General features: G+C 74.2%; 36 protein-coding genes and 5 pseudogenes. 19 read left to right on the top strand and 22 right to left on the bottom strand.

Translation table 11 applies throughout. From position 1 onward, the window contains the following. Positions 1-53 precede the first annotated feature (53 nt). The 4 genes from ACWGKU_RS20755 to ACWGKU_RS20740 all read right to left on the bottom strand — a co-directional run bounded on the left by ACWGKU_RS20755 (position 54) and on the right by ACWGKU_RS20740 (position 4,260). Positions 54-653 carry a TetR/AcrR family transcriptional regulator gene (locus tag ACWGKU_RS20755; protein ID WP_452191512.1) on the bottom strand — a complete coding sequence of 200 codons (600 nt, stop codon included), beginning with the start codon at positions 651-653 and terminating at the stop codon, positions 54-56. A 76-nt stretch (positions 654-729) separates the two neighbouring features. Then, positions 730-1,779 (bottom strand): agmatine deiminase family protein, encoded by a 1,050-nt coding sequence (locus ACWGKU_RS20750; protein ID WP_401056518.1) that lies wholly within the window; start codon positions 1,777-1,779, stop codon positions 730-732. 52 nt (positions 1,780-1,831) lie between these two features. After that, positions 1,832-3,553, bottom strand: coding sequence for an urease subunit alpha (locus ACWGKU_RS20745; RefSeq protein WP_452177257.1), 1,722 nt, complete (start codon positions 3,551-3,553; stop codon positions 1,832-1,834). Continuing rightward, positions 3,550-4,260, bottom strand: a complete 711-nt coding sequence (locus tag ACWGKU_RS20740; protein ID WP_401055214.1) for an urease subunit gamma — start codon at positions 4,258-4,260, stop codon at positions 3,550-3,552. Before ACWGKU_RS20740 ends, ACWGKU_RS20745 begins: the two co-directional genes overlap by 4 nt. A gap of 711 nt (positions 4,261-4,971) precedes the next feature. On the opposite strand from ACWGKU_RS20740, the gene ACWGKU_RS20735 reads away from it, so the two are divergent. After that, complete coding sequence (locus ACWGKU_RS20735; protein WP_401054655.1) at positions 4,972-5,346, top strand: ATP-binding protein; 375 nt, start codon at positions 4,972-4,974, stop codon at positions 5,344-5,346. Between the two features lie 505 nt (positions 5,347-5,851). After that, on the top strand, positions 5,852-8,194 hold the full coding sequence (locus tag ACWGKU_RS20730; protein ID WP_452177256.1) for a SpoIIE family protein phosphatase: 2,343 nt from the start codon (positions 5,852-5,854) through the stop codon (positions 8,192-8,194). Positions 8,195-8,260: 66 nt separating this feature from the next. Here the strand turns inward: ACWGKU_RS20730 and ACWGKU_RS20725 are convergent, their stop codons facing one another. The 5 genes from ACWGKU_RS20725 to ACWGKU_RS20705 all read right to left on the bottom strand — a co-directional run bounded on the left by ACWGKU_RS20725 (position 8,261) and on the right by ACWGKU_RS20705 (position 13,423). Further along, positions 8,261-9,367 (bottom strand): DUF2637 domain-containing protein, encoded by a 1,107-nt coding sequence (locus tag ACWGKU_RS20725; protein ID WP_452177255.1) that lies wholly within the window; start codon positions 9,365-9,367, stop codon positions 8,261-8,263. A 214-nt stretch (positions 9,368-9,581) separates the two neighbouring features. Next, positions 9,582-10,505, bottom strand: coding sequence for a (2Fe-2S)-binding protein (locus tag ACWGKU_RS20720; protein WP_401054451.1), 924 nt, complete (start codon positions 10,503-10,505; stop codon positions 9,582-9,584). A gap of 159 nt (positions 10,506-10,664) precedes the next feature. Then, positions 10,665-11,507, bottom strand: coding sequence for a hypothetical protein (locus ACWGKU_RS20715; protein ID WP_401054453.1), 843 nt, complete (start codon positions 11,505-11,507; stop codon positions 10,665-10,667). Between the two features lie 275 nt (positions 11,508-11,782). After that, a complete protein-coding gene (locus tag ACWGKU_RS20710; RefSeq protein ID WP_359908005.1) occupies positions 11,783-12,631 on the bottom strand; it encodes a hypothetical protein in 849 nt (282 codons plus the stop codon). Positions 12,632-12,805: 174 nt separating this feature from the next. Further along, positions 12,806-13,423: a nucleotidyltransferase family protein gene (locus ACWGKU_RS20705; protein ID WP_452177254.1), complete on the bottom strand. Its 618-nt coding sequence runs from the start codon at positions 13,421-13,423 to the stop codon at positions 12,806-12,808. Between the two features lie 62 nt (positions 13,424-13,485). Here ACWGKU_RS20705 and ACWGKU_RS20700 point away from each other — a divergent pair. From ACWGKU_RS20700 to ACWGKU_RS20690, 3 genes and pseudogenes are all read left to right on the top strand, one after another. Then, positions 13,486-13,705: pseudogene (locus tag ACWGKU_RS20700) on the top strand (GTP 3',8-cyclase MoaA); the annotation flags it as partial. A gap of 142 nt (positions 13,706-13,847) precedes the next feature. Beyond that, positions 13,848-14,618 carry an HNH endonuclease family protein gene (locus tag ACWGKU_RS20695; RefSeq protein ID WP_452177253.1) on the top strand — a complete coding sequence of 257 codons (771 nt, stop codon included), beginning with the start codon at positions 13,848-13,850 and terminating at the stop codon, positions 14,616-14,618. Positions 14,619-14,689: 71 nt separating this feature from the next. Then, positions 14,690-16,255, top strand: coding sequence for an alpha/beta hydrolase (locus ACWGKU_RS20690; protein ID WP_452191510.1), 1,566 nt, complete (start codon positions 14,690-14,692; stop codon positions 16,253-16,255). A gap of 78 nt (positions 16,256-16,333) precedes the next feature. Here ACWGKU_RS20690 and ACWGKU_RS20685 read toward each other — a convergent pair whose 3' ends face one another. Next, positions 16,334-18,700, bottom strand: a complete 2,367-nt coding sequence (locus tag ACWGKU_RS20685; RefSeq protein ID WP_452177250.1) for a glycosyltransferase family 39 protein — start codon at positions 18,698-18,700, stop codon at positions 16,334-16,336. A gap of 71 nt (positions 18,701-18,771) precedes the next feature. After that, complete coding sequence (locus ACWGKU_RS20680; protein ID WP_452177249.1) at positions 18,772-19,893, bottom strand: alpha/beta hydrolase; 1,122 nt, start codon at positions 19,891-19,893, stop codon at positions 18,772-18,774. A 150-nt stretch (positions 19,894-20,043) separates the two neighbouring features. Between ACWGKU_RS20680 and ACWGKU_RS20675 the strand changes: the two genes are divergently transcribed. The 5 genes and pseudogenes from ACWGKU_RS20675 (at position 20,044) to ACWGKU_RS20655 (ending at position 24,465) form a co-directional block, all read left to right on the top strand. Further along, positions 20,044-20,973 (top strand): hypothetical protein, encoded by a 930-nt coding sequence (locus ACWGKU_RS20675; RefSeq protein ID WP_452177248.1) that lies wholly within the window; start codon positions 20,044-20,046, stop codon positions 20,971-20,973. A 118-nt stretch (positions 20,974-21,091) separates the two neighbouring features. Continuing rightward, positions 21,092-21,778 (top strand): annotated as a pseudogene (locus tag ACWGKU_RS20670) (trypsin-like peptidase domain-containing protein); the annotation flags it as partial. A 210-nt stretch (positions 21,779-21,988) separates the two neighbouring features. Continuing rightward, positions 21,989-22,708, top strand: a pseudogene (locus tag ACWGKU_RS20665) (putative Ig domain-containing protein); the annotation flags it as partial. A 75-nt stretch (positions 22,709-22,783) separates the two neighbouring features. Continuing rightward, complete coding sequence (locus ACWGKU_RS20660) at positions 22,784-23,449, top strand: HAD family hydrolase (protein WP_401049529.1); 666 nt, start codon at positions 22,784-22,786, stop codon at positions 23,447-23,449. A 95-nt stretch (positions 23,450-23,544) separates the two neighbouring features. After that, positions 23,545-24,465: an aminoglycoside phosphotransferase family protein gene (locus tag ACWGKU_RS20655; protein WP_452177247.1), complete on the top strand. Its 921-nt coding sequence runs from the start codon at positions 23,545-23,547 to the stop codon at positions 24,463-24,465. A 62-nt stretch (positions 24,466-24,527) separates the two neighbouring features. On the opposite strand, the gene ACWGKU_RS20650 is transcribed toward ACWGKU_RS20655, so the two are convergent. From ACWGKU_RS20650 to ACWGKU_RS20640, 3 genes and pseudogenes are all read right to left on the bottom strand, one after another. Then, entirely contained in the window at positions 24,528-25,223 is a 696-nt protein-coding gene (locus tag ACWGKU_RS20650; RefSeq protein ID WP_452177246.1) for an aspartate/glutamate racemase family protein, read from the bottom strand. Between the two features lie 57 nt (positions 25,224-25,280). Further along, positions 25,281-27,131, bottom strand: a complete 1,851-nt coding sequence (locus tag ACWGKU_RS20645; RefSeq protein ID WP_452177245.1) for a CocE/NonD family hydrolase — start codon at positions 27,129-27,131, stop codon at positions 25,281-25,283. Positions 27,132-27,288: 157 nt separating this feature from the next. Beyond that, positions 27,289-28,263, bottom strand: a pseudogene (locus tag ACWGKU_RS20640) (hydrolase); the annotation flags it as partial. Positions 28,264-28,522: 259 nt separating this feature from the next. Here ACWGKU_RS20640 and ACWGKU_RS20635 point away from each other — a divergent pair. After that, entirely contained in the window at positions 28,523-29,653 is a 1,131-nt protein-coding gene (locus ACWGKU_RS20635; RefSeq protein ID WP_401053605.1) for a Nickel transporter NicT, read from the top strand. Positions 29,654-29,756: 103 nt separating this feature from the next. Here the strand turns inward: ACWGKU_RS20635 and ACWGKU_RS20630 are convergent, their stop codons facing one another. After that, positions 29,757-30,695, bottom strand: coding sequence for an SGNH/GDSL hydrolase family protein (locus ACWGKU_RS20630; protein WP_401053607.1), 939 nt, complete (start codon positions 30,693-30,695; stop codon positions 29,757-29,759). A gap of 346 nt (positions 30,696-31,041) precedes the next feature. Between ACWGKU_RS20630 and ACWGKU_RS20625 the strand changes: the two genes are divergently transcribed. The 4 genes from ACWGKU_RS20625 to ACWGKU_RS20610 all read left to right on the top strand — a co-directional run bounded on the left by ACWGKU_RS20625 (position 31,042) and on the right by ACWGKU_RS20610 (position 35,618). Next, complete coding sequence (locus ACWGKU_RS20625; protein ID WP_401053608.1) at positions 31,042-32,697, top strand: FAD-binding dehydrogenase; 1,656 nt, start codon at positions 31,042-31,044, stop codon at positions 32,695-32,697. A gap of 201 nt (positions 32,698-32,898) precedes the next feature. Beyond that, the gene (locus ACWGKU_RS20620; protein WP_452177244.1) at positions 32,899-33,315 is read left to right on the top strand and encodes a (2Fe-2S) ferredoxin domain-containing protein; all 417 of its coding nucleotides are present in this window, start codon (positions 32,899-32,901) and stop codon (positions 33,313-33,315) included. A gap of 151 nt (positions 33,316-33,466) precedes the next feature. Continuing rightward, entirely contained in the window at positions 33,467-33,721 is a 255-nt protein-coding gene (locus ACWGKU_RS20615) for a hypothetical protein (protein ID WP_359912273.1), read from the top strand. Between the two features lie 229 nt (positions 33,722-33,950). After that, positions 33,951-35,618, top strand: coding sequence for a fibronectin type III domain-containing protein (locus ACWGKU_RS20610; RefSeq protein WP_452177243.1), 1,668 nt, complete (start codon positions 33,951-33,953; stop codon positions 35,616-35,618). A gap of 60 nt (positions 35,619-35,678) precedes the next feature. Here the strand turns inward: ACWGKU_RS20610 and ACWGKU_RS20605 are convergent, their stop codons facing one another. Beyond that, the gene (locus ACWGKU_RS20605; RefSeq protein WP_401050411.1) at positions 35,679-36,011 is read right to left on the bottom strand and encodes a YnfA family protein; all 333 of its coding nucleotides are present in this window, start codon (positions 36,009-36,011) and stop codon (positions 35,679-35,681) included. 18 nt (positions 36,012-36,029) lie between these two features. Then, positions 36,030-37,244 carry a pyridoxal phosphate-dependent aminotransferase gene (locus tag ACWGKU_RS20600; protein ID WP_452177242.1) on the bottom strand — a complete coding sequence of 405 codons (1,215 nt, stop codon included), beginning with the start codon at positions 37,242-37,244 and terminating at the stop codon, positions 36,030-36,032. Positions 37,245-37,341: 97 nt separating this feature from the next. On the opposite strand from ACWGKU_RS20600, the pseudogene ACWGKU_RS20595 reads away from it, so the two are divergent. Continuing rightward, positions 37,342-37,695 (top strand): annotated as a pseudogene (locus ACWGKU_RS20595) (winged helix-turn-helix transcriptional regulator); the annotation flags it as partial. A 259-nt stretch (positions 37,696-37,954) separates the two neighbouring features. Then, positions 37,955-38,746: an SGNH/GDSL hydrolase family protein gene (locus tag ACWGKU_RS20590; protein ID WP_401050407.1), complete on the top strand. Its 792-nt coding sequence runs from the start codon at positions 37,955-37,957 to the stop codon at positions 38,744-38,746. A 6-nt stretch (positions 38,747-38,752) separates the two neighbouring features. Here the strand turns inward: ACWGKU_RS20590 and ACWGKU_RS20585 are convergent, their stop codons facing one another. Then, positions 38,753-39,415: a GNAT family N-acetyltransferase gene (locus ACWGKU_RS20585; protein ID WP_452177241.1), complete on the bottom strand. Its 663-nt coding sequence runs from the start codon at positions 39,413-39,415 to the stop codon at positions 38,753-38,755. A gap of 129 nt (positions 39,416-39,544) precedes the next feature. Here ACWGKU_RS20585 and ACWGKU_RS20580 point away from each other — a divergent pair, with 129 nt between their 5' ends. Continuing rightward, the gene (locus tag ACWGKU_RS20580; RefSeq protein WP_452177240.1) at positions 39,545-40,483 is read left to right on the top strand and encodes a pentapeptide repeat-containing protein; all 939 of its coding nucleotides are present in this window, start codon (positions 39,545-39,547) and stop codon (positions 40,481-40,483) included. Between the two features lie 87 nt (positions 40,484-40,570). Here the strand turns inward: ACWGKU_RS20580 and ACWGKU_RS20575 are convergent, their stop codons facing one another. From ACWGKU_RS20575 to ACWGKU_RS20560, 4 genes are all read right to left on the bottom strand, one after another. Further along, on the bottom strand, positions 40,571-41,305 hold the full coding sequence (locus ACWGKU_RS20575) for a tyrosine-protein phosphatase (protein WP_401046779.1): 735 nt from the start codon (positions 41,303-41,305) through the stop codon (positions 40,571-40,573). A 9-nt stretch (positions 41,306-41,314) separates the two neighbouring features. Continuing rightward, positions 41,315-41,968 carry a TetR family transcriptional regulator gene (locus ACWGKU_RS20570; protein ID WP_401046782.1) on the bottom strand — a complete coding sequence of 218 codons (654 nt, stop codon included), beginning with the start codon at positions 41,966-41,968 and terminating at the stop codon, positions 41,315-41,317. A gap of 107 nt (positions 41,969-42,075) precedes the next feature. Beyond that, positions 42,076-42,975 (bottom strand): aminoglycoside phosphotransferase family protein, encoded by a 900-nt coding sequence (locus ACWGKU_RS20565; protein WP_401046784.1) that lies wholly within the window; start codon positions 42,973-42,975, stop codon positions 42,076-42,078. Positions 42,976-43,067: 92 nt separating this feature from the next. Then, positions 43,068-43,460, bottom strand: coding sequence for a PPOX class F420-dependent oxidoreductase (locus ACWGKU_RS20560; RefSeq protein ID WP_359912243.1), 393 nt, complete (start codon positions 43,458-43,460; stop codon positions 43,068-43,070). Positions 43,461-43,638: 178 nt separating this feature from the next. Between ACWGKU_RS20560 and ACWGKU_RS20555 the strand changes: the two genes are divergently transcribed. Further along, on the top strand, positions 43,639-46,110 hold the full coding sequence (locus ACWGKU_RS20555) for a Tex family protein (RefSeq protein WP_401046786.1): 2,472 nt from the start codon (positions 43,639-43,641) through the stop codon (positions 46,108-46,110). Positions 46,111-46,164 lie beyond the last annotated feature (54 nt).

The raw sequence follows: 46,164 nt of genomic DNA, 5'->3' as shown, positions 1-46,164 counted from the left end.
AAGTCGGCCAGGCCGACTTCTCGCGCGGCCGCGGGCGGGAGCCGCGGGCGGGTTCAGGTGCGCAGGAGGATGCCGGTGACGGCGGTGGCCTGGGTGAGGGCGGCGGGGCGGTGGGCGCCGGGGAGGCCGATGGCGATGGGGACGGCGAGGCCGTCGAGCAGGGCGCGGATCTGCAGGGCGCGGTCGGCGGCGGGGCCGGGGGTGAAGTGGCCGGCGGCGGCGCCCTCCTCGATGAGGGCGACCAGGTCGGCGTGCCAGGGGGCCTCGATCTCCTGCTGGCCCTGGCGGATCTCGGCGCTCGCGGGGGAGCGGCCCCACACCTCGACCCAGAGGATCCAGCGCGGGTCGCCCGCGCCCTCCGGCAGGTAGAGGCGCAGGTAGGCGTCGAGGCGCTGCCAGGGGTCGAGGGTGCGGTCGGCGAGGGCCTCGCGGCGGCGGGCGCCGAGCTGCTCCTCGCTCCAGCGCAGGGTTTCCAGCAGCAGCTGGTCCTTGCTGCCGAAGTAGTAGAGCAGGTGCCCGGCGCTCATCCGGAGCTGCTTGCCGAGCCCGGCCATGGTGAGTTTGGCGAGCCCGTGTTCGGCGATCGCGGCCCGGGCGGTGGCGAAGACCTCCTCGCGGGGGCGGGCCGGCCGGCGCGGGCGGGGGTCGGCCATGTGCGGGTCTCCTCGGTGGAACGGGGCCTCGGAAGCCGTCCGGGCGGGGGCGCGGGGCCCCCGCCCGGACGGGGCGTCAGAGTGCCTTCGGCTGCTGCTGGGTGATGCAGTGGATGCCGCCGCCGTTCGCGAAGATCTCGCGGGCGTCGACGAGTTCGACGGTGCGGCCCGGGTAGGCCTCGGCGAGGATGGCGGCGGCCTCCTGGTCGCGCGGGTCGTCGAAGGCGCACAGGACGACCGCGCCGTTGGCCACGTAGTGGTTGATGTAGGAGTAGTCGACCGGCTCGCCGTCCTCGTCCAGCAGGACGGTGGGGGCGGGCAGTTCGACGACCTCCAGCGGCCGGCCCCGGGCGTCGGTCGAGGCGCGCAGCACGGCGACCAGTTCGCGGCAGACCTCGTGGTCCGGGTGCGAGGGGTCGGGCTGGACGTGGGCGACCACGACGCCGGGGCGCACGAAGGAGGCGACGATGTCGATGTGCCCGCGGGTGCCGAACTCGTCGTAGTCGCGGGTGAGTCCGCGCGGCAGCCAGATCGCCTTGGTGGTGCCGAGGAAGGCGTGCAGCTCGGCCTCGACCTCCTCCTTGGTCCAGTCGGCGTTGCGGCCCTCGCCGAGCTGGACGGTCTCGGTGACCAGCACCGTTCCGTCGCCGTCGACGTGGATGCCGCCGCCCTCGTTGATCAGCCGGGAGGCGAAGCGCCGCACCCCGGTCAGTTCGCCGATGTGCTCGGCGATGTGCTGGTCCTTGTCCCAGCGGGCCCAGGACTGCGCGCCCCAGCCGTTGAAGATCCAGTCGGCGGCGGCCAGCGAGCCCTTGCCGTCGATCAGGAAGGACGGGCCGATGTCGCGCATCCACGCGTCGTTCAGCGGGCGCTCGACGATGTCGACCCGCTCGGAGACGTACTTGCGGGCCTCCTCGGTCTCACCGGTGTTGACGATCAGCGTCACCGGCTCGTACCCGACGATGGTGTCGGCGACGGCGGCCCAGGCCTGGCGGGCGGCGTGCAGCTGCTCGGGGCCGTCGAAGGTGGGGTTGGTGGTGGGGAAGGCCATCCAGGTGCGCTCGTGCGGGTGCCACTCGGCGGGCATCCGGTAGCCGAGGGAGGCGGGCGTGGGGGTGGTCGTCATCGAGTCCTCAAGAGGTCCGGGGCCGTGGCGCGGGGGGTCGGAGCGCGGGGGGTCAGAGAAAGTAGAGGCGGCTGAGCGAGACGCTGTCCGCGGGTTCGGAGCGCAGCGGCGAGCCGTCGAGCGAGACCAGCCCGGCCTCGGTGACCTCGACGTGGCCGACGCGGGCGTTGCGCACCATGTCGCGCGGTCCGATGCCGCGGGTGCCCCGGACGCCGACCCGGCGGCGGCGGGTGGGCAGCCCGTCGGCGGCCCGGTCGAGGTACGCGCCGTCGGCGGCGGCCTGGGCGACGAAGGCCACCGAGATGTCGGCGGCGGTCGCGCCGTGGGCGCCGAACTGCGGTCCCAGGACGAGCGGTTCGCAGCGGTCGGTGGAGGCGTTGGGGTCGCCGACCACGCCGTACGCGGGGAATCCGGCCTTGAGGACCAGCTGCGGCTTGGCGCCGAAGTGGTCCGGGCGCCACAGCACGATGTCGGCGAGCTTGCCGATCTCGATGGAGCCGACCTCGTGCGCGAGGCCGTGGGCGATGGCCGGGTTGATGGTGAGCTTGGCGATGTAGCGCAGCACGCGCTCGTTGTCGTCGCCGCTCTCCGTCGTGCCGTACGAGCCGGTGCCGTCGAGCGGGCCGAGTTCGGCCTTCATCTTGCCGGCCATGGCGAAGGTGCGGCGCACCGTCTCGCCGGCCCGGCCCATGCCCTGGGCGTCGGAGGAGGTGATGCCGATGACCCCGAGGTCGTGCAGGACGTCCTCGGCGCCCATGGTGCCGGCCCGGATGCGGTCGCGGGCCATCGCGGCGTCGCCGGGCAGGTCGACCTTGAGGTCGTGCGCGGAGACGATCATGCCGAAGTGTTCGCCGAGGGCGTCCCGGCCGAACGGCAGCGTCGGGTTGGTGGAGGAGCCGATGACGTTCGGCACGCCGGCCATCTTGAGCACGTTGGGGACGTGTCCGCCGCCGCAGCCCTCGATGTGGAAGGCGTGGATGGTCCGGCCCTCCAGCACCTTCAGGGTGTCCTCGACCGACAGGCACTCGTTCAACCCGTCGGTGTGCAGGGCGACCTGGACGTCGTACTCCTCGGCGACCCGCAGCGCGGTGTCCAGGGCGCGGGTGTGCGCGCCCATGTCCTCGTGCACCTTGAAGCCGGACGCCCCGCCCTCGGCCAGCGCCTCGATCAGCGGGGCCTCGTCGGAGGACGAGCCTCGGCCCAGGAAGCCGATGTTGACGGGCCAGGCGTCGAACGCGTTGAAGGCGTGGCGCAGTCCCCAGGGCGAGTTGACGCCGACGCCCCAGACCGGGCCGAACTCCTGGCCGATGATGGTGGTGACGCCGGAGGCCAGCGAGGCCTCCATGATCCGCGGCGAGAGCAGGTGGACGTGGGTGTCGATGGCGCCGGCGGTGGCGATCATGCCCTCGCCGGAGACGATCGTGGTGCCGGTGCCGACGACCACGTCCACGCCGTCCAGGGTGTCCGGGTTGCCGGCCCGCCCGATCGAGGCGATCCGGCCGCCGATCAGGCCGATCGAGGTCTTGCGGATGCCCTGGATCGCGTCGATCACCAGCACGTTGCTGATCACGACGTCGCAGGTGTCCCGGACCGCGGCGGGCTTGAGGTGCAGGCCGTCGCGGGCGGTCTTGCCGAAGCCGGCCAGGAACTCGTCGCCGGGCGCCTGGGAGTCGGATTCCACGCGGACGATCAGTCCGCTGTCGCCGAGCCGGACCCGGTCCCCGGCGCGCGGGCCGTGCACCGAGATGTAGTCGTGCGGGGTGATGGACGTCACGACTCGACCTCCGCGTCGTCGAAGTGGGTGAGGTAGCCGGTGGCGCGGGCCTTCGCCAGGGCGGCCTCCTTCGCGCCGGGCGCGTCCAGCGGGCCGTCCACGAGCCCCGCGAAACCGATCGCGACCCGCCCGCCGCCGATCGGCACCAGGCCGACCTCGACGGTGGCGCCGGGGTCGAAGCGCACCGAGGAGCCGGCCGGCACCGCGAGGTGGGTGCCGTAGGCGGCGGCGCGGTCGAAGGCGAGCCGCGGGTTGGCCTCGAAGAAGTGGAAGTGCGAGGTGACCGAGATCGGCACCGCGGAGGTGTTGTGCACGGGGAGCAGCAGTGTCTCCTCGACCGGGTCGTAGCCGGCTCCGTCGCCGATCAGCGCGCCGCCGGGGGCCTCGTCGCCGAGCGAGCCGACGCCCTTGAACGGGTCGTTGACGACGGCGAGGCGGGTGCCGTCCTCGAAGACGGCCTCGACCTGGACGACGGTGACCACGTCCGGCACGCCGGGCAGGACGTCGTCGGCGGTCAGCACGGAGCGGCCGGCCTCGATGGCCTCGGCCAGGCGCCGGCCGTCGCGGGCGGCCTCGCAGACGGCGTCCGCGATCAGGGCGGTGGCCTCGGGGATGTTGAGGCGCACGCCCCGGGCGCGGCGGGCGCGGGCCAGCTCGGCTGCTGTGAAGATCAGCAGCCGGTCCCGCTCGGTGGGGGTCAGTCGCACGGTTCCTCGCTCGCGGTCGCCGGGGAGGGGGTCGGCTCGGGGGGCCTGGGGGCTGTCTGGGGCAATGTTAGAACATCGTTCAAACATCTCGGGTCATTGAACCCGCACCGGGCCGCCCTGTCCAGCGTTGCCGCTCCGCGGGGGTTCGGCTTGCTGGGCGGGGGATGGGGGTGAGGGGCGCGACGGGGGTGGCGGGCCGGTCGGGTCCGCGGACCGCCACCCGGACCCGCCACCCGGACCCGGAGCGCAGACCCGCCGCCCGGGTCGGGCGCGCGGCCGGAGCGGGGCGGGGGCGCGCGGTCGGGCGCGCGGTCCGTACGGGCGCCGGGTGTGCGCGGGATCGGGTGGCGGCGCCCTCGAAAATCGCCTCTGCGCTTCGCAAACCTGTCCGGCGCGGGCAGTTGGATCACGCGAACCACTCCGTGCCCCTTTCACCCCACGTGATCGGACGCACACTGTTGCAAACGCCGTCAACTGGGCATGAGGATGAGTGGTCAGAACGAGGGGGCCACCCGGCCGGCGGGGGATCCGGAGGCGGGGGCCCGGATTTCAGGGCGGGGGCATGGGTTGATGGACGGTCAGTCGCGATTCCCGCGGCAGCGGACGAGTTCCGGCGACGCCTACCGGTCCGGGCCGGTCCAGGGGCCGACCGGCAGCACCGGGACGACCCTGCCGGGTGCACCGGCTCCGGGTTGTGCCCTGCACCGGCGGTTGCACCTCACGCTCGATCCGGCGGACCTGGTCGGGGTGGGCGCGGTCCGGCGGCGGCTGCGTTCGGCGCTGAGCCACTGGGGGGTGCCGGAGCTGTCCGACACCGCCGAGCTGCTCTCCTCCGAGCTGGTCACCAACGCGCTGCTGCACACGGGCACGGGCGCGGTGTTCGACGCGGTGCTCGACTCGGACCACCGGCTGCGGATCGAGGTGCAGGACGGCACCAGCAGACTTCCCGGGCGCCGCCGCGATCCGGAGGCCGAGTACGCGACCTCGGGGCGCGGCCTGCTGCTGGTGGAGGCGCTCGCGGACTCCTGGGGCGTACAGCTGCGCGGCGACGGCAAGGTCACCTGGTTCGAACTCGCCACGCCCTGATCCCGGCCCCGGCGCCGGCACAGTCTCTCGGCATCGGCATCGGCATCGGCATCGGCATCGGCATCGGCGCGGCCACGGCCCGACGGCCCCCGGGCCCGTCACCGGGCCCGTCACCGGGCCCGTCACCGGGGTCGTACGATTGTTCGCCATCGATTGATTCGCTGTCGAAGGAAGCCCGGAACAGAAGGCGGAACGGAAGGTTTCCGGCCCGTTGGCATTGCCGCTCGGCCGAACATTGGCCAGGATGGTGGGAATGTGTGTCCACGTGGCGGGAAGCAGCGGGGAGACCGAACCTCGACTGGCCACCGTCCGTCGCACCGTCCTATCCAGCACGACCCATCACACCGCCATGCGGCCCGTCCGGACGGTCGGCGCGGTCCGCCACGGCAGCGGCAGGAGCAGCATGCCCACTGAGCCCGAGTCGCCGGGGCCGGCACTTCCTCCCGGCGCGGCGCCCGGCGTCGAGCCGCGAACCGTGGAACCGCGAAGCGTGGAGCCGCGAAGCGTGGAGCCGCGCACCGCCGACCCGAGAGCCGCCGGGCCGCGAGCGGTCGGACAGCGGGCCGTCGAGCCGCGCGTCGCCGAGCAGCCGGGCGCCCCGGAGCCGCGCACTCCCGGGCGGCCCGTCGCCGGCGCCACCACCACCGGGACCGGCCGGGCCCGGCCGCCCGCCCAGACCACGCGCCGCGGCTCCGCGGTGCGCCCGTCGCCGAGCCTCGCCGCCGCCCGGCTGGCGCCCGTGCTGTCGGGCGGACTGCCGCCGTCCTCCGCGGACACCATGCCGGACTGGCTGGAGCCCGCGATGGCGGCCAACGGCATCGGCTCCTTCGACTGGGACATCCGCCGCGACGTCCTGGAGGGCGACCAGCGGGCCTGCACGATCGTCGGACTGGACGCCCTGGAGCACGGGCGCTTCGACCGCACCGCCGCCTCCTTCCTGGCCCTGCTGCACCCCGAGGACGCGCCCGTGGTGCGCCGCCGGGTCGAGCGCGCGGTGGCCGAGCTGGGCCAGTGCGGCGCCTACTACCGCACGGTCGGGGCGAAGGGCGGCATGCGCGCCGTGCGCTTCCGCGGCCGGGTGCTCGCCGACGCCTTCGGCCGGGCCTCCCGGATGGTCGGCTTCGTCTGGGACGCCACCGTCGAGCTGCACAAGCGGGACCACGCCGACCGGATGGCGCTGCTGCGCGAGGAGCGCTCCCGGTTCATCAAGGAGGCGGCGCGCGCCCTCTCCGAAGCCGTCACCGTGCGTGACGTGGCCCGGGTGTTCACCGAGCTGCCGCTGCCCGGGCTGCCGCCGGACGGCCTGGTGCTGGCCTCCTTCGAGGCCGGCCGGGCGCAGATCCTCGGGGCCTCCGGCTACCGCGCCGACACGCTGGCGGTCTGGGACCGCACCGTGCTGCCGCCCGGGCACCCGGCGGCCGAGGCGCTGCGCCACCGTACGCCGGTCTTCGTCTCGACCCGCGAGGAGTTCCGCGAGGGCTACCCCGAGGTGTGGGAGCCGACCAGCCGCAGCGGCCGGGGTTCCTGGGCGTACCTGCCGCTGGTGGCCAGCGGCCGGGCGATCGGCGTGTGCGTGGTCAGCTTCGACGACGAGCGCGAGCTCGACGCGGACGAGCGCACCCTGCTCACCACCCTGGGCGGGCTGGTCGCCCAGTCGCTGGCCCGGGCCCGGCTGCACGACGCCGAGCACGAGCTGGCGGCCGGCCTCCAGCGGGTGATGCTGCCGCGCACCGTCCCGTCCGTCCCGGGCGTGACCACGGCGGTGCGCTACCTCGCGGCCGGTTCCGGCCTCCAGATCGGCGGCGACTGGTACGACGTGGTGCCGCTGCCCGGCGGACACGTCGGTCTGGTGATCGGCGACGTCCAGGGGCACGACGTGCACGCCGCCGGGATCATGGGCCAGCTGCGGATCGCGTTGCGCGCCTACGCGGCCGAGGGCCACCCGCCCGCCGCCGTGATGGCCCGCGCCTCGCGCTTCCTCGCCGACCTCGACACCGACCACTTCGCGACCTGCGCCTACGCCGAGGTCAACGTGGACTACGGCGTGGTCTACGCCGTCCGGGCCGGCCACCTCGACCCGGTGGTGCGCCGCGCGGACGGCACCGCCGCCGTGGTGCCGGTGGCCGGCGGGCTGCCGCTGGGCATCGACCCGGACCAGGAGTACCGGGTCACCCGGTTCAGCCTGGACCCGGGCGAGACCGTGCTGCTCTGTACGGACGGCCTGGTCGAGGCGCGCGGCATGGACCTGGACGAGGGCATCGCCCGGCTCACCCGGGCGCTCGCCCGCCCGCTGCCGGACGCCGCGCAGGCCGCCCGCGACCCGCTGGAGGAGCTGGCCGACCGGATCGCCTCCCAGGCCGCCGACTCCAGCGAGCGCGAGGACGACATAGCGCTGCTGCTCCTGCGCTGGGACGGCCCGGCCGGCGGCCTGACCGCCCAGCAGCTGCGCCGCCGGATCGGCCAGGCCGACCTGGCGCGGGTGGCCGAGGTGCGGGCCGAACTGCGCGACGCGCTGCGCCGCTGGGGCGTGGCCGAGTTCATCGACACCGCCGAGCTGCTCTCCTCCGAGCTGGTCACCAACGCCATCCGGCACACCGACCGGGACGCCATGTTCACCGCCCGGCTCTACCGGGAGCCGGAGGCGGACGGCGGCCGGGCCCGGCTGCGGGTCGAGGTGGAGGACGAGTCGGACCTCTGGCCGACCCGCCGGACGCCGGGGGAGCAGGCCTCCTCCGGGCGCGGGCTGATGCTGGTGGAGGCGCTCGCGGACTCCTGGGGCGTGGAGCCGCGCGGCACCGGCAAGCGGATGTGGTTCGAACTCAGCGGGACGGCGGCGGCAGCGGCCTGACCACCCGTTCGGTTCCGGCTCCCCGGGGAGGCGGCGCGCCGCCCGGGGGGACCGGGCCGGAGGGGATCAGCCGAACTGCTGCTCCAGGTCCTTCAGTTTGCGTTCCAGCGAGTCCAGCCGGGGCAGGGTGACGGTGTCCTCCTCCATGGTGAGGTCGATGGTGCGCCGCTCCGGACGCGCCGGCAGGCCCGGCTGGACGACCGCGCCCTCGGCCGGCTCCACCTCGCGCGGCGCGGCGGCCCGCTCCACCCCGGGCCGTTCGGCCCGGACCCGTTCCGCCGCGGACCGTTCCACTCCGGGACGCCCCGCTCCGGGGGCCGCGGCGGCCACGGCGGGCTCCGGGCCGGACTCCAGCCGCCGTGCCGTCGCACCGCCGACGCGCCGCCAGGCGCTGTTGGAGCGGTTGATCGCCCGGATCTCGGCCCGTTCCCGGCGCCCCGCCAGCTTGCGGCGCTGCTTCTCGACGGTGCGCTCCCGCCTGTCCTCGCGCACCTCGTCGACCGCCTCGTCCAGGCTGCGGACGTTCTCCAGCAGCATCAGCGACCAGGCTGCGTAGGTCTCGCGCGGGGCGCGCAGCCAGCGGACGATGCGGATCTGCGGCAGCGGGCGGGGGACCAGGCCCTGTTCGCGCAGCGCGGCCCGGCGGGTCTGCTTGAGCGCCCGGTCGAAGAGGATCGCCGCCGAGAGGGACATGCCGGAGAAGAACTGCGGGGCGCCGGCGTGGGTCAGCCCGCGCGGGGCGTGCACCCAGTTGAACCAGGCCGAGGCGCCGGCGAAGAGCCAGACCAGCAGCCGGGAGCCGAGCGCCGCGTCGCCGTGGCTGGCCTCGCGGACGGCGAGCACCGAGCAGAACATCGCGGCGCCGTCGAGCCCGAACGGGACGAGGTACTCCCAGCCGCCGGACAGGCCGAGGTTCTGTACGCCGAAGCCGACCAGGCCGTGGAAGGAGAGGGCGGCCGCGACGCCGGCGCAGCAGAACAACAGGGTGTAGGAGGCGCCGCCGTACAGGGATTCCTTGCGGCGGCGCCGTTCCTCGGAACGTTCCCAGGAATCGGGGCCGGCGGTGGAGGAGGTGGCCCCCCGGCTGCGGAGCAGGGCCACCAGGAGTGCGCTGACCAGCAGCCCCACGACCACGGTGATCGCCCATCCGAGCGGTATGTCGGACAATTTCATCGCCGGAACCGGCCTCGCTTTCCTGCGTCGCTTTCCTGCGCCGTGATGGCGGGGACCATCATGGCGGATTCCGCGCGGAGGAATGGCCGATTCGCCGTCAATGCGCTGAGGAGAGGGATTTCTGACCCGGTGACCATCGCATGGTCATAGGAATGCGACGTGGGTTTTTCCAGGAATGGCGGGCTTTTCTAACCCGAAGTCGAACGGCTTTTCGTCAACGCCGCGTGACGCGCGGGCAGCCGCCGCACATGTCCCTCGGATCGGCGGTGTAGACGAGGCAGCAACTGGCCCGGGACCGGTCCGGGGGTGGGGCGCTCTCCGCACCGAGCGCCGGGGGCGCGAAACCGGCGCCCGGGGTGAAGGGCGCCGGGGCCGGGGCGGGACGGTCGTCCGCGCCGGGCGTGCGCGCGGGGTCGAGGGCCCCGCCGGGCGCCAGCAGCGCGGTCAGTTCGGTCCGCGCCCGCTCCCGCTCCCCGAGCAGCCCGCCCGCGTACCAGAGCCCCTCCACCACCGCGTCGGTGGCCATCGCCCAGAGCACCCGGGGTCCGCGCCGGGCCTCCGGGCCGAAGGCGGTGAGCACCGGGGCCAGGAAGGCGCCCAGGGCGGACCGCAGGGCGGCGGCCAGCGCCGGCTCGTCCGGCACCGTCCGGGCCTGCCCGGCTCCGGCTGCCGGGTCCTCCGGCAGGCAGGCGAACTCCGCCGCGCGGACGGTCAGTTCGACCGCGTCGGGGCGCCTGCGCAGCGCGACGTCCCGCAGGGTGAGCAGCGGGACGCGCCGCTCCAGGAACCACGGCAGCGTGAACAGCAGCGAGACCGGCCAGACGAAGCGGTGCAGCCCGAAGCCGGCCGCGACGTCCGGGCGCAGCGGCTGCCCGTAGCGGGCGAGGCCCCGCCGGGCGTCGTGGGCGATCAGCTCGCGCACCGCCTCGGGGCGGGTGGCCAGGTCGGCGGCGGGCAGCCAGCCGTCGCGGCGCCGGGGCGGGGCGCAGCGCACCGTCAGAACGGGGGTGAGTCCGGACAGCCGGTGGTACGAGGGGGCGCCCGGGGTGGCGGGAGCGGGGGCGGGGACGGCGGTGCGCGCCCCGGTGGTGCGGGGGACGCGCGGCCTGGGGCCGGGCCGGGTGCTGCTCGCGGTCATGGGCGGCCCCATCGGGTCGACCGGGGCGCCCATGGTCCGCCCGGCGGTGCCCGGCGGCACGGGCCGTCGGACGCGGCCGGACCGGGGCATGGCGGTGCCCGGGGAACGGCAAGGCGACCTGGCCGGGGTACTGCTCCCCCCGGCCAGGTTAGCCTCACCTTAGCTGATTGTTCCTCCAGTCTCGCTCGTGATGCGCCCGTCCGAGGGAGGCCCCGGCGCACGGGAGGCGGCCAACTGGCGCGCGAGCCAGACCGGCACCCCGCCCAGGCCGGCCACCAGCCGGGCCGCCTCGGCCCGCAGCCGCGCGGCCTCGGGCGGCTCGGAGACCTCGGCGAGCGCCGCGAGCGCCGGGGCCACCCCCACCGTGAAGCCGAGTTGCTCGCGCAGCCGCAGGGAGGCCTCGAAGCCCTCCCGGGCGTTCCCGCGGTCCCCGCGCGAGAGCGCCAGCGCGGCCAGGTGCCGCCAGGTGTACGAGCGCAGCAGTTCGTCCCCGCGCTCGCCGGCGCCCTCGTGCGCCCGGCGGTAGGCGATCCACGCGGCGCTGCGGTCGCGCAGCAGGTTCTCGGCCACCAGTCCGCGCCGGAAGTCCAGCAGCGGGCGGCCCGGGGCGTCCGGCGGCAGCAGCGCCGAGGTGCGGCCGAGCGCGGCCTGCGCCTCGTCCAGCCGGTCCCGCGGGCCGAGCACGCTCGCCACGTACGCGAGGAAGCCGCGGGCGCAGGCGGCGGCCGCGCGCTGCTCGGTGCCGGAGGCCAGCGCCTCCGCCAGGCGCAGCGCCTGTTCCGCCTGGGTCCAGTGCGCCGCGGTGAACAGGCACTGCTCGATGAGGAGTTCGGCCCGCCCCAGGGCCGCTTCCGGGTCGTGCTCGGCGGGCGGCCGCAGCAGTTCGGCGGCCTCCTGCCAGCACCCCCGGGACCTCAGCCGCCACACGGTGTCGCCCGGTTCCTCCGCTGCCGCCCGCCCCCGCTCCTCCGGGCCGCTCGGGTTCCATCCGTGCTCCGACAACGCCACCTCCTTGTGTGCGCCATCCGGCAAGCGCGCGGACCTGCCCCTGAGGCCCTGCCGCCACGACCCGCACGCATGGCGACGACAGGGCGAAAGGCCCGCGCTGTGGCCGCAATTCAACACGGGGGTGAGCTTGTGCACCAGATCACGAGCGAAGGTTGTTGCTTTTGGAGGAAAAATGATCTAGGGGTGCGCACGGGAGGAGACGCCGGAGGAGACACGGGAGGGGGAGGTGGGGGCGGAGGTGGGGGCGGCCCGGCGGGCCGCCCGGTGGGTCAGGAGGTCCAGCCGGTCTCCATCAGGGCCTCGGCGGCGCCGTTCGCGGGCTGCGGCACACCCGCCAGGTCCAGGCTGAACAGGGCGACCAGCAGCTGTTCGCCGCGCACGGTGGCCTGGTGCGAATAACCCGCGAGGGTGAACATCGCGGCGGCCATCTCCTCGGCGTGCAGGGTCTGCAGCCAGAGGCACTCGACCGACTTCACGTCGGCGGGCTCGGTCCAGGTGTCCACCTGGGCGACCATCCGGCTGCCCAGCAGGGTGACCCCGTCGCGCTCCTGGGCCTCGGTCAGCTCCAGGTCGTCGAAGCCCAGCCACTCCAGGTAGCGGGCGGCGGTGAACACCGCGTCCTGCGAGGTGCGCACCGGATGGGGGCGGAACGGCGCGCGGTGGCGGAACGGGCGGGGGCGGCCGGCCGAGGGCGGTGCGGGCGGGGCCGGGGCGGGCGCGTTCATCGGGTGGGCCGGGTACGGGCGGGCGGCCTGCGGGCCGGGGGCGGCGAGCGGGGCGGCGGTGCCGCCGCCCAGGCGGGTGGCGCGGTCCACCGGCAGCCGGACGGTGGCGCCGCAGTTGCAGGTGAACTCGGGCTGCGGCCACTGGTCGGAGCGGCCGCAGTGCGGGCAGCGCATGCTCAGCCAGGAGTCCTCCCAGGACCGGAAGCGCACCTGCACCGGCACCCCGCCGCGCAGCAGCGGCACCTTGAGCGAGGCCCCGCACGGGCAGGGGAGGGAGGGAGGTTCGTAGAGGTGCTCGCGGCGGCAGGCGGGGCAGCGGATCGCCCGGGCGCCACCGCCCGGCCCCGGCCGCGTGGGGTCGTGTCCGGTGAAGTCGTCGGGCAGTCCGGCCATCGCGGGCTCCGTCCGTCGGGGGCGGGTGGGTGGGACGTTTCCCATGCTCCCCGAAATGTCCGGCGCCGGGCGCGGAATGAGGCAATCCTCAGGGACGGATCAGGGAATCCTGCCCGCTCGGGTGGGGGCGGAATCCTCCCCGAGGGGGATGTCCGGCGGGCCGGACCGGGACGTTCACCCGGCGGACCAGCGGGCCAGGTCGGCGGGGGTGTCGAGGTCGTCCGGGGTGGCGACGTCGGCGCACTCGACCAGGACGAGCTCCGCCGCGTGCGCCGCCAGCAGGGCGCGGGCCCCGGCGTCGCCGCGGGCGCCCGCCGCCGCCTCGGCGAAGTGCCGGGCACCGATCAGCACCGGGTGCCCGCGCCGCCCGCCGTAGGCCGCCGCGGCCAGTTCGGCGCCCGCCCGGTGGGCGGCCAGCAGCCGGGCCACCGCGGCCGGGGTGACGCCCGGGGTGTCCACCAGCATCACCAGCGCCGCCGTGGCGTGCGGCGGCAGGGCGGCCAGGCCGGCCCGCAGCGAGGAGCCCATGCCCTGCGCCCAGTCCGGATTGCCGACCAGCCGGCAGCCCGGCAGGTGCGCGGTGGCCCGCACCCGCCCGCCCTGCGCGCCCAGCACCACCGTGACGTCCGCGCAGCCGCCGGCCCGGACCACCGCCACCGCGTGCTCCACCAGCGGCCGGCCCCCGTACCGGAGCAGTGCCTTGGGCCGCCCGCCCAGGCGCCGCCCGCCCCCGGCGGCCAGGACCAGGGCGGCGACCGGGCCCGGTCCGGCGGGTGTCGGCGCAGTCTGCATGGGGCCAGCCTGCCCGGTCGGGGCCGGGGCGCGCATGGTGGGAAGCCACAAGGGGAAGCCACTGCGGCGGCTGCGGCGGGTGCGGCTGACCGCCGACGGGCAGCTGCGCGCCTGTTCGCGACCGAGGAGTCGGACCTGCGGGCACTGCTGCGCGGTGGGGCGGACGACGCGGCGATCGAGGCGGCCTGGCGGGTGGCGGTGGCCGGCAAGGGGCCCGGGCACGCCATCGGCAGCGCGCGGTTCGTCCGGCCCGACCGTCCGATGTCGGCCATCGGCGGCTGAACGCCCCGCCGGGGCGGGGCGGCACGAGCGGGTGTGAGCTTCGACATGCTCCGGCCCGGCCCGTGGCGTCGGCTTGACCTGCTCTCGGGGCGGCTGATCTGCTGGTTCGCCGTCACCCCGCCCCTGATCCCGGGAGTTCTCCGTGCCCGCCCGCCGCACCACCCTGTCCGCCGCCACCGTGTTCCTGATATGCGCGCTCGCGCTGGTCGGCTGGCTGATCGGCGGCCGCGACCACAAGTCGACCGGCCCCAAGCCCGGTGGCGGCGTTGTCGCCGGGGCCACCGGCACCAGCCCGCTGCAGAACCCGGACGGCACCAAGCCCGGCCTGGCGCCGCTGACCACCCCCGAGGAGCGGAAGGCCGGCCGGGACGTCATCGCCAAGGTCGCCACCGCCGCCGTCGGCACCAAGGACGGCTACGACCGCAACGAGTTCGGCCCCGCCTGGACGGACAACGTCGACGGCGTCCCGTTCGGCGGCAACAAGTGCGACACCCGCAACGACCTGCTCGCCCGGGACGGCACCGGCGTCGAGCACAAGGACGGCTCGGACTGCACGGTCACCGCGATGACCATCTGGGACCCGTACACCGGCAAGAGCGTCCAGTGGACCAAGCAGCAGGCCTCCAAGATCCAGATCGACCACGTGATGCCGCTCTCCTACGACTGGCAGATGGGCGCCAGCAAGTGGGACAAGGCCAAGCGCGTCCAGATCGCCAACGACCCGCTCAACCTGATCCCCGCCGACGGCTCGCAGAACGCCTCCAAGGGCGACTCCGGCCCGGCCGCCTGGCTGCCCGCCGACACCGGGATCCGCTGCTCCTACGCGGTGCGCTTCGCCCAGGTCTCGCTGAAGTACCAGCTGCCCGTCACCGACGCCGACAAGAAGGCCATGCTCCAGCAGTGCGACGGCTGACGGACCGTTGACCCCGGCCGGGGGGCGGGTGCGATGTGCTTCGGACGCAGGTCGGATGGTATTCGTGGGCGGTGCCCCCGATCACTTCCCGGTTCCCCCGCTCGTCCGGGCGCGCCGTGCCCGCCCTCGCCGCCGTCCTCGCCCTCGCGCTGTCGAGCGGCTGCACGGGCGGCGTCGCCCGGCCTCCGCTGGACGAGCGGGTCGCCGCCACCGCGACACCCGCCCTGCGCGCGCTCTACGACCAGCACATCGACTGGCAGCCCTGCCCCGGCGACGACGGCACCGACCCGGACACGGCCGTCGTGCGGTGCGCCACCCTCAAGGTGCCGCTGGACTACGCCGACCCGGGCGGCCGCACCATCGACGTCGCTGTCACCGAGGTGCCCGCCGCGGACCGCGAGCACCGGCTCGGGGCCCTGCTGCTCAACCCCGGAGGGCCCGGCAACTCCGGTGTCAAGATGGTCCGTTGGGGCTGGAAGAACTATCAGGGGCCGCTGCACGACCGCTACGACCTGGTCGGCTTCGACCCGCGCGGCACCGGCGACACCGTCCCGGTCCAGTGCCTGGACGACTCCACGCGCGACGAGTGGGACGCCACCGACGACCCGGGCTACGGCCGCGGCCGGGTCCTCGCCGAGGCCTGCGAGGCCCGGCACGCCGACCTGCTCCCGCACCTCGGCACCCGTGACACCGCCCGCGACCTCGACGTGCTGCGCGGCGCCCTCGGCGAACGCCGCCTGGACTTCCTCGGCTTCTCCTACGGCACCCACCTCGGCGCCCGCTACGCCGAGGAGTTCCCCGAGCGCACCGGCCGGCTCGTGCTCGACGGCGCCGTCGAGCACGGCGTCCCCACCGCCCGGCTCGGCATCGAACAGGCCGTCGCCGCCGAGGACGGGTTCCGGGCCTTCGCCGCCGACTGCGCCACCGAGGACGGGGACTCCTGCCCGTTCGGCCCCGACCCGGCCACCGCCCCGCAGCGCCTCGCCCGCTTCCTCGACGGCCTGCGCGAGCACCCGCTGCGCACCGCCGACGGCCGTACGCTCACCGCCGCGCTCGGCTGGGGCGCCGTCCTGGACGCGCTCGCCGACGGTCACCAGTCCTGGTCCGGGCTGCGCGACGCCATCGAACCGGCCGTCACCCGGGGCGAGGGCGAGAACCTGCTCGCCCTCGCCGACAGCGTCTACGGACGCGGCGAGGACGGCCGCTACCAGAGCGTGGCCGACGCCTTCGCCGCCATCTCCTGCGCCGACGGCCCGCCGCCGCCCACCGACGCGGAACTGCGCCCGGCCCTCGCCGAACTCGCCGCCCGCGCCCCGCTGACCACCGGGCACGACCCGGCGGGCACCCTGCTCGTCCCGGACTGCCGGGCCTGGCCGTACCGCTCGCCCGAGGCGCCGCTGCCCGTCCGGGCGCAGGGCAGCGCGCCGGTCCTCGTGATCGGCTCCACCGGCGACCCGGTCACCCCGTACGCCTGGGCGCAGCGGCTGGCGGGCGGGCTGGAGCACGGCGTGCTGCTCACCCGGGACGGCGACGGGCACATGGCCTACTACCGGAGCAGCTGCGTCCGGGACGCGGTGGCCGCCTACCTGGTGGACGGACGGCTGCCGGAGGCGGACACCCACTGCGCGACCGACTGAGGACGGGCGGCCGGGGACGGCGGAAGGGGGCGCGCCGTGCGAACGCGGCACGCCCCCTTCGGGGTTGCGGGCCCACCGTCAGGAGGTGGGGGCCGTCAGGTCGTAGAAGGTGGTCGAGCCGATGGTCTCCGCGGTGAAGTGGGCGGCCACCCAGGACGCGATCCGGGCGGACTCGTTCTGCTGCCCGCCCTCGTCGCCGCCCGCGCCGCCGAAGCCGCGGTGGGAGCCGCCGGCGCCGATGAACCAGTGCACCTTGCCCTCCTGGACGTACGTCCGGAAGCCGTCCAGGGTCAGCGAGGGGTCGGTGCCGTTGAAGCCGCCGAGGGCCATCACCGGTTCGCCGGTGGCGAGTTGGTAGCCGGCGGCGGTCTGCGAGCCGATCGTGGCGGCCGCCCAGGTGTAGTGGTCGGCGTTCTCCTTCAGCATGGCGGCGACCTCGTCGGTCACCTTGGGGCCGTCGAGCAGGCCGCCCATGCCGCCGGGGGGCGGGCCGCCGGCGGTGGCGCCGCCGGGGAGGCCGTCGGTGCCCGTGCCCTCGGGAACCTGCGCGCCGGGGAAGCCGGTGCCGCTGCCGGTGCCGTTGCCGCGCTCGTGGCGGCCGTTGCCGTGGTCGGTGCCCGCCCCCGTGCCGCTGCCCGGGAAGCCCTGGCCGCCGGGGAAACCCTGGCCGTTCTGCCCGCCCGGGAGGCCCTTGCCGCCCTTGCGCCCCGTGCCGCCCGGTCCGAACGCGCCGTCCACGCCCGGCCCGGCGGTCACGATCGAGCCGGTGTGCGGGGTGTTCACGGTGTCCACCGCGTACGCCGCCGGACCGCCGAGCGCCGTCGCCAGGCCCACCAGGCCCGCCACCGAGGCGATCCGCGCGCCGGTCCGGCCGGAGAACCGCCCGGTCGGCGACCCGGCGGCCGGCGAGCCGACGACCAGCGGACCGGCGGCCAGCGCCGCCGCCGCGAGCAGCCCGCCGACCAGCACCGCCCAGCGCAGCCACGGCACGAAGTCCGGGCTACGGCCGAGCAGCACGAACGCCCAGACCGCCGTCACCGCGAGCGTCCCGGCCAGCACCAGCGCCCGGGGCAGCCGGTGCCGGGCCCGCCACAGGCCGTCCACACCCATGCCGACCAGCGCCGCGACGGCCGGGGCCAGCGCCACCGTGTAGTACTGGTGGAAGATCCCGGACATGAAGCTGAAGATCAGCGCGGTGGAGAGCAGCCAGCCGCCCCAGACCAGGAAGGCCGCGCGGGCGGTGTCGGTGCGGGCGTAGCGGCGGGTCGCCCAGAGGGCGGCCACCAGCAGGATCAGCGCGGCCGGCAGCAGCCAGGCGATCTGTCCGCCGATGTCGGTGCCGAACATCCGGGTCAGCCCGGTCCGGCCCCAGCCGCGACCGCCGCCGCGCATCGCACCGCCCGGCAGGTCGAGCCCGGCCGGCATCCGGGCGCCGCCGCCCACGCTGCCGGTCTCGTCGCCGTTGATCCGGCCGAGGCCGTTGTAGCCGAAGGTGAGCGAGAGGAAGCTGTTGTCCTGCGAACCGCCGACGTACGGGCGGGCGGAGGCGGGCAGCAGCTCGACGACCGCCACCCACCAGCCGCCGGCCACGACCATCGCCGCGCCCGAGAGCAGCAGCTGCCGCACCCGCCGCCACAGGCCGGTGGGCGCGACGATCAGGTAGATCACCGCGAACGCGGGCAGCACGAGGAAGGCCTGCAGGGTCTTGGTGAGGAAGGCGAGGCCGAACACCACCCCGGTGAACACCAGCCACCGGGTGCCCGCCGCCTCGACCGCGCGCACCAGCCCGTACGCGGCCAGCGTCAGCAGCAGCACCAGCAGCGCGTCCGGGTTGTTGAAGCGGAACATCAGCGCCGCGACCGGGGTGAGCGCCAGCGCGGCGCCCGCCAGCAGGCCGCCGAGCGGGGAGAAGCGGCGGCGCACCGTCGCGTACAGCACGCCGACGGTGGCCGCTCCCATCAGCGCCTGCGGGGCCAGCACCGACCACGAGGAGAGGCCGAAGATCCGCGCCGACAGGGCCATCGGCCACAGCGAGGCCGGGGGCTTGTCGACGGTGATGAAGTTCGCCGCGTCCGAGGACCCGAAGAAGAAGGCCTTCCAGCTCTGGGAGCCGGCCTGCACGGCGGCCGAGTAGAAGGAGTTGGCCCAGCCGGAGGCGCTCAGGCCCCACAGGTAGAGGACGGTGGTCGCGGCCAGCAGCGCCAGCAGGGCCGGGCGTACCCAGCGCGGGTCGTCCGCGCGCCCGCGCCAGGCGCGGGCCGGGAGGGTGCGCAGCCGGCCGGACCAGGACGCCGGCCCCTTGGGGCCGGTGGGCGGCAGGGGCTGCTCGGGGAAGAGCGGCGCCGGGTCCGGCCGGGCCGGGCCGGGCGGCACCTCCGGCGGCGGGTGGTTCGCGGCCTCGGGCCACGGTTCGCCGGCCGGAGGGGAGTAGCTGCTCGTGGTCATGCGCCATACGGTGGGTGGCGCGGCTGAGAGAACCGTGAGACGGGGCTGTGAGGCGCGTGTGATCCGGAACGTCAGGCGGATGGCGGCATGGTGAGGTGCTCGCCCAGCCACTCCAGGGCCGGGGGGATCTCCCGGGTCCAGGTGTGGAAGTTGTGGCCGGCGGTGTCCAGGGTGATGGTGGACATCTTGGTCGGGGCCTTGAAGGCGGCGACCATGGCCTCGGTCTCGTCGCGGTTGTTCTCGTCCTTCGCGGTGGTCAGCAGCAGTGAGACCGGGGCCGGCGGCTGGTTCTTCAGCCGCCACAGCAGGTCGTTCTCCTGCTTCAGCCGGTCGTTGCCGCCGAAGAGGTCACCGGTGGTCGCGTCGTGGGCGGCGCTGTAGTAGCCGGAGAGGGCGACCGCCGCGCGGTAGGAGTCGGGCTTGCGCAGCGCGAACTTGAGCGCGCAGTAGCCGCCGGTGGAGTTGCCGATCACCGCCCGGTTGGCCGGGTCGGTGCCGATCCGGTACGTGGTGGCGAGGGCCTTGGGCAGGTCGGTGGTGAAGAAGGTCTCCACCTGGGGGCCGTTCGGCACGTCCACGCACTCGGTGTCCCGGTCGCCGACCAGGGTGGGGCGGGTCATCACCAGGACGGTCGGCGGCAGCTTCTTCTGCTCGATCGCGTTCAGCGTGGACGCCGGGTACTGCATCAGCGAGATCAGCTTCTCCGGAGTGCCCGGGTAGCCGGTCAGCACCAGGGCCATCGGGAAGCGCTGCTTGGCGTAGTCCGGCTGGAAGTACTGCGGTGGCAGGTAGACGTACGCCTCGGTGGTCAGACCGCTGCCGGCTCCTTTGACGTCGACCTTCTGGATCAGGCCGGAGCGCTCCGGGTCCGAGCCCTGGGCGGAGTAGAACCTCTGCTCGCCGGTGACGGCCACCCCGGAGGCGTTGGGCTGGTGGTCGACCACCGTGCCGAGCCCGCCGCTGGTGCCGAGCAGGTCGGTCCAGGAGCTGTAGAAGCCGAAGTAGCTGTTGGCGATCAGGCCCATCGCGGCCAGGACCGACACCTGGGTGGCGAGGAACGCGCCGATCCGGCCCAGCCACGCCTTCCAGCCCTTCCCGCCGAACCGCGGCCAGAGCCACATGGTGGCGGCGAAGACGGCGATCGCGAGGAGGGAGGCGATGATCTGGAGCGGGAGTCCGGTGAGACTGAGCACGAGCCCGATCGTAGTTGACCTCCGTGGAGGCCCCGGGGCGGCCCCTTCCGATGATCGTCCTTATCGGGTTGACCCGGATGGTTCGTGCTCGGCAGCATGTCGCCCTGACGCGTACGGGGAGTGCGCGGCGGATGACAGTGGGGTGGGGTCGTGAAGTCGATGCGGTGCGCGGGGTCTTCGGGTGGGGCGGGTCTGGCGGTCAGCGGGGTGCTGCTGCTCGCGGCCTGCTCCGGCGGGGGTGGTGGTGCCGCCGCGCCGAGCGCTTCGGCGACGGTCGTGCCGAGCGCCTCGGCGACGCCGTTCGGGACGACGCTCGCGCAGTCCCTGGAGCCGGTCGGCACCGGGCTGTCGAAGGTGGCCGCGGCGACGACCGTGAAGGAGGTCGAGACCGCGCTCGCCATCGTGGAGTCCAGTGCCGACCGCGCGGTCCGGAGCCTGAAGGCCGCCGGCGCACCGGACGGGGTCGACGCGGCGCGCACCGAACTGGTGACGGGCCTGAACACGCTCTCCTCCGAGGCGCTGACGATCCGCACCGACCTCAACCTCAAGAAGTACTGCACCGTCGGCGTCATCCAGGCACAGCTCGGCGGCGGCCAGGGACTGGTGGCGGTCCCCGCCGCGCTCGCCAAGCTGGCGACGGCCGGCCAGCCGGCCGCCCTCACCGTTCCGCAACTGCCCAAGCCGCAGCCGCAGCCGCGGGCCCAGGAGAACGGTTCCCCGGTCCGCGACGGCGGGAACCGCGGCAAGGGGGAGCTGACCTTCACCAACAACGGGGACGTGGACGCCGTCGTCTCGGTCGTCCAGGACGGCCAGGCCGTGGCCTCGATGTACGTGGTCAAGGGGCAGAAGGCCACCATCGAGGGCATCACGTCGGGCTCGTACGCCTTCCACTACACCACCGGAGTGGACTGGGACGCCGACGTGAAGCAGTTCACCCAGGACTGCCGGTTCGTCAAGGTCGGTGACAAGTACGAGTTCGAGCCGTCCGGGACGACCTGGACCGTCAAGCTCCGCGCGGAGGGCGGCGAGGGCACCGGCAATTCTGCCTGGCTGACCGCGGCCACCGCCCCGCAGCCGTAGCCGCCGCGTAGCCTCTGCCCGTAACGGGCATACCGGGACGGGTCGTTGCCTTCGGATGGCACGACCCGTGCCGGGCAGTGGCGAGTTCGGTCACAATCCTTGACCTCTTGAAGTGGCCATGGCACTTTCGTGCGGCGCGGGCGTCGGCGACCAGTCGTACACCCCGCGATCCCCCACAAGGAGAGCCATGTTCAAGAGATTTGTCGCGGTGGCCGGTACCAGTGCCGTCGTCGCGGGCGGGCTGGCCTTCGCCGCCGCCCCCGCGCAGGCCGTCCAGGCGGCCGACCTGACGTCCACCATCGCCCTGAGCAACTGCTCGGCCTCGCTGGTCCGTTACCCCACCTCGGTGGCCGGCGACCGCGCGCTGATGCTCACCAACGGGCACTGCCTGCCGACCATGCCCTCGGCCGGCCAGGTGATCCAGAACGCCACCGCCAGCCGCAGCGGCACCCTGCTGAACGGCGCGGGCAACAGCCTGGGCACCGTCCAGGCCGACAAGGTGCTCTACGCGACGATGACCGGCACCGATGTCGCGCTCTACCAACTCACCGACACCTACGGGTCGATCAGCTCCAAGTACGGCGCCACCGCGCTGACCATCAGCGACTCGCACCCGACCGACGGCGCGTCGATGTACATACCCTCGTCGTACTGGAAGCAGGTCTGGAACTGCTCCGTCAACGGCTTCGTGCCGACCCTGCGCGAGGACGAGTGGACCTGGCACGACTCGCTGCGCTACAGCTCCGGCTGCAACACCACGCACGGCACCTCCGGCTCGCCGATCGTCGAGTCCGCCAGCGGGCGGATCATCGGCATCAACAACACCGGCAATGACGACGGCGCCATGTGCACCCTCAACAACCCGTGCGAGGTGGCCGCCGACGGCACCACCAAGGCCTTCAAGGGCCAGAGCTACGGCGAGGAGACGTACTGGTTCACCACCTGCCTGAACTCCAGCCGGGCCATCGACCTCAACGTCTCCGGCTGCCTGCTCACCAAGCCGGCCGGCAGCGGCACCGTCTCGGTGACCAACCCGGGCAACCAGTCCACCGTCGTCGGCGGCGCGGTGAACCTCCAGATCGGCGCCTCCGGCGGCACCGCCCCGCTGTCCTACGCCGCGACCGGCCTGCCCGCCGGGCTGTCGATCAACTCCTCCACCGGCGTCATCGCGGGCACCGTCTCCACCGCGGGCAGCTCCACCGTGACCGTCACCGTCACGGACGCCGCGGGCACGTCGGCCTCCACCTCCTTCACCTGGGCGGTCTCCACCGGTGGCGGCAGCTGCACCCCGGCGCAGCTGCTGGGCAACGCGGGCTTCGAGACCGGCACCGCCACCCCGTGGACGACGTCCAGCGGCGTGGTGGACAACAGCTCCTCGCAGGCGGCCCACGGCGGCTCCTGGAAGGCGTGGCTGAACGGCTACGGCTCGACCCACTCGGACTCGCTGTCGCAGACGGTGAGCATCCCGTCGGGCTGCAAGGCGACGCTGAGCTTCTGGCTGCACATCGACACCGCCGAGTCGGGCAGCACCGCGTACGACAAGCTGACCGTGTCGGTCAACGGCACCGCGCTGAAGACCTACTCCAACGTGGACGCCGCGGCCGGCTACCAGCAGCGCACCTTCGACCTGTCGGCCTACGCGGGCCAGAGCGTCACCGTGAAGTTCGCCGGGACCGAGGACGCCTCGCTCCAGACCAGCTTCGTGATCGACGACACCTCCGTCCAGACCGGCTGACCAGGTAACGCCCAAGGGGCGGTGGCCGGTTCGACGGTCACCGCCCTCGGGTGCGCACCGGCCTATGCTGGTCGGATGATCAAGCCGATAGAGCTGGTGATTTTCGACTGCGACGGCGTCCTGGTGGACAGTGAGGTGATCGCCGTCCGGGTGCTGGTGCGCCTGGGGGCGGAGCACGGCTGGCCGCTGACCGAGGCGGAGGCGATCGAGCTCTTCGTCGGACGGTCCGAGGCCGCCAACCGGGCGACGGTCGCCGAACGGCTGGGCGCCGAGACGGCCGTCCTGTGGAGCAAGCGCTTCGTCGAGCTGCACGCCGACGCGGTCGACGCCGGGCTGACCCCCGTGGCCGGCCTCCCGGAAGCCCTGGCCGCGATCACCCTGCCCACCTGCGTGGCCTCCAGCGGCACCCACGAGAAGATGCGCCACACCCTGGGCCGCACCGGCCTCCACGACCACTTCGCCGGACGGATCTTCAGCGCCACCGAGGTCGCCCGCGGCAAGCCCGCGCCCGACCTCTTCCTGCACGCCGCGCGTTCGATGGGCGTCGACCCGGCCGCCTGCGTGGTGGTCGAGGACAGCCGGCCCGGCGTCGAGGCCGCCCGCGCCGCCGGGATGCGCGCGCTCGGCTACGCGGGCGGCGTCACGGCCGCGGAGCGGCTGGCGGGGCCGGGCACCGTGGTCTTCGACGACATGCGGGACCTGCCCGGCCTGATCGCCGCGGGCGCGGTTCACCAGGAGTAGGCCCCGCCCTCCGGGCAGGAGAACGACCCGCGGGGCCGGGCGGGCGCGGCAATTCGGTTGCCCGGCGCGGCCGGCGGGTGGCAGGGTCGGGCACCATGGCCTCCTCCCGCAAGCTGCACCCCGACGAACTGGACATCGACGAGGCCCTGGTGCGCCGGATGGTCGCCGAGCAGTTCCCGCAGTGGGCCGGTCTGCCGGTCGAGCCGGTGGAACCGGCCGGGACCAGCAACGCGATGTACCGGCTCGGGGCGGAGCTGGTGGTGCGCATCCCGCGGATCCCCGGGGTGGTCGAGGAGATCGCCAAGGAGGACGTCTGGCTGCGGCGCCTGGCCCCGCGGCTGCCGGTCCCGGTGCCGGGCCCGCTGGCCGTGGGCGGGCCGGTCGACGGCTGCCCCTGGCCCTGGTCGGTGCTGCGCTGGCTGGACGGCGACACCCCGGACGCCGGGCGGCCGGCCGAACCCGAGCTGCTGGCCCGGGACTTGGCCGGCTTCGTGACCGCGATGCGCGGGATCGACCCGGCCGGCGCGCCCGCCGCCTACCGCAGCGAGTCGCTGGCGGACCGGGACACCGGGACGAGGAAGGCGATCGCGGCCGTGCCGGACCTGGTCGACGTCGCCGCAGCGACCGCCGCCTGGGAGCACGCCCTGGCCACCCCCGCGCCCGCCGGCCCCCCGCTCTGGATCCACGGGGACCTCCAGCCCGGCAACCTGCTGGTGTCCCCGGACGGCCGGCTCGCCGCCGTCATCGACTTCGGCTGCGCGGGCCTGGGCGAACCGGCCGTCGACCTGATCCCCGCCTGGTACGTCCTGCCCGCCGCCGCCCGCGGGACCTTCCGCGCGGCCGCGGCCCCCGACGACGCGGCCTGGGACCGCGCCCGCGGCTGGGCCCTGTCCGTCGCGTTGATGGAAGTCTCCTACTACCGGGACAGCGACCCGAGGATGACCGCCATCGCCCGCCACGTGATCGCCGAGGTGCTGGCCGAGCACGCGTCCCCGTCCGGTGGCCGTCGCCCGTAGGCCTCCCGGCGTGCGTCGTGCTCCGGGGATCCCGCCCGGGACCGGCCGGCGCCGTCTCCCGTTCAGTCCTCGGCGAGGGCGGCGTCGATCGCCGCCTCGGCGTGCAGGCGGGTGGTGGGGAAGACGGGGGCCGGGCTGTCCTCGGGCCGGACGAGCAGTTCGATCTCGGTGCAGCCGAGCACGATTCCCTCCGCGCCGGCCGCCACCAGTTCCCGGATCACCTGCCGGTACCTCGCCCGGGACTCCTCGCGGACCAGCCCGATGCACAGTTCCTCGTAGATCACCCGGTGCACCAGGGCGCGCGAGTCGGCCCGCGGCACCAGGACGTCCAGCCCGCCGGACGCCAACCGGCCCCGGTAGAAGTCCTGTTCCATCGTGAAGGCGGTTCCCAGCAGCCCGACCCGGCGCAGGCCCGCGGCCCGTACGGCCGTGGCCGTGGTGTCGGCCAGGTGCAGCAGCGGAACGGAGACCGCCGCCGCGACCTGGTCGGCGACCTTGTGCATGGTGTTGGTGCAGATCAGCAGCAGTTCGGCGCCCGCCGCCTCCAGCGCCCGGGCCGCGTCGGCGAGGACCTCGCCGGCCTCCTCCCACCGGCCGGCCGCCTGCAACCGTTCGATCTGCGCGAAGTCGACGGAGTACAGCACGAGCCGGGCGGAGTGCAGTCCGCCGAGGCGCTCGCGGGTGAGTCGGTTCAGCAGGCGGTAGTACTCGGCGGTGGATTCCCAGCTCATGCCGCCGATCAGGCCGATGGTCTTCATGGGGCTATTTATAAGCCAGGGGCGAAATACAAGGCAAGGCCATAAGGGAAACTATGACTACTCCCCTCGGGGTACCTGGTGCTGCCACTCCCGGGCGAACACCACCGAGCCCGCCTCCAGCGCCCGCAGCTGGATGACGCTGATGAAGTGTTCGGCGTCGCAGCGCAGTTGGGTGCGGGTCTGGACGGTGACGTCCCAGCCGATGTCGGGCCGCTCCAGACGGACGGTGCGGTCGGTGCGGGCCTGGGCGCTGAGCGGGGCGCCGGTGAGCACCCGGTAGGCGGTGACGGTGTGTTCGTCGCGGACCAGGCCGTCGGGGTGGGTGCGGGTGCCGTCGGTGGCGGGGGAGAGCTCGGCGCGCCACTCGTGGCGGCCGATGTCGTGCACGGTGAGGTGTTCGGGCCGGACGGTGAGCGGTTCGGTGAGGTGGATGTCGAGCGGTGCGGGCAGCACCGGGGGCTCGAAGGTGACGGGCGGGGCGCCGACGTCGGCGGCGAGGTGGCGCACCGGCAGGCTCAGGGTGGAGCGGGACGGGTCGACGCCGTACCCGGTGTCCTCCGCGGGGGGCCAGACCCAGGGCCAGTAGACCGAGGAGAGGGCGAGCCGCAGCCGGTGCCCGGCCGGGACCGTCCAGGCGCAGGCCGCGAGCTCGACCTCGGCGTCGGGCCCGTCGGCGACCAGGAAGCCCCGGGTGACCAGCTCCGAGGTGCCGTCCGGGCCGACCGCGCACAGCCGCACCGTCACCTGGACGGGTGCCCCGTCCTCGCGCAGCCGCAGCCGGACGGTCGGGGCGCCGAGCAGCTCGACGGGTTCGGGCAGCGGCTGGGAGTCGAAGCAGACCGAGCGGCCGTCCTCCTCGCGCTGGTCCGGCGGCCGGTCGGCGGGACGGCCGTGGGGGACGTAGGCGCCCGCGTTGAGGCCGGTGTGCTGCGGGGACCGGACCGGGACGTACCGGTCGTGGGAGGCGGTGCCGGCGGTGCGCAGCGGCCCGTCCAGGCCGTAGTGGATCTCCCGGACGTCGGGGGAGGGCCAGGCCTCGTCCCCGGTCCAGCGGGTGGAGAGCCAGGCGCGCAGGGCGGGTTCCTTGAGGGCGCCGGTGTCGATGCCGCGCAGCCAGTGGTCCCACCAGCGCAGGGTGTCGGGCAGGGCGGCCTCGGGCAGGCCGTGCGGCCAGGGTCCGATCAGGGCGTGGGCGGTGGGGGACTCGGCGAGCAGCCGCAGCACGAAGGAGCAGGACGGGTCGCCCCAGCCGGCCACGGCGAGGGTGGGCACGGACACCGGGACGGTGCTCGCGCGGGGTGCGAGCCAGTCGTCGACGGGCGGCTGCAGCGCCTCCAGCCGGGCCAGCCAGGCGGCCCGCCAGGCGTCGCCGACGTGCCGCGGGTCCGGTGGCAGGGCGGCGTCGGCGACCAGGGTGGTGAGCCGGGTGTGCAGGTCGGCGGCGAGCACGGCCCCGCCGAGCCGGTGGCCGCCCTCGGGGCAGGCGGTGACGACGGCGCCGACGGTGCCGGGGGTGCGGGCGGCGAGCCGCAGGGCGGTGGTGCCGGCGGTGCCGGTGCCGAGCAGGCCGAGCCGGCCGTTGCACCAGGGGCGGCGGGCGAGCCAGTCGACCACGGCGGCGCCGTCGGCCAGCTCCTGTTCGCCGCCGGGCTCACCGGGGATGCCCTCGGAGTTGCCGTGCCCGCGGGTGTCGACCCGGACGGCGGCGTAGCCGTGGCCCGCGTACCAGGGGTGGCGGCGGGCGTCCTCGGCGGCGGTCCGGTCGGTGAGGCGGCCGCCGGAGTACTCCAGCAGCGCGGGGCCGGGCTCGTCACCGACCGGCCGCCACAGCCGGGCGGCCAGCCGGGTGCCGTCGGGCAGCGGGATGTGCAGGTCCTCGCGGGTGGTGTGGAAGGGGTAGGACGGCATGGCCGCTCCCATCGGTCCCTGGCGTCGGCCTTCCGACGGTTCGGTATTTCCGACAGTAGGGGAGGGAGCGGCCCTTTTCCTGATGAGAGGGGCCTGATGAGAGGGCCTGATGCGCGGGGCCTGATGAGCGGGGCCCCGGTGGGGGCGCCCCCGGTCAGGCCTTGCTCAGCCAGGCGGTGGCGTTGAGGGCGAGGGCGGCGTCGGTGCCCGCCGGGTCGTCCCAGCCGTTGTACAGGGTGTTGCCGGACTGGCCGGTGCCGTCGTCGATCGGGGAGCTGTCGCCCCAGATCGCGACCCGGCCGGAGCCGAAGGTGCTGGTGACGAAGAACGCGCCGGTGTTGCCGCTGTAGCCGGTCCGGTAGACCAGGCCCTTGACGTTCGGGTTGTCGGCGGGCTTGAGGGTGAAGGTGGTGCCGTTGCGCAGGATCGAGCCGGTGACGGTGCCGAAGGGGCCGTGCAGCACCGGGTCGGTCGGGGCGTCGGCCGCGCGCGGGTTGTCGGTGGTGATGTTGAGCAGGTCGACCGAGAAGCCGAAGGGGTCGTTGTTGTTCACCCCGTTGTTGGTCAGCAGGTCGTTGATGATCTTCGGGGAGTCCCAGCCGTCGTTGTTGCGGTCGCTGTTGTTGTGGTCGGAGACCAGGAAGAGCCCGCCGCCGTTCTTCACGAAGTTCATGATCGCGGCCTTCTCGCCCGCGGAGAAGCGCGTGTTGGGCTCCGGGATCACGAAGGTGTCGAAGTTGGCGAGGTCGAGCGCGGCGCCGGTGCCGTAGCTGATGGTGGACCCGGCGGGGAGGGTCTTCAGGCTGTACTGGCCGGTCTTCTGGAGGGCGACGCCCCAGGCGGACAGGGCGCCGGTCCAGCTCTTCTCGGTGGTGGGGTCGGCGTTCTGGGCCAGCGGGTCGGGCTGGCTGGTGCTGATGATCCAGTCGGCGTTGCCCGCGGTCTCGGCCTTGCTGTTGTCGAACAGCACCCGGTGCGGGGTGGCGCCGACGGTGGCGGTCCTGGCGGCGGGCGCGGCGGGCGCGGTGAGTGCGGCGGGGCCGGGCGCGGCGGTGGCGGCGGGGGTGGTGAGACCGGCCGTGAGCAGGGCCGTTCCGGCGAGGGCCGCGGCGGTTCGGATGCGGATCGTCATGTGCCGTTCCTCCGTGGGGAGTTGAGGGGGCAGCGCTCAGGTTTTCGCGCGTAGAACGGGAGTATCCGCGCGTAGAGCGCCGGGTGAAAGCCCTCCGAGGTTACGAAGCCTTGTACGGGTCGTGACGATCTTCGGGAGGGGGGTGGAAGCCGGGGGAGACCGGGGGCGGACGAATCCGTAATTGCGCATGACTTGCAACTGCGCGCACCGAGGCGGAAAGATGGCCCAGCTTCGACCGCCCGACCGAAAGGACACGACGATGACCGCCCCCCGCTGGCGCGACCGGCTCACCCGTGAGGAGTGGATCCGCCTGGCCGGAATGGGCGGATTCATCCTCGCGCTCCACGTCATCGGCTGGTTCACCCTGCTCGCGGTGGTCGAGCCCGAGCACTACGACGTCGGCGGCCAGGTGTTCGGCGCCGGCATGGGCCTGACCGCCTACACCCTCGGCATGCGGCACGCCTTCGACGCGGACCACATCGCCGCCATCGACAACACCACCCGCAAGCTGATGGGCCAGGGCAAGCGGCCGCTGTCGGTCGGCTTCTGGTTCTCGCTCGGGCACTCGTCGATCGTCTTCGGCCTCTGCGCGCTGCTGGCCCTCGGCATCCGCTCGCTGGCCGGCCAGGTGGAGTCCGACGACTCGACGCTGCACGAGATGACCGGCCTGATCGGCGTCGCCGTCTCCGGCACCTTCCTGCTGCTGCTCGGCCTGATCAACCTGGGCGCCTTCAACGGCATCCTCAAGGTCTTCCGCCGGATGCGCGAGGGCGACTACGACGAGGCGGAGCTGGAGCGCCAGCTGGAGCGGCGCGGGCTGATGAACCGCATCCTCGGCAGGGTCACCAGGGCCGTCACCAAGCCCTGGCACATGTACCCGGTGGGCCTGCTGTTCGGCCTGGGCTTCGACACCGCCACCGAGGTGTCCCTGCTGGTGCTGGCGGGCGGCGCGGCGGCCTTCTCGCTGCCCTGGTACGCGCTGCTCACGCTGCCGATCCTGTTCGCGGCCGGAATGAGCCTGCTGGACACCATCGACGGCTCGTTCATGAACTTCGCGTACGAGTGGGCCTTCTCCAAGCCGGTCCGCAAGATCTACTACAACCTGACCGTCACCGGGCTGTCGGTGCTGGTCGCGCTGGTGATCGGCTCGATCGAGCTGATCGGCCTGCTCGGCGAGAAGCTGGACATCACCAGCGGTCCGGTCGCCTGGATCGGCGCACTCGACCTCAACTTCGTCGGCTACGCCATCGTCGGACTGTTCGTGCTCACCTGGGCCGCGGCGATCGCCTACTGGAGGCTCGGCAACGTCGAGGAGAAGTGGTCGGCCGGGCTGGCCGCCGCTTCCGCCGCCGGTGCTGCCTCCGCTTCCGCCTCCGCGAAGTCCGAGTAGGGCGCGCAGGACCGAGGGGCCGGTGACCGGGGGTTCGGTCACCGGCCCCTCGGGGCTTTCCGGGGGCTTTCCGGGGCCGCGCCGGGCGGGCGCCGCGGCCGCGCTACTTCAGCGCGGCGAGCACCGCCTGGGCCATCACCTGCTCGCCGGTCGCGTTGGGGTGGAACGGCACGGCGGGCGAGCCGGGCAGCGCGCCCTCGATCCAGCGGTCGTCCGAGCAGACGTCGTGCCCGAGGGTCGGCGTCGCGGTGTCCACGTAGGTCGCGCCGTTCGCGGCCGCGGTGGACTTCAGCGCGGCGTTCAGCTTGTTGAGCACGCCGTACATGTACTCGACGTCGCCCGGCGTCACCGGCTGGCGCAGGACGCACTTCGAGCCGTCGGCGGGCAGCACGGACGGGTAGCCGACCAGCAGCACCCTGGCCCCGGGCGCCTTGGCGTGGATGCGCTTGAGGGTGTCGGCCAGCTGCGGGGCGATGGTGGTGCGGATCCGCTCGGCCAGGTCGTCGGTGCCGTACTGCCAGGACATGCTGCTCCAGTCCCAGTGGCCGTGGTGGTAGACGTCCTTGCAGGGCGTGCCGAGCGGGTTGACGACGGCGCCGGCGATGCAGGTGGCGACCAGTTCGCCGAGGCCGAGGTCGCTGGCCGCGAGGTCGTTGCCGCCGATCCCGAGGGTGACCAGGTCGGTGTCGGCGGTCACCGCGTCCAGCTGCGGGTCGTTGACCCTGATGAAGGCGTCGTACTGGGGCTGCGTCATCGCCTTGATCTTGGCCGCGGAGCAGGTGACGTCGGTGTACCGGCCGGACTTGAGGGCGGCGGCGACCAGGTGGCCGTAGTTGCGGTCGGAGCGCAGGCACAGACCGGCCGACTGGCCCGGCACGCCGGCGCCGGCGGCGTAGGAGTCGCCGAGCGCCACGTAGTGCTTCGGCGCGGCGCCGGCGGCCTGGGCGCTGCTGGAGGTGAGCGCGAGTGCGGCACCGAGAGCGACGGCGGCGAGCGCGGTGGAATTCCGGAGGTGCCGGGATTTCCGGGCAGGGCGGAGCACGATTCCTCCTGGGGGAGAGAAACGACGGGTGGGGGTCGCATCGAGCCGGGCCACAGCTACTCGCAGGTAAGTTACTGCCAGGTTTCCCGGACGTCCATGGTTTGCGCGGAAATTGCCGACATTCCGTCAGGCGGGCCCGGACGGAATTCCGCATTTCGCCCCACCGGGTGCCGAACGGCTATCGCGCCACTGCCGGCGGCAATTCCGAAACGGCCCGGAGCGGAATTCACGCGGGCGGTTGTTACCCGCCGGTTGACCGGACGTCACCGCAGACCGCAGTATCGGGCGCACAGCGGCGGCGCGTCCCGGACGCGCCGCCACCGCGAGCCCCGACGGAGGACTGCGCATGGCCCTGGACGCCGACGTCATCGTCATCGGAGCGGGCCTCGCGGGCCTCGCCGCCACCGCCGAACTCGCCGACGCCGGACGGAAGGTGATCCTCCTCGACCAGGAGCCCGCCGCCTCCTTCGGCGGCCAGGCGCACTGGTCCTTCGGCGGCCTCTTCCTGGTCGACTCGCCCGAGCAGCGCCGGATGCGGATCCGCGACTCGCACGCCCTCGCCCTGCGGGACTGGCTCGGTACGGCCGGCTTCGACCGGCCCGAGGACGCCTGGCCGCGCCGCTGGGCCGAGGCGTACGTGGACTTCGCGGCGGGCGAGAAGCGCTCCTGGCTGCACGGCATGGGCGTGCGGTTCTTCCCGGTGGTCGGCTGGGCCGAGCGCGGCGGCTACCTCGCCGACGGGCCCGGCAATTCGGTGCCGCGCTTCCACATCACCTGGGGCACCGGGCCGGGGCTGCTGGCGCCCTTCGTCCGGCGGGTCCGCGCCGCCGCCGCGCGCGGCCTGGTGGACCTGCGCTTCCGGCACCGGGTCACCGGGCTGTCCGCCACCGCGGGCGCCGTCGACACCGTCACCGGCGAGGTGCTGGTGCCGAGCCCGGTGGGCCGGGGCGAGGCCAGCTCGCGGGAGGCCGCCGGGAGCTTCGAGCTGCGCGCCCAGGCCGTGATCGTCACCTCCGGCGGCATCGGCGGCAACCACGACCTGGTCCGCAAGGCCTGGCCGGCCCGGCTCGGCACCCCGCCCGCCAGGCTGCTCTCCGGGGTGCCCGCGCACGTGGACGGACTGATGCTGGAGGTCGCCGGCCGGGCCGGGGCCAGCCTGATCAACGGCGACCGGATGTGGCACTACACCGAGGGCATCGAGAACTGGGACCCGATCTGGGCCCGGCACGGCATCCGCATCCTGCCCGGCCCCTCCTCGCTCTGGCTGGACGCCCGCGGCAAGCGGCTGCCCGTCCCGCTGTTCCCCGGCTTCGACACCCTCGGGACGCTCGAACACATCATGTCCACCGGGTACGAGTACACCTGGTTCGTGCTCAACCAGCGGATCGTCGAGAAGGAGTTCACCCTCTCCGGCTCCGAGCAGAACCCCGACCTGACCGGCAAGTCGGTGCGCGGTGTGCTCGGGCGCGCGCTGCCCGGCGCCCCCGGCCCGGTCCAGGGCCACCTGCGGCACGGCCGGGACTTCGTGGTCGCCCGCGACCTCGCCGACCTCGCCCGGGGCATGAACGCCAGGACCGGCGAACCGCTGATCGACCCGGACGAGCTGCGCCGCACCGTCGAGGACCGCGACCGGCAGCTGGCCAACCCCTTCGCCAAGGACCTCCAGGTCACCGCGATCCACGGGGCCCGCCGCCACCTCGGCGACCGGCTCATCCGCACCGCCGCCCCGCACCGCATCCTCGACCCGGGCGCCGCGCCGCTGATCGCCGTCCGGCTGAACATCCTGACCCGCAAGTCGCTGGGCGGACTGGAGACCGATCTGTCCTCCCGGGTGCTGCGGCCGGACGGCGAGGTGCTGCCGGGGGTGTACGCGGCCGGCGAGGCCTCCGGGTTCGGCGGCGGGGGCGTGCACGGGTACCGCTCCCTGGAGGGGACGTTCCTGGGCGGCTGCCTGTTCTCGGGCCGTACGGCGGGACGGGCGGCGGCCCGGGCGGTCGGGTAGCGCCGGCCGTCGGACGGCGGGGCGCGAGGCGTGGGGCGCGGGCGCGGGCGCGCGAGGTGGGAGGGGTCCCTGTCGAAGCGCCCGCGGTCCGGGTCCGTCCCGTCCGGGTCCGACCCGCGGCCCGGGCGCCGGCAGGGTGACAGGTACAGTGCGGAGGCCGGTGCGCAGGGTGCCGCAGCCCAGGAGGGGTCAGGAGAACCGATGAGCCGCCGAGACCGCGACGGTGCCCGGGACCGCAAGCGGGGCGCCGGCGCCCCCGTGACCGTCACGGTGTGCCGGGGCTGCTGCTGCGGCACCGAGGCGAAGCACCCCGGGGTGGACCACGCGGGCCAGTACGAGCGGCTGCGCACGGCGGTGGGCCCGTCGGGCCGGGTCCGGGCGGTCAAGTGCCTGGACGTGTGCACCCAGTCCAACGTGGTGGTGGTGGGCCCCTCGGCCGAGGGCCGGGCGGCGGGCGGCCGGCCGGTCTGGCTGGGCTTCGTGCTGATGGACGAGATGATCGACGAGATCGCCGCCTGGGTGCGCGCGGGCGGCCCGGGCCTGGCCGCTCCGCCCGGGCTGCTCGACCTCCAGCTGATCTCGGTCTCCCGGCGGGTCCGCGAGGGCCTGCCCGAGTGAGGCCGTGCCCCCGGCGCTACCGACTGATCGTCAGATCGTATTCAACCGGGACGGATCCGGGGCTGCCCGGGGGCCGTCAGCACTACCATGACCGGTGGCGCCGGGCCCTCGCGGACGGCGCCGAGCCGATTCCGCGCGAGGGAGGAAGCCGATGACGACGGTCTGCCGCATCTGCGCGGGCACCGGCCGGACCGCCGGTCTCAGCTGCCGGACCTGCCAGGGCACCGGCACCACCGAGGTGGGCGGCGGGGGCGGCAACTGCTTCCTCTGCGACGGCACCGGGGTGTACGTGCGCTACCGGGTGGACGCGACCGGGGCCAAGCACGCCTACCGGGACGAGATCTGCCGCACCTGCGACGGCACCGGCAACCGGGCCGCCACCCAGTGGGACGAGCCCTCCGGCTGAGGACGGACCCGGCCGGTGGCGCGGGCCGCGGGCCCGGGTGGGCCCCGCAGCACCGCCGACGACCGCTCAGGCCGGGGGACCGGTGGGGGCCATGATGCGGCGTCGAGACGGTACGGGTACGCCCTTTACCGAATCATGGTCGAACATTGGCGTTCGAATGGTGGGTACGCTGCGACCCGTTCACCCGGCGTCCGTGCGCGATCAACGTGCCGCTGGAAGAGTCCCGCGCATGGATATCCCCAACATGGGCGTGCCGGCCAAGCTTGCCGACCGCATGAGCATGGCCGAGCAGCACGAGTACCTGCGGGCCCGTTTCTCCCGCCGCCGGATGCTGCGCGCCGGTGCCGTGACCGTGGGCGCCGTCGCCGTCGGCGGCGCTCTGGGCAGCGGGACGGCCTTCGCCGCCCCGGCCGGCCCGCAGCTGCTGACCGGTGGCACGACCAGCGGCATCGACGGCGCGCTGGTCGCGCCGACCGGCCGTCACCTCCAGTTCGGCCCCGAGCCGGACACCCAGTTCCGCGTCTCCTGGCAGGTGCCGGCCCCGGTCAAGAAGCCGTTCCTGCGCTTCGGGAAGACCCCGTGGGAGCTGAGCCACAAGGTCGAGGCCGAGGTCCGCGCCCTGCACACCCCGGCGCTGACCCCGAACAGCCAGCCGGTGGACCAGTACTACCTGCACGTGGCGCTGGAGGACCTGCGCCCCGACACCACCTACTACTACGGTGTCGGCCACGAGGGCTTCGACCCGGCCTCGCAGCAGCAGATCTCCACCCTGCACACCTTCCGCACCGCGCCCTCCCGCGACCACCGCTGGGGCAAGGTGTACGAGCCGTTCACCTTCACCGCCTTCGGCGACCAGGGCGTCAGCGCGCACGCGGCCGGCAACGACCACATCATCAAGGCCCAGAACCCGGCCTTCCACCTGCACGCCGGCGACATCTGCTACGCCGACCCGGCCGGTTCCGGCACCGACCCGGACAAGTCCGTCTTCAACGCGAAGACCTGGGACGACTTCCTGGTGCAGACCGAGACGGTCGCCGCCGAGATCCCGTGGATGGTCGCGTACGGCAACCACGACATCGAGGCCTGGTACTCGCCGAACGGCTACGGTGGCGAGAACGCCCGCTTCTTCCTGCCGAACAACGGCCCGGACCCGCGCGCCGTCCCCGGCGTCTACACCTTCCGCTACAAGAACGTCGGCGTCGTCTCGCTGGACGCCAACGACGTCTCCTACGAGATCCCGGCCAACCTGGGCGTCTCGGCGAACAAGCAGACCAAGTGGCTGGAGCGCACCCTCAAGGACCTGCGCAACGACGAGACCGTCGACTTCGTCGTGGTCTTCTTCCACCACTGCGCCTTCTCCACCACCGTCGCGCACGCCTCCGAGGGCGGTGTCCGCGAGGCCTGGGTGCCGCTGTTCGAGAAGTACCGGGTGGACCTGGTCATCAACGGCCACAACCACATCTACGAGCGCACCGACGCGATCCTCGGCAACAAGGTCTCGAAGCAGGTGCCGAGCGGCGCCACCATCGAGCCGGCCAAGGACGGCGTGGTCTACGTCACCGCGGGTGCGGCCGGCCGCAGCCTGTACAAGTTCGACGTGCCGGACACCTACGAGGGGCACGAGAACCACCAGGACGAGGTCAAGACCTACTACTGGAGCAAGGGCAGGGTGAAGACCCCCGAGACCATCCAGTGGTCGCGGGTGCGCTACACCGGCTACTCCTTCATCAAGGTCGACGTCACCCCGAAGCACCTGGGCCAGAAGTCGGTCATGAAGGTCACCGCGCTGGCCGAGGACGGCACGCAGATCGACAACTACACGATCCTGCGCACGGTCGGCGAGGGCTGGGACTCGAACCGCGACGACGACGGCCAGGGCGGCGGCTGGGGCTGGTAGTCCCCGAGCGGCCGGCGCTCCCCGGACGCGCCCGACGGGCCCCGGCGGTGAGGGAGGACCTCAGCGCCGGGGCCCGTACATGATGACGCCGACCCCGGCCAGGCAGACCAGCGCGCCCAGCACGTCGTAGCGGGTCGGCCGGAAGCCGTCCACGGCCACGCCCCACAGCAGCGAGCCGGCCACGAACACCCCGCCGTACGCGGCCAGCACCCGGCCGAAGTCGCTGTCCGGCTGCAGGGCGGCGACGAAGCCGTACGCGCCGAGCGCCACCACCCCCAGGCCGGCCAGCCACCACGGCCGCTGCTCGCGCACGCTCTGCCAGACCAGCCAGCAGCCGCCGATCTCGGCGACGGCGGCGAGGGCGAACAGGGCGACGGAGCGAAGGACGGTCATGCGGCCGAGCCTAGGGCGTCAGCTCTGGCGGTACGTGGCCAGGAAGCGCCCGATCCGGTTGACGGCCGTCTCCAGGTCGTCGGCCCGGGGCAGGGTGACGAAGCGGAAGTGGTCCGGGCGCGGCCAGTTGAAGCCGGTGCCCTGGACGACGTGGATCTTCTCGCGCAGCAGCAGGTCCAGCACGAACCGTTCGTCGTCGACGATCCGGTGCACCGCCGGGTCCAGCCTGGCGAAGGCGTACAGCGCGCCCTTGGGCTTGACGCAGCTGACGCCGGGGATCTCGTTGAGCGCCTTGACGGCGATGTCGCGCTGCTCGGTGAGCCGGCCGCCGGGCAGCACCAGGTCGTTGATGGACTGGTGGCCGCCGAGCGCCGCCTGCACGGCGTACTGGGCGGGCACGTTGGGGCACAGCCGCATGCCGGAGAGCATGGTCAGGCCCTCCAGGTAGTCGGTGGCGTGCTGCCGGGGGCCGGAGACGACCAGCCAGCCGCTGCGGAAGCCGGCCACCCGGTAGGACTTGGAGAGGCCGTTGAAGGTGAGGGTCAGCACGTCGTCGGCCAGGGCGGCCAGGCAGTGGTGCTCGGTGCCGTCGTAGAGGATCTTGTCGTAGATCTCGTCGGCCAGCACCATCAGGTGGTGGCGGCGGGCCAGGTCGAGGATGCCCTCCAGCAGTTCCTTCGGGTAGACGGCGCCGGTGGGGTTGTTGGGGTTGATGACGACGATCGCCTTGGTGCGGGCGGTGATCTTGGCGGCGATGTCGTCCAGGTCCGGGTACCACTCGGCCTCTTCGTCGCACAGGTAGTGCACGGCCTTGCCGCCGGCCAGCCGGACCGCGGCCGTCCAGAGCGGGTAGTCGGGCATCGGCACGAGGACCTCGTCGCCGTCGTCCACCAGCGCGGTGACGGCCATCTGGATCAGCTCGGAGGCGCCGTTGCCGAGGTAGACGTCGTTGACGGTGATGCCCTGGACCCCGCGCTGCTGGTAGTACTGCACCACCGCCCGGCGGGCCGGCAGGATGCCGCGCGAGTCGCTGTAGCCGTGCGCCTTGGGCAGGTTGCGGATGATGTCCTGGATGATCTCCTCGGGCGCCTCGAAGCCGAACGGGGCCGGGTTCCCGGTGTTCAGCCGCAGCACGCTGTGCCCGGCCTCCTCCAGGGCGTTGGCCTGGTCGACCACCGGGCCCCGGATCTCGTAGCACACGTCATTCAGCTTGCTGGACTGTCGAAACTCCATCTGCGGCCTCCCGACCGTCACCACCGCTCCGTTGCTTCAGCTTTGTTCTACCAAGTGTGTACTTGGAAAGTCCAACCTCTTGGCTATGCTGATCCACATGTCACGCCGAAGCTACGACCAGTACTGCGCCGTCGCCCGCGCCCTGGACGCGGTGGGGGAGCGCTGGAGCCTCCTGATCGTCCGTGAGCTGCTCGGCGGCCCGCGCCGCTACACCGACCTGCACGCCGACCTGCCCGGCGTCTCCACCGACATCCTGGCCGCCCGGCTCAAGCAGCTGGAGGCGGAGGAGCTGGTGACCCGCCGCCGACTGGAGCGGCCCGCCAACGCGACGGTCTACGAACTGACCGTGCGGGGCCGTGAACTGCGCCCGGTCGTCGAGGCGCTGGGGGAGTGGGGGCTGGCCGCCCTCGGCGAGCAGCGGCCCACCGACGCCGTGCGCGAGCACTGGTTCACGCCCCGCGGGGCGGAGGAGCCCGCGGCGGTCGCGGCCGGCTGACGACCGCGGGCGTGCCCGGTCGCCCGGACGGGGCGGCGGCAAGGCCCCCGTCGCCGACCGCCGCCCCGTGTGCCCTCAGTGTGTTCCGGGCCGATCAACGAACGATCGGCGTGCGATGAGCGCCGGGGCCCGTCGCCGCCCCGGACGGGCACGCACGTACGATCGTCGGATCGTCGGACCGCCGGAGTCGTTCCAGGAGAGCGGAGGCCAGCCCGTGCCCACCCCCTACCGCAGCTATGTCGCCGTCGGCGACTCCTTCACCGAGGGCATGGGGGACGACCTGCTGCCGGACGGTCACTACCGGGGCTGGGCCGACCGGGTCGCCTCGGCACTGGCCGCCGAGCGCACCGACGCGCAGCCCGCGGACGCCGGCTTCCGGTACGCCAACCTCGCCGTCCGCGGCAAGCTCATCGGCCAGATCCACGACGAGCAGCTCGCCGCCGCCACCGCGATGGGGGCCGAGCTGGTCACCCTGGCCGGCGGCCTCAACGACGTGCTGCGCCCCGGCTGCGACATCGACGCGGTCGAGCGGCTGCTCGGTCGCTGCGCCGCCGGGCTGCGCGCCACCGGCGCCACCGTCGTGCTGTTCACCAGCACCGACCCCACCCGGCGCATGGCCGGCAGCGCCCGGCTGCTGCCCGCCATCCTGCGGATGAAGGCCTTCGTCCAGGAGCTGGGCCGGCAGGACGGCTTCGCCGTGGTCGACCTGTTCTCCGCGCCCTGCTTCGACGACCGCCGGCTGTGGGCCGAGGACCGCCTGCACCTCTCGTCCGAGGGCCACCGCCGGGTCGCCGCGGGAGTGCTGGAGGCGCTCGGCCGCCCCGCGGCCTTCGACTGGCGCGCCCCGCTGCCCGCCGCCGCCCCGGCCGGCCGCGCCGAGCGGCTGCGCGAGGACGCCCGCTGGCTGGGCACCCACCTCGGCCCGTGGATCGGCCGCCGCCTCACCGGCCGCTCCTCCGGCGACGGCCGCCCGGCGAAGCGGCCGGAGCTGCTGCCGTACCGCTGAGGCTCGCTACTCCTCGGCGCCGGCGCCCGGCGCGTCGAGGACCAGGCTCGCCATCGGGGCGTGGGTGGTCCAGCCCATCGCCTCGTAGAGCGCCCGTCCCTCCGGCGTGCCGACCAGTACGCCGGTGTGCGCGCCCCGCTCGTGCGCGGCGGACTGGAGCGTTCGCATCACCAGGACGCCCAGGCCCCGGCGGCGGTGCTCGGGCACGGTGGTGATCTGGTCCGGTACGGCCACCGGGCCGGCCAGGCCCGCCTGGCCGCGCGCGGCGAGGTGCCCGTCCCCGGTGCGCACCAGCGCCCGGAGGACCCCGCCCCGCTCCCAGGCGGTCACGGTGTACCCGGCCGGGACCTCGGGCCGCTCGGCGACGAGCGGCACGCTCATCAGGAAGCCCGGCACGTCCAGGCGCCACCGTTCGTCCAGCCAGGGGCGCACCGTGGCGTCCTCGGCGAACAGCTTCAGCCAGGTGGTCGGCGCGGTGACGGTCTCGGCGAGCTTGCGGACGTCGGCCTCGGTCGGCTCCGGCAGTACGTGCCGGCCCACCTCGCCGGCCGGCGCGCCGACGTCGATGCTCCAGCCCCAGGGCCGGTCCACCGGCTCGGCGGAGCCGCGCGAGACGGCCCAGCCCGAGATCCACATCCGGACCAGGTCCTTGGTGTCCGGTTCCCGCATGTCGCCCACCCCCGTGTGTAATGGTCTCAAAGGCAGTGCATAGCTTACCGACAGCGAGGGTCGTCGGGCCAGTAGGATTTCCGGGTTCACGGTGCCGCCCGGCGCCGGCTGCTGGAAGGACCCCGGAACGTGCGCGAGACCGAGCCGCCGCAGGACCCCACGGCGGCCGCGCCGACCCCGCTGGAATCCGACTGCGGCAGCTGCTTCGGCCTCTGCTGCGTCGCGCTGCCGTTCGCCGCCGGCAGCGACTTCGCCATGAACAAGGCGGCCGGCAGCGCCTGCCACAACCTCCGGACCGACTTCCGCTGCGGCATCCACGCCCAGCTGCGCGACCGGGGCTTCCAGGGCTGCACGGTCTACGACTGCTTCGGCGCCGGGCAGCGGGTCTCCCAGGTGACCTTCGGCGGCCGCAGCTGGCGCGAGGAGCCGGACAGCGCCAAGGCGATGTTCGACGTCTTCCCGATCGTGCGGCAGCTGCACGAGCTGCTCCGCTACCTCACCGAGGCGCTCACCTTCGCCGCCGCCGCTCCCGTCCACGACGAACTGCGGCAGGCGCTGGCGCAGACCGACCGGCTGGCCGGCGGCACCCCCGAGGAGATCCTCGCCGTCGACGTCCCGGCCCACCGGCAGCGGGTCAGCGAGCTGCTGCTGCGCGCCGGTGAACTGGTCCGTGCCGCCGTCCCGCGCCGCCGCGAGCTCCGGGGCGCCGACCTCTTCGGCGCCCGCCTGCGCGGCGCCGACCTGCGGGGGGCCAACCTGCGCGGCGCCCTGCTCGTCGCGGCCGACCTCTCCGGCGCGGACCTGCGCCTCGCCGACCTGGTCGGCGCCGACCTGCGGGACGCCGACCTGGCCGGCGCGGACCTCGGCACGGCCCTCTTCCTCACCCAGGCCCAGCTCAACGCCGCCCGCGGCGACGCCACCACCCGCCTCCCGGACGGCCTCACCCGGCCCGCCCACTGGCCCGAGACCGCTCCGGCCCCGGCGGCCGGCGGCCGGGCCGGAGGAGGGGCCGGGCCCCGCTCCGGCAAGGGCGGCAGCCGCCCCGCCCGGGGCGGACGCCGACGCTAGGGCGGCTCTGACACCTCCGGAAGCCCCGGCGGGCCGCTGCCGCGCCGGACGTCGGGCCGACCGACTTCCCGCGCGGGGAGGCGGGGCTCAGCCGGTCAGCAGGCGGGCGCGCAGGGCGGCGGTCTGCTCCCGGTCGATGCCGAGGGTGCCGGTGAGGTAGGCCTCGACCGAGCCGTAGCGGTCGGCGAGGTCGGCGAGGGTGAGCCGGATGACGGCCTCCGGGGCGCGCCCGAAGGCGGGCCAGCGCAGGGTGCGGCCGGGGTGGGCGGCGTGCCAGTCGGCGACGAAGTGCGGGGTGGCGAGCTCGGTGAGGGCGAAGTCGGCGGCGATGTCGTCCTCGCCGACGCCGAGCAGGGTGAGCAGCAGGGCGGCGATCAGCCCGGTGCGGTCCTTGCCGGAGGCGCAGTGGAAGACCACCGGGGCGTCGGCGGCCGTGATCACGTCCAGGGTCTGGCGGATCTCCTTCACCCCGTCCTCGGCGACCTCGGCGAAGCGGTCGGCGAGGTAGCGCCACGGGTCGAGCTCCGGGTCGATCTCGGCCTGGTCGTACGGGCGGTGCTCGATCGAGAGGTTGTGGTACTCCAGGCCCTCGAACGCGGGCACCCGGCCCTTGGCGGCGATCTCCCAGGGGTAGCGCAGGTCGATCACGGTCCGCACGCCGAGGGCGTGCAGCCGGTCGAGGTCCGCGGGGGAGTCGAGCTTGCCGAGCGAGTCGGAGCGGTACAGCAGCCCCCACCGGACGGAGCGTCCGCCGGCGGCCGCACAGCCGCCCAGGTCGCGGAAGTTGTGCAGGGCATCGAAGGAGTGGTGACGCGTCGTCATGCGCGCACTCTAGTCAGCGGCGGGCCGCTCGCCGCGGGGTGGGCCGTAGCCGTGGGCGAGCAGGTCGAAGGCGCCGGTGGCGTCCCCGACGGCCTCGGCGTACAGCTCGTCGGCGGTGCGGCCGTCCCGGATGCGGCGCCAGTTGTGCAGGGCGAGGACCCGCTGGGTGGCGGTGACCTGGGCGGCGAGCAGGGTGGCGGTGAGCTCCTGCGGCCCGGGCAGGCCGGGGCTCGCGCGCAGCGCCTCGGCCAGCGACCGCTCGGCGCGGGCCACGTACTCGCCGACCCGGGCGGCCAGGCTGGGGGTGCCGTGGACCAGGCCGGTGAAGGCGAGCACCGCGGGGTGGTCGTTGAGGCCGGTGACCGGGTCGCGCCGGGTGAGCCCGGCCAGGAAGTCCCGCAGCAGCGCGTCGAGCACCGGTTCGCCGGGCGGCCGGGCGCGGACCACCTCGGCGGCCTGTTCCTGGTGGTCGGCGAAGCGGTGGACGACCAGGTCCTCCTTGGTGGGGAAGTAGGAGAACAGCGTCGGTTTGGAGACCTCGGCGGCGGCCGCGACGTCGGCCACCGACACCCGGTCGAAGCCGTGCTCCAGGAACAGCGCGATGGCCGCCTCGGAGATGGCCCGCCGGGTCCGCTCCTTCTTCAGCTCCCGCAGTCCCGTCATGCGCCTCAGGCTAGCAGCGGGGATTGACCGGGACAGGTTTTGGACCCGGTCCTCCGGCGGGCGTGTCCCGGCCCGGGAGTGCCGCCACCGTGCACGGCGGACGGAGCCTAGGCGCTGCGGTCGGCGAGCACCTCGCGGACGACGTGGCGGGCGTTGGCGGTCAGCGCCTGGTCGGTGTGGCGGTAGTACGGGATCGTCACCAGGGCGATGGAGAAGGCCCAGGCGCGGCCGCGGGCCCACATCGCCTCGTCCGCGCGCAGGGCGGCGCGGAAGGCCGGCCGGGCGGCGGCGGGCAGCAGGTTCCAGGCGACGATCAGGTCGGCGGTCGGGTCGCCGACGCCCATCAGGGCGAAGTCGATGACGGCGGAGAGCCGCCCGGTGGGGGCGAGCAGCAGATTGCCCGGGGTGAGGTCGCCGTGCATCCAGACCGGCGGGCCGGCGTACTCGGGCAGCCGAAGCGCCTTGTCCCACAGGGTGGTTGCGGCGCCCGTGTCGATCGAGCCGGAGAGCTGGGCGATGGCCGCGCGGGTGGCACCGTCCCGGGAGGCGAGCGGGGCGCTGCGCTGGGAGGGCGGGGCGCCGGCCGGGTCGACGGCGCGCAGCGCGTTGACGAAGCCGGCCAGGTCGCGGGCCAGGGCCTGGGGCGCGGCCAGCGCGTTGACGGCCGGGTTGGCGCCGTCCAGCCAGTGCAGCACCGACCACTCCCACGGGTAGCCGGCGGCGGGCCGGCCGACCGCGAGCGGTGCCGGGACGGGCAGCGGCAGCCGCGGCGCCAGCCGGGACAGCCACTGCTGCTCCCGCCGCAGGCCCCCGGCGGCCCACTCCACCCGGGGCAGCCGGACGGCGAGTTCGGGCCCGAGGCGGAACATCGCGTTGTCCGCCCCGGGGGCGGGGACCGGGGTGATCGGAAGGCGCTCCCACTGCGGGAACTGGACGGAGATCAGCCGACGGACCAGGGTCGCGTCGACCACCGGCCCGTCGGGGTGCATCCGGGTGGCAGCGCACATGCCCGGCAGCGTACAGCGCTGGTCGTTACCGTTCAGCCCGATTCCCGAACTGCGCACATTCCGAAGGCCATTCGAAAGCGATCAGCGGACGTTCAGTCGAAGGTGACCCGCACCCCGATGGTGCCACCCTTGCCGAAGCGCAGCACGTTGGCGGTCAGCGCCACCGCGCACAGCAGCCCGTACTTGCGCCGCAGCAGCTTCCGGTAGGCGGGCGCCCGGTCCGGGTCCAGCACTGCGGCGGCCGGCACCTGGGCGCCGAGCAGGTTCCCGCGGATGTCGCTCGGCCCGACCAGCACGTCCGAACGGTTGCGCAGGCGCTTGACCTTGCCCGTCTTCGTGACGGTGGTGAAGACCAGCGCGTCACCGTCGCGCGCGACCCACACCGGGGTGGCGACCGGAGTGCCGTTCCTCCGGTACGTGGTGAACAGCAGGTACTTGGCGGCGGCGAGCCGCTCCAACTCGGCGGCGGCATCCAGAGTGTCCATGTCCGCCAGCCTAGGAAGCGGCAACTGGGCGCCGCTCAAGCCTCGGTGGAGCCGCCCGGCACGGCGCCGGACGGCGCGCCACGCCCGGCCGTCCCGGGTGCGGCCGGGCGTCGTCGTCGGCACCTGCCAGAATGCAGGGCGTACGGCGCAAGCACTGATGGAGAAGGTGACCGGCTTCGTGACCACGGCAGTCGAACAGGTGGCCCGGCAGGCCCAGCAGGCGATCGAGCGGAAGATCGCCGAGGAGCTGGGTGTCCGCGAGGGGCAGGTGAAGGCTGCCGTCGACCTGCTCGACGGCGGCGCGACCGTCCCCTTCGTGGCCCGCTACCGCAAGGAGGTCACCGGTTCCCTCGACGACGCCCAGCTGCGCGCCCTGGAGGAGCGGCTGCGCTACCTGCGCGAACTGGAGGACCGCCGGGCGGCCGTCCTGGAGTCGATCGAGGCCCAGGGCAAGCTGGACGACGCGCTGCGGGCCCGGGTGCTCGCCGCCGACTCCAAGGCCCGGCTGGAGGACATCTACCTGCCGTTCAAGCCGAAGCGGCGTACCAAGGCGCAGATCGCCCGCGAGGCCGGCCTGGAGCCGCTCGCCGACACCCTGCTGGCCGACCCGGGCCAGGACCCGGCCGCGCTGGCCGCGCGGTACCTGAACGAGTCGGTCGCGGACGGCCCCGCCGCGCTGGAGGGCGCCCGGGCGATCCTGGTCGAGCGCTTCGGCGAGGACGCCGACCTGGTCGGCTCGCTGCGCGAGCGGATGTGGACCCGCGGCCGGCTGGTCGCCCGGGTCCGCGACGGCAAGGAGGGCGACGGCGCCAAGTTCGCCGACTACTTCGACTTCGCCGAGCCGTACACCAGGCTCCCCTCGCACCGCATCCTGGCGATGCTGCGCGGCGAGAAGGAGGAGGTGCTCGACCTCGACCTCTCCCCGTACGACGGCGAGTCCGAGGGCGACCTGCCCGGCGAGAACGACTACGAGCAGCGCATCTCCGCCCGCTTCGGCATCGCGGACCGCGGCCGCCCGGCCGACAAGTGGCTCGGCGACACCGTCCGCTGGGCCTGGCGCACCCGCATCCTGGTCCGGCTCGGCATCGACCTGCGCGCCCGGCTGCGCGCCGAGGCCGAGGAGGAGGCGGTGCGGGTCTTCGCCGCCAACCTGCGCGACCTGCTGCTCGCCGCCCCGGCCGGCACCCGTGCCACCATGGGCCTGGACCCGGGCTTCCGCACCGGCGTGAAGGTCGCCGTGGTGGACGCCACCGGCAAGGTCGTCGCGTACGACACGATCTACCCGCACCAGCCCGCCAACAAGTGGGACGCGGCCCTGGCCACCCTGGCCGCGCTGGCGGCGAAGCACGGCGTCGACCTGGTCGCGATCGGCAACGGCACCGCCTCCCGGGAGACCGACAAGCTCGCCGAGGACCTGCTGGGGCGCCACCCCGAGCTGAATCTCACCAAGGCGATGGTCAGCGAGGCCGGCGCCTCGGTGTACTCGGCCTCCGCGTTCGCCTCGCAGGAGCTGCCGGAGCTGGACGTGTCGATCCGCGGCGCGGTCTCGATCGCCCGCCGGCTCCAGGACCCGCTGGCCGAGCTGGTCAAGATCGACCCCAAGTCGATCGGCGTCGGCCAGTACCAGCACGACCTGAGCGAGGTGAAGCTCTCCCGCTCGCTGGACGCCGTGGTCGAGGACTGCGTCAACGCCGTCGGCGTGGACGTCAACACCGCCTCGGCCCCGCTGCTCACCCGGGTCTCCGGGATCACCGGCACGCTGGCCGACAACATCGTGGCGCACCGCGACGCCAACGGCCCGTTCCGTACCCGCAAGCAGCTCAAGGACGTCTCCCGGCTCGGCCCCAAGGCCTTCGAGCAGTGCGCGGGCTTCCTGCGCATCCCCGGGGGCGCGGACCCGCTGGACGCCTCCAGCGTGCACCCCGAGGCCTACCCGGTGGTGCGCCGGATCCTGGCCGCCACCGGAGGGGAGCTGCGCGAGCTGATCGGTAACGGCGAGCGGCTGCGGGCGCTGCGTCCGGCGGACTTCGCCGACGACACCTTCGGCGTCCCGACCGTCACCGACATCCTCGGCGAGCTGGACAAGCCGGGCCGCGACCCGCGCCCGGCCTTCCGCACCGCGACCTTCAAGGAGGGCGTCGACAAGATCGGCGACCTGGAGGTCGGCATGGTGCTGGAGGGCGTGGTCACCAATGTGGCCGCCTTCGGCGCCTTCGTGGACGTGGGCGTCCACCAGGACGGGCTGGTGCACGTCTCGGCGCTGTCGAAGAACTTCGTCAAGGACCCGCGCGAGGTGGTCAAGCCCGGCGACATCGTCAAGGTCCGGGTGCTCACGGTGGACGTGCCGCGCAAGCGGATCGGGCTGACCCTGCGGCTGGACGACGAGGTCGGGCGCGAGCGCGGCGGCGACCGGGGCGACCGGGGCGACCGCCAGGGCCGCCCGCCGCGCCAGGAGCGCCGCGGCGGCGGTCAGGGCAACCAGGGCGGTCAGGGCGGCCGTGGCGGCCAGGACCGGCGCGGGAGCGGTGACCGGGGCGGCTCCGGCGGCGGTGCGCCCGCCAACAGTGCCATGGCGGACGCGCTGCGCCGCGCGGGCCTGACCGGCGGTGGCGACGGCGGCTCGGGCGACCGGCGCTCCGGGCGGCGCTGAGCCGGGACGGACGGATCACGGCCGGGGCCGGTCGACGCGTACCACCGCGTCGAC

The organism is Kitasatospora sp. NPDC054768 (assembly GCF_053612025.1).
This window is presented reverse-complemented; position numbering and strand designations above follow the sequence as displayed.

Excerpts from the sequence above, each read along its gene's own strand:
- ACWGKU_RS20605 (WP_401050411.1), bottom strand. The coding sequence starts at position 36,011 with ATGACCGTCCTTCGCTCCGTCGCCCTGTTCGCCCTCGCCGCCGTCGCC.
- ACWGKU_RS20635 (WP_401053605.1), top strand. The coding sequence starts at position 28,523 with ATGACCGCCCCCCGCTGGCGCGACCGGCTCACCCGTGAGGAGTGGATC.
- ACWGKU_RS20560 (WP_359912243.1), bottom strand. The coding sequence starts at position 43,460 with ATGGACACTCTGGATGCCGCCGCCGAGTTGGAGCGGCTCGCCGCCGCC.
- ACWGKU_RS20655 (WP_452177247.1), top strand. The coding sequence starts at position 23,545 with ATGGCCTCCTCCCGCAAGCTGCACCCCGACGAACTGGACATCGACGAG.
- ACWGKU_RS20660 (WP_401049529.1), top strand. The coding sequence starts at position 22,784 with ATGATCAAGCCGATAGAGCTGGTGATTTTCGACTGCGACGGCGTCCTG.
- ACWGKU_RS20610 (WP_452177243.1), top strand. The coding sequence starts at position 33,951 with ATGGATATCCCCAACATGGGCGTGCCGGCCAAGCTTGCCGACCGCATG.
- ACWGKU_RS20720 (WP_401054451.1), bottom strand. The coding sequence starts at position 10,505 with ATGACCGCGAGCAGCACCCGGCCCGGCCCCAGGCCGCGCGTCCCCCGC.
- ACWGKU_RS20725 (WP_452177255.1), bottom strand. The coding sequence starts at position 9,367 with ATGAAATTGTCCGACATACCGCTCGGATGGGCGATCACCGTGGTCGTG.
- ACWGKU_RS20585 (WP_452177241.1), bottom strand. The coding sequence starts at position 39,415 with ATGCGGGAACCGGACACCAAGGACCTGGTCCGGATGTGGATCTCGGGC.
- ACWGKU_RS20600 (WP_452177242.1), bottom strand. The coding sequence starts at position 37,244 with ATGGAGTTTCGACAGTCCAGCAAGCTGAATGACGTGTGCTACGAGATC.
- ACWGKU_RS20755 (WP_452191512.1), bottom strand. The coding sequence starts at position 653 with ATGGCCGACCCCCGCCCGCGCCGGCCGGCCCGCCCCCGCGAGGAGGTC.
- ACWGKU_RS20750 (WP_401056518.1), bottom strand. The coding sequence starts at position 1,779 with ATGACGACCACCCCCACGCCCGCCTCCCTCGGCTACCGGATGCCCGCC.
- ACWGKU_RS20705 (WP_452177254.1), bottom strand. The coding sequence starts at position 13,423 with ATGCAGACTGCGCCGACACCCGCCGGACCGGGCCCGGTCGCCGCCCTG.
- ACWGKU_RS20570 (WP_401046782.1), bottom strand. The coding sequence starts at position 41,968 with ATGACGGGACTGCGGGAGCTGAAGAAGGAGCGGACCCGGCGGGCCATC.
- ACWGKU_RS20710 (WP_359908005.1), bottom strand. The coding sequence starts at position 12,631 with ATGGCCGGACTGCCCGACGACTTCACCGGACACGACCCCACGCGGCCG.
- ACWGKU_RS20575 (WP_401046779.1), bottom strand. The coding sequence starts at position 41,305 with ATGACGACGCGTCACCACTCCTTCGATGCCCTGCACAACTTCCGCGAC.
- ACWGKU_RS20625 (WP_401053608.1), top strand. The coding sequence starts at position 31,042 with ATGGCCCTGGACGCCGACGTCATCGTCATCGGAGCGGGCCTCGCGGGC.
- ACWGKU_RS20565 (WP_401046784.1), bottom strand. The coding sequence starts at position 42,975 with ATGTGCGCTGCCACCCGGATGCACCCCGACGGGCCGGTGGTCGACGCG.
- ACWGKU_RS20645 (WP_452177245.1), bottom strand. The coding sequence starts at position 27,131 with ATGCCGTCCTACCCCTTCCACACCACCCGCGAGGACCTGCACATCCCG.
- ACWGKU_RS20615 (WP_359912273.1), top strand. The coding sequence starts at position 33,467 with ATGACGACGGTCTGCCGCATCTGCGCGGGCACCGGCCGGACCGCCGGT.
- ACWGKU_RS20650 (WP_452177246.1), bottom strand. The coding sequence starts at position 25,223 with ATGAAGACCATCGGCCTGATCGGCGGCATGAGCTGGGAATCCACCGCC.
- ACWGKU_RS20620 (WP_452177244.1), top strand. The coding sequence starts at position 32,899 with ATGAGCCGCCGAGACCGCGACGGTGCCCGGGACCGCAAGCGGGGCGCC.
- ACWGKU_RS20685 (WP_452177250.1), bottom strand. The coding sequence starts at position 18,700 with ATGACCACGAGCAGCTACTCCCCTCCGGCCGGCGAACCGTGGCCCGAG.